The organism is Streptomyces sp. NPDC005774, from assembly GCF_042871645.1.
In the GTDB taxonomy this organism is placed as follows: Bacteria; Actinomycetota; Actinomycetes; order Streptomycetales; family Streptomycetaceae; genus Streptomyces; species Streptomyces pratens.
Genome location: NZ_JBIAIV010000003.1, coordinates 225632 through 281947, shown reverse-complemented (window position 1 = coordinate 281947; position 56316 = coordinate 225632). Strand labels below are relative to the sequence as shown.

Below are 56316 nucleotides of genomic sequence, written 5' to 3'. Positions count from 1 at the left end.
GGGCAGGGCGAAGGGGAGGCACTGCACCGAGCGGTCCGTTGCGCCGAACTGGCCGAGGAGGCCGGGCTGGACGCGGTCTGGCTGGGCGAGCACCACTTCGTGCCGTACGGCACCTGCCCGTCGGCGATCACCCTGGCGGCGTTACTGCTCGGCCGCACCCGCCGCATCCGGGTCGGGACGGCGGTGAGCGTGCTGCCCACCGTCCACCCGGTGGCGCTCGGCGAACAGGCCGCGCTGCTGCACATCACCAGCGGCGGACGGTTCTCGCTGGGCGTCGGGCGCGGCGGGCCGTGGGTCGACCTGGAGGTGTTCGGGGCCGGCCTGAAGGCGTACGAGCGGGGCTTCCCCGAATCGCTCGATCTGCTGGTGCGCTGGCTGCGTGAACCGTCCGTCGCGGCCGACGGGGAGCGGTACCGCTTCCGTGAGGTGCCCGTCGTCCCGCGCCCGTCGGAGGCTCTCACCGAGGCCGCGGGTCCCGAGGTGGTGGTCGCCTGCACCTCTCCGGCGAGCGTGCGGCTCGCCGCCGAGCGCGGGCTGCCGATGCTGCTCGGCATGCATGTCGGGGACGAGGAGAAGGCCGAGATGGTCGCCCTGTGGCAGCGGCACGCCCGCGCGTGCGGGCGGCCGGTACCGGAGGTCCGCCGCGCGTCCCACGTGTCGGCCGGTGTCTGCCAGATCGCCGACCGGCGCACCGACGCGGCGGAGTCGCTGCTGAAGGCGATGCCCGGCTGGCTGCGGCAGGGGCTCGGGGCCCATGTCACGGTGGACGGGCGGGAGCGGCGGATGCGTGACCCGCTGGCCTACACCGAACTGCTCTGCGGGCTGCACCCGGTGGGCACCCCGCGACTGTGCGCGGACCGGCTCGCCGCGACCAGCGAGCGGACCGGCATCTCCCGGTTCGCGCTGCTCGTCGAGGGTTCCGGCGACCTCGCGGCGACCGAGGAGAACGTACGGCGGCTCGGCTCCGAGGTGATCCCCCAACTCGTCGACGGGTCCTGAACGAGTCGGAGGTTCGATGATGGCTTGCCGCCCCGGTACGAAAACCGTACCTCCCGCGTACGGGACGGCAAGCGACCGACGTGGCGCGTCAGCAGTCGCGCAGCTCCGGCGACTGGTTCAGCAGTTGGCCCCGGACCGAGGTGAACTTGGCCAGCCTCTGGTCGACCGAGGAGTCCAGGGGGAACACGGCCACCCGGTGGCAGTTCTGGAAGGCCAGCCGGACACCGAAGTGCCGCTGCAGCGCTCCCCGGATCGCGTCACTCGCGAGCGCACGCAGCAGCTGACCGCGTGCCTGCTCGTCCGGCGGGGGCGTCTGGTTGTCGGCGAACTCTCCGCCGTCGACCTTCAGCTGGGCCACCAGGGAACTGATCATCTCCCACGCGTAGGGCAGGGAGGTCCGGACGCAGTCGACGAAGTCAGCTTCGTCGACCTCGCCTCGCTCGGCCTGTTCGAGTAGGGCCGGTGAGACGTCGAGCGACATGGGTTCTCCTCTCGCACCCCCGCGGTGCGGGGGTTGCCTGACAGATACGGGAGCTCGCAATTTCCGACACGCTACGTGCATACATCGCGACCTCCCGTTCAATACCGTAAGCAACGGAACGTGACCGCACCAGGCGAATCCCCGGATGTGGAACTTCCTGTAGGCCGGTAATCGGCCATCGCCGAACACGTGCTTTCCAGGAGATACAGGACGCGTCGCGAGGGTCTCGAGGGGCTCCTGTGAGTCGGCCGCGAGGGCTGTGCGGCGGCTGCGCGGGACCTGTCGCGGCGCTGCGCGCGTGCGCCGGCGGGGTGCCCGCGAGGGCGAATCGCATCGACCCCGGCCCGTCGAGTAGCGTTGCCGACCATGCGTCTCGTCATTGCCCGCTGCTCCGTGGACTACGCCGGGCGGCTCACCGCGCACCTGCCCTCGGCACCCCGTCTGATCCTGGTCAAGGCGGACGGCAGCGTGTCGATCCATGCCGACGACCGGGCCTACAAGCCCTTGAACTGGATGTCGCCGCCCTGTGCGCTCAAGGAGGGCACCGGCGACGAGGAGGGGGTCTGGACCGTCGTCAACAAGGCGGGCGAGAAACTCATCATCACGATGGAGGAGATCCTCCACGACTCCTCGCACGAACTGGGGGTCGATCCCGGCCTGATCAAGGACGGCGTGGAAGCGCACCTCCAGGAACTGCTGGCGGACCGTATCGAAACGCTCGGCGAGGGCTACACCCTCATCCGCCGCGAATACATGACCGCCATCGGACCCGTCGACATCCTCTGCCGCGACGCCGAGGGACGAACCGTCGCGGTGGAGATCAAGCGGCGTGGTGAGATCGACGGCGTCGAGCAGCTCACGCGCTATCTGGAGCTGCTGAACCGCGATCCGCATCTCGCCCCGGTACGCGGTGTGTTCGCCGCCCAGGAGATCAAGCCGCAGGCCCGGGTGCTCGCCACGGACCGGGGCATCGGCTGCCAGGTCCTCGACTACAACGCGATGCGGGGCATCGAGGACGACAAACTGCGCCTGTTCTGACCGTTGCCGCGGTGCCCGGCGTCACGGCGTGCGTCGCCACGGCACGCGCGAAGGGCCGGATTCCTCCCGGGAGTCCGGCCCTTCGCGCGTACGTCCGTCGGAGCACCGCCCCCGGCGGATTGCCGTCGTCCCTCAGATCACCGTCGTGCCGGAGCCGCTGGGCGTGCCCGGGTCGTCGTTCTGCGGGGCGCTCGCCGTACTGCTCGCCTCCGACTCCGTCTCGGCCGGGGTGGAGGGGGCGGGGCCGCTCGCCGAGTTGGACGTCTCCGGCGGCGTGGGCTCCTCGGTCGGCTCGGTCGGCTCCGTGGGCTCGGTCGACGGGTCGGTCGGCGAGTCGGTCGGCTCGGTCGGCTCGGTCGTGGGATCCGTCGGCTCGTTGGAGGGCGGCGGCTTGGTGGACGACGTCGGCGGCTTGGTCGACTTCGTCGGGCCGGTACCGGTCGTCGGGTCGTCCGGCTCCTTCGTGCCGCTCGGGTCGTCCGAGGACTCACCCGACTCGGTGGCCGTCGGCGTCGGGTCGTCCGAGGTGCCGAGGGTGCCGTCCGGGCCGGGATCGGTCGGCCGGCTGGTGGCGTCGCCGGTGTCGCCGTTCTCGTCGGCCCGCGGGTCGGCGCCCAGACTGCCGTCGTCGATGCCCTGGCTCGCGGACGGGTTGACGCCGACGTCCCCCGACGGGGTGCCCGTGTCGCTCTCCGAGGTGGCGCCGAGGGTGACCACCGTGCCCAGCACGGCGACGAGCAGCGCGCCCGCGCCGGCCGCCACGAGGTTGCGCCGGGCCAGGCCCTTGAGTCCGCCGACCACCCGGTACGCGGGCGCGGGCCTGGGCACGGGCGCGGTGCGGTGGACGATCAGCCCGGTGTCGGCGGGCGGCTGGAGCTCCGGGAAGGCCGTCGGCAACCCGCGGGGCGGAGACACCGACTCCTCGTAGTGGACGTCGGGCACCTCCTCCCCCACGGTCGGCAGCAGCGCCATCGGGATGCCCGAGAGGTCGGCCACCAGGGCCAGCGCGCGGCGTCCGGCGACGGTGCCGCGCTTGTCGGCGAGGGCCCCGCGCAGGCCGATGGAGGCCTCCAGCTCGGCGCGGGCACGGTCGAGGTCGCCGGTGCACAGGGCGTGGATGCCGAGTTCGTGGTGGAAGTAGGCCTCCTCCGCCACGTCCCCGGCGTGCAGGGCGGCCTCGACGCCGGCCCGCAGCGCCCGTTCCCAGGCGCTCCAGTGCAGGCCTGCGGCGAACGCGGGTGCCGCGGAGCGGGCCAGCTGCACGACGGTGCTGGGCTCGCCCTCGCCGATGGCCGAGGCGAGCGGCGACAGCAGGCGGAGCGCGGCGAGCACGGCGTCGGCCTCGGCGCAGACCCGCTCCGGGGTGACCGAGGGGTGCCCGGTCCACCAGGCGTAGTGCTGGGCGGCGGTACGGGCCTGTGCCTCGATGTCGTCGGTGTACCCGGCGGCCTCCAGCTGGGCCGGCACACCGGCGGCGAGCCGGTAGCGGGAGCCGACGGCACAGACCAGTCCGCAGGCGGCCAGTTCACCGAGAGCGGCGTCGGCGTGGGTGTCGCCGACCAGCGCGGGCAGGTGTGCCTGGTGCGGGAGTTCGCCGCCGAGCGCGACGGCGAACCGCAGGGTGGCGCGGGCGGAGGTGCTGAGCCGGGAGGCGAGCAGTGGGGCGGGGGCGGCCGCTTCGCCGAGCGAGGGCAGCGGGATCTCGTCGCCCTCGACGGCGCCGTCGGGCAGGTTCTCGGGCGGGATGTCCTCGAAGACACCGAACTCGTCGACGGCGCCGGCGCCGACGCGCAGCCGGTCGCGCTGCCGCAGCAGGGCGCCGGCCTGGACGAAGCGCAGCGGCAGGCCCTCGGACTCGAACCAGAGGTCGCCGGCCCAGTTCGACTCGTCCTCGGTGAGGTGCCGGCCGACGGCGTGCTCCAGCAGTTCCAGGCCGGCCGCGCGGTCGAGGCCCTCGAGGGTGATCTCCTCGATGCCGGAGCCGGCGGACGGGGCGGGCACGTCCGGGGTGGCGCCGAGCAGGAAGGCGCACTCGGGGGTGGCGTCCAGCAGTTCGTCGAGGGCGGCGCCGCCGAACCCGAGGTCGTCCAGGACGACGACCGCGCCGACCTCCCGCAGGCAGTCGGCCAGTTCGTCCCGGCCGGGGCGGTGCAGGGGCGCGCCGTGGACGGCGTAGAAGAGGTCGTACAGCAGGTCGTCGCTGCTGCGGAGGTGGCCGTTCAGGCGGACGACGCCGTCGGGGGCGAGGTCCGCGCAGTCCTCGGCGACGGTGTCGAGCAGCCGGGTGCGGCCGGATCCGGCGGGCCCGGTGAGGAGCACGGAGCGGCCGCGGGCGAGCAGCCGGGTCAGCTTCTCGCGCTCGTCCTGACGGGCCAGCAGCGGCAGCACGGGCTGCGCGGATCCCGGCGGGACGGGCGGCTGCGCGGCGCGGGCGGTCTCGGCGCGCTCGGCCTCCGTCAGCTTCGCCGGGCGGGCGGGCCGCTCGGCGGGCGGGCAGGGCTCTATCTCGCTGCCGTCGACGGGGTTGACCGTGAGCAGGAAATCACCGGAGACGAGCTGCACCGCGCGCGCGAGCGCGGGCGGTCCGAAGTCGGATGCGAGGGGATCCCTGGGCGGGCGCTGGCGCGGCGCGTGCCCGTCGCCGTCGCGACCGTACTCCTCGGGTCCCGGGTTGTTCGGGTCCATAGGTCCTAGCCCCCCAAAAGCGTTGTGTGCCTGGGTCCTGTCGCCGGACTTCCGGCGTCGCTGCACACCGCGCTGTCGCTTCTGGTCCGGTCCCGCTCGAGGGTTGCAAGGCGGCGGGCAGCCGAACCCTGAACCTTCGCTCAGTATCTACGACAGCTCGGGGTACCGGGCGGTCCGGGACGTCACGGTCTCGTGAGGATTGTGCGCGCGTCGCACGGTTCGCCGAGGTCGGCCCGGGTCCGCCCGTCCGTCCTGTCCCGGCCGGCGGCTCCCGTCCCACACCTCATACACGGGGCAGCGTATCCACCCCGATGCCTCCTTCGATCGCCAGGATCCGGTGCAGCCGGGTGGCCACCAACAGGCGCTGCATCTGCGGCGGTACGTCGCGCAGCACCAGACGCCGGCCGCAGCGGCCGGCACGTCGGTGGGCTCCCATGATCACGCCGAGTCCGGTGGCGTCCCAGGAGTCCAGTTCGGACAGGTCCAGCAGCAGGTCGCCGACTCCGTCATCGACGGCCGCGTGCAGGACCGTACGGGCGTCCGCCGCGCTGCGGACGTCGAGGCGGCCCCCGACGACCAGCTCGGCGTGGTCGCCCCTGATGTGCATATGCGCTCCCCGGTGCGTGCGTCTCGTGCTCCACGTTTCGTGATGCCGGTGATGCAACCTCTGACTGTGTGGAGCCCGCAGAGGTTGCCCCGTGTAAGCAAACCGATACCGAATTCACCCTGTCGTGTGACCGACCGGGGTGTTCGAGGTGATCAGTACGTGTAGAAGCCCTGCCCGCTCTTGCGTCCGATGTCACCGGCGTCAACCATCCGGCGCATCAGCTCGGGAGCGGCGAACTTCTCGTCCTGGGACTCGGTGTAGATGTTGCTGGTGGCGTGCAGCAGGATGTCCACGCCGGTCAGGTCCGCGGTGGCCAGCGGCCCCATGGCGTGACCGAAACCCAGCTTGCAGGCCAGGTCGATGTCCTCGGCGCTCGCCACACCCGACTCGTGGAGTTTCGCTGCCTCGACGACGAGGGCGGAGATGAGACGGGTGGTCACGAAGCCGGCCACATCGCGGTTGACGACGATGCAGGTCTTGCCGACCGACTCGGCGAACTCCCTTGCGGTGGCGAGGGTTTCGTCACTGGTCTTGTAGCCGCGAACCAGTTCGCACAGCTGCATCATCGGCACCGGCGAGAAGAAGTGGACGCCGACGACCCGCTCCGGACGCCGCGTCGCGGCCGCGATCTTGGTGATCGGGATGGCGGAGGTGTTGGAGGCGAGGACGGCGTCGTCGCGCACGATCCCGTCCAGGGCACGGAAGATCTCGTGCTTGACCTCGAGCTTCTCGAAGACCGCCTCGACCACGACATCCGCGTCGGCGCAGGCGTCCAGGTCGGTGGTCGCGGTGATCCGGGCGAGGGCCGCGTCGACGTCGTGGGCCTCGAGCCTGCCCTTGCTCACGAACTTGTCGTACGACGACTTGATCCCGTCGGTGCCGCGCGTGAGCGCCTCGTCGGTGACGTCGCGCAGAACGACGTCCCAGCCCGCCTGGGCGGAGACCTGGGCGATTCCGGACCCCATGAGGCCGGCCCCGATGACGGCGAGCTTCCGTGCCACTGTGCGACTCCCCTTCGAAACGCTCACGCACTGTTCATGTCTGTTACTCGCGGACATTAGCGTTCGCGAGCGGGTGTGTGAGGGGTTAGTAATGCGTGTCACGTCTCACGCCGTGAGACACCCGTCACGCCCGAGGACCGTACCGTTCCCGACTCCGGCGCCGCCCCCGGCCGGTGACGGACCGCACGATCCGCTCACCGAACCTCCCCGTCGTCAACTCCTCGGATTCACCGGTGCATTGTTGACGCGCGTAGCTGCGTGGCGCACGCTGGTCGACGGTCGCCGTCCAGCCGGCGACACCACCTCGTCCACCGACCGACGGCCGGGAGGTCATCATGCTCAGACGCACGGCACGCACCCTTCTCTCAGTTGTCATGATCATGGCGGGTACGGTTCTCGGTGTGAGTGCCACCGCGGGCACGGCGCACGCCGACGACTGCTACACCTGGAACCGCTCCCTGTCCCAGGGTTCCTCCGGCGCCGATGTGACCCAGCTGCAGATCCGGGTCGCGGGCTGGGTGACCTCGGGCGAACGGCTCTCCTACGACGGCCAGTACGGCGCCCGCACCACCGCCGCCGTCACGAAGTTCCAGGCGGCCTACGGGCTGGCCGCGGACGGCGTGGCCGGACCGGCGACCTACAACAAGATCTACGCGCTCCAGGACTCCGACTGCACACCGGTCCACTTCAGCTACGCCGAACTCAACAAGTGCAACTCCACCTGGTCCGGCGGCGCGGTCCCGGCGGCCACCGCCAGGGCGAACGCCCTGAAGACCATGTGGAAGCTGGAGGCCATGCGGCGCCAACTCGGTGACGTGCCGATCACCATCTCCAGCGGCTTCCGCTCCTACGCCTGCAACAACGCTGTCGGCGGCTCCTCGACCAGCCGTCACCTCTACGGCGACGCGGCCGACCTGGTCGGCTCGCCGAGCTTCTGCACCCTCGCCAAGCAGAGCAGGACCCACGGCTTCTCGGAGATCCTCGGCCCCGGCTACCCCGGCCACAACGACCACGTCCACGTGGCCCACGACCCGTCGCCGTACTGGTCGGCCCCCACCTGCGGGATCTGACGGACCGGTCCGGCGCACCGGCTCCGGACGGCACGAGGGGCGGACCCCGGCGGGGGCCCGCCCCTCGTGCCGTCCGGACCCGCCCGCCCCTTCATGGTGTCCGGACCCCTTGCCGCCGTGCGGTTCGCGCCGGGGCACAACTAGGGTGGGCCGCATGGTCAATCTGACGCGTATCTACACCCGGACCGGCGACCAGGGCACCACGAACCTGAGCGACATGAGCCGGGTCCCCAAGACCGATCTGCGGATCTCCGCCTACGCCGACAGCAACGAGGCGAACGCGGTGCTCGGCACGGCGATCGCCCTGGGCGGCCTGGCGCCGGAGGTCGTCGAGGTCCTCACCCGCGTCCAGAACGACCTGTTCGACGTGGGCGCGGACCTGTCGACGCCTGTTGTGGAGGACCCGAAGTATCCGCCGCTGCGGGTCGAGCAGTTCTACGTGGACCGGCTGGAGGCGGACTGCGACCGCTTCAACGAGCGGCTGGAGAAGCTGCGCTCGTTCATCCTGCCGGGCGGGACGGCGGGCGCCGCCCTGCTCCACCAGGCGTGCACGGTGGTCCGCCGTGCGGAACGCTCCACATGGGCCGCGCTGGAGGCGCACGGCGACACGATGAACCCCCTCACCGCCACCTACCTCAACCGTCTCTCCGACCTCCTGTTCATCCTGGCGCGCATCGCCAACAAGGAGACCGGCGACGTGCTGTGGGTGCCGGGCGGCGAACGCTGACGCCCGCCCTGCTCCCGGGGAGCAGGGACAGGTCCTCCACACCAAGTCCAGACGGTCGTACACGTCGCCGAACCGAGCGTCGACCAGCGGCACGGAAGCCGTCGCCGCCGTCAGCCCGTGTGCCCGGAACCGAGTGGTTCCTGATCACACAGGCCGATGGCGGCACCCGTCGTTCAGCCCTCCGCACATCCGAGGAAAGCACCCCAGGCGGAAAGGGAGACCGCGAACCGGGGACCGTCCGTCTGCTTGGAGTCGCGTACGTGCACGACTCCGGGGGCGAACGCGACCTCCACACAGCTGTCGCCCTCGGATCCGCTGTAGCTGCTCTTGAACCAGTCCAGCTCGTTGACGGTGTTCATAGCGCTCCTCGCATCCTCTGCAACAACTCCACCGAGTCCGCCGGGGACAGGGCCTGCGAGCGCATCTTGGCATAGCGCATCTGCATCACGCTCACTGCTTCCCGGTCAGAAACCAGCTGCCCGGTCTTCTGCCCCTCCGCGTACCCGACCCACTGGCGTTCCGGGGTCTCCAAGAGTTGCATCGGCCCGTCCGTGCCCGCGTGGTACGGCTGCCGCTGCGGCATGATCTGCAGCTCCACGTTCCACGGTTCCGTGCAGGCGAGGAGATGGCCGAGCAGCTCCCGGGTGACCTCCTCGCCTCCCGTGTGCCGCAGCAGCACCGACTCCTCGACGATGAAGCTGAACGCGATGGGCGGTGTCCGGCCCAGCAGGTCCTGCCGCACCCGTCGCGCGGCGATCCGCTGCTCCAGCTGCTCCTCGGTGGGCGGGGGCGGCACGTTGAGCATGACCGCCCGGGTGTACGCCTCGGTCTGGAGCAGTCCGGGCACCACCCGGCACTCGTACGTGCACAGACCGACCGCGGTCTCCTCCAGCCGGGCCCACTCCCGGAACCACACCGCCAGCCCCCGCTGCCGCCCGACGTGCCGGGCCATGGCCCGCAGCACCCCGAACGCCTCCAGCTCCTCCTCCACCCGCTCGACGAACGCCGCGGTCGGCATCCTCCGCCCCTGCTCGACCGAGGCGACCGAGGCGTGCGAGTAGTTGAGCCGTTCGGCGAGCTGTTCCTGGGTGAGCAGGGCCCTTTCCCGGAACGTCTTCAGGGCCGCACCGAACGCCTTGAGGCTGTCGGACGACTCGACTGCTGTACTGCTGCTGTTCGCCATGGACGACGACCCCCTTGTCGCGCTTGCGGCACACCGTGCAGCCGTACAACGGCAAGACGGCCGGAAGCGGTTACGCGCAAGTCCCAGACAGACCCCGTACAGGACGACGTGTACGGGCCACGCTGCCCACCGGCCGCCTCCCCCGACCGGCAAGCAGACGCCATTTCTCGAGAGTGGCGGGAAGAGGGCGCAGGTGCGGCTGACGGGGCTCGGCAACGAGGGCTTCTGTGGGAACCGGTACCCGGTTGCTGGTCGATCCGGCGCCGGGGCAAGGCATCGATCCCCAGGGCGTTCAGGCCGGGCGACCGGGCGCTCGGCCAAGGCGCGAGGGTGTCCCTGCTGGTGGTGCAACGACGTGGTCGGCTATCGAAGTCGGGCCGTGCCGTGTGGCTGAGGTCCCGGGACACTGACCGCATTGGTGGTACGGCCGCCGGTGAACGCCGGTCCTCCGTCAGGCCTTACCGCATATCCTCCGGACATGGTTGATCACCGCTCGGTCGACGTGGGAGGGATTCGGCTGGCCTACCAGGTGTCGGGTCCACCGGACGCTCCGCCGCTCGTCCTGATCCACGCGCTGGGCGAGGATGCCAGCGACTGGGAGCAGGTGGCGCCCGCCCTTGCCCGCAGCCGACGGGTGTACGCCCTCGATCTGCGTGGGCACGGTCGAAGCGACTGGCCGGGGGACTACTCCCTCGAACTCATGCGGGCCGATGTGCTGCGGTTCCTGGACGCGCTGGGACTGGACCGTGTGGATCTGATCGGGCATTCCCTGGGCGGGATCGTGGCCTACCTGCTCGCACAGGACCATCCGCAGCGGGTGAGCCGACTGGTTCTGGAGGACGCACCGGTGCCCCGTCCCCGGGAGCCGAGCACCCCGGCCAGGCCGGACGGCGCCCTGACCTTCGACTGGGAGATGGTGCCGGCCGTCAGGCGGCAGATCGACCAGCCCGATCCCGGGTGGCTGGAGCGGCTCAGCCAGATCACCGCCGAGACCCTCGTGCTGGCCGGCGGCCCGCGCAGCCATGTGCCTCAGGACGGCGTCGCCGAGTTGGCCCGCCGCATCCCCGGCGGGCACATGGCCACCATCCCGGTCGGGCACCTGATCCACCACGCAGCGCCGAAGACGTTCACAGAGGTGGTTGCGGCGTTCCTGCTGACGGAGGAGAACATCCGCCCCGCCCGCCAACCATGATCCGCGCGATCACCGGCCGTGACGCGGGGCGGGCCGCCCGGCGCCCCACCCGGTCCGTACACGGCACCGAACTGGTGCTCGCCCGGCAGCCTGCCCGCTGATCACCCACCAGCCGAACCACCAGGCCGGCACGCCCGAACCTCAATCGCCGACCGGGTCGTAAGGGATCTGGAGGTGGCCTCGCGGGTCGGGGACAGTCGTGCTGCCCGGCGGGCGTGAGATCGAGTGACGGTGCACCGGGTCTCGCCGGGGGCGGCCGGCTGTTCGTGCGGGCGGTGTGCCGCGACCGCCCGGCGGGCCGACGGCCTCGACATGTGCGCTTCCGAGGCACTCGCCCATGCCCCGGGGACGACACACCGCCCCAAAACCGTGAGCACTTCGGCCACATCCGTCCTGATGCCGCTCATCCGAGCGCTTACGTGACACTTCCCGTCGACTGCTCACGGTTTTCGGCAAGGCACCCGCCTCCGGCCCCGCAGCCACGGGGCCGCGGAGATCCCCTGCACCACCCCAGGGCCCGCCTGTCCCGTGTACAGCGACAGGGTTGACGTGGGGAAGTTCCTCAAGGGCTGTGCCCGGACCGGGATACCGGGGTGGGACCAGGAGAAGGCGGAGGACTGGCTGAAGGAGTCCATCCAGCAGGTCGACACGCTCTGCGCCAAGGAGCACAAGCCCGTTGTGGGGCCGATGTTCGTCTTCGACGGGGTTTACGCGGTGCTGCGGAAGTCCGGCTCAACGGAAAACCCCGAGGGGGCTTGCGACCTCTCGGTGTCGGGCGGGGGGCATTGCGGAGAACTCGTAGCCCCGCACGTTCCGCCGCATGGGATGTCCCCCGCTTCTGCGGGGACATCCTCGTCGAACGACACGGTCGGGGCCCATATCCACCGCACCTTTTCGCGCTCGTGCCCGCACGAACGAGGAGGCCGGTGATACCCGAAGCGCTCGGACCTCACCGGCCGGACCGTCGGCTGTCCCCGCTGCCGGCGCTTGCCGTTGACGGTCTCCGAGATCTTCCACCGGTCAACGCCGGCCCCCTTTCAGCGGCGGAGGTTCTCCTTCGCGGTGGCGGGCTCTTTCGCCTGCGTGCCCGCCGGGGCCTTCTTCGGCCAGAGCCGGTACGTCAGGGCGATCAGGCCGTGGATGCCGGCGGCGCGCCAGGCGATGAAGCGCCAGCTCTCCAGGGAGCCCACCCGGCTCGCGTCGCCGACGTACCAAATGGCGAGCTGGAGCAGGACGGTGGCCACGGCGGCCCCCGCCAGCGTGCCCAGCCACACCCTGGTCTCGTGCCGGGCGCGGGCCATGCCGTAGCGGGGCGGGCCGGCCGGCTTCGGGGCGCCGCCGAGCCGGTGGGCGGCGTGGCCGTCGAGCCACTTCACGGTGCGGTGGCCGTGCCCGACGGTGTAGCCGATGTAGAGCGCGGCCAGACCGTGCGCCCAGCTCGGCTCGGCACCGTTCTTCAGGTCCAGTGCGGTGGCGACCAGCAGGACGACCTCCAGCAGCGGTTCGCACAGCAGCAGCGCCAGGCCGGTGCGCGGCATCCTCAGCAGGTAGCGGAAGGCCAGTCCGGCGGCCAGCAGCACCCAGAAGCCGATCTCGCATGCGGCGATCAAGGCGACGATCACGGTTCTCTCCTCTCGGTCCCCCTTCCAGGCTCCCGTGCGGGGCGGCCCGGGGCGTCGTCGCCACCGATGAACTCGCGGTACATCGAAAGATGCAGTCCAGGACCGTCCGCGGGGATCAGGCGCCGGGTGTGCGCACCGTGTTGGATGGTGCCATGGCCGTACGACTGCCCCGCCCGCCCCTCTTCGACGTGGGGGTCGCGCTCGCCGGACTCGCCGGCGGGCTGCTGCTGTGGGGCTTCGGGCTGGGGGTCCGGCCGGGCGACGACCCGACCGTGCTCTTCGACGGCCGCGGGCCGCTCCTCGTGCCGCTCGCCGTGACCGCCGGCTGCGAACTGCTGCGCCGCACCGCCCCGCGGACCGCCCTGGCCGTCGGCACCCTTGCGCTGGCCGCGGACGTCATGACCCGGGGCAGCATCGCCACGATCGTGATGTACACGGACCTGATGTACGCCGCCGTCGTGTACGGCACGTCCGCCACCGCCCGCCGTCTGCCGTGGATCACCGGCATGTTCACGATCGCGGCGACGCTGGTTCCCTACGCCGTGTGGCGGGTGCCGGAGGCGCTGCTGTTCGGACTGGTCGTCGGCGCCGTGACGTTCACGCCGGCGTCGACCGGCCTCATCGTGCGCAACCACCGCGACGCCGCCGAGGCCGCCCGGCTGCGGGCCGAACAGACCGTGCTGCTCGCGGAGATGGACCGCACCCAGGCGGTGACCGCGGAACGTGCCCGTATGGCCCGCGAGTTGCACGACGTGGTCGCCAACCACCTCTCCGCGATCGCCATCCATTCCACGGCCGCCCTCTCCCTGGACGACCCCGGCACCTCCGAGGAGGCACTCGGCGTGATCCGGGAGAACAGCGTGCAGGGACTGTCCGAAATGCGACGGCTCATCGGCATCCTGCGCGACGGGGAGGACGACCGGGAACCGGTGGCGACCCCCACGCTCGACGGCCTCGGCGCCCTGGTGGAGGGCGCCCGCGCCAACGGCCTGGACGTCACCCTCGACGCCACGTACAGCGACGTCCCCGCATCGGTGGAACTCGCCGCGTACAGGATCGTGCAGGAGTCGCTGACGAACGCGTTGAAGCATGCCGCGCCGGGCGAGGTCACCGTGTGCCTGCGCCGACCGGCCGATGCCCTCGACATCCGGGTGACCAGTCCCCACGACGGCCGGGACGCCCCGCGCGCGCCGGGTTCGGGGGCCGGTCTCGTCGGCATGCGGGAGCGGGCCGCCCTGCTGGACGGCACGTTCGAGGCCGGTCCAAAGAGCGGTCCGAAGGGCAAGCTGTGGGTGGTGCGCGCCACCCTCCCCGTCACCGACGTCGTGCAAGGAGACACCTGATGATCCGCGTCCTGGTCGCCGAGGACCAGTCCGCCGTCCGCGCCGGGCTGGTGCTGATCCTGCGCAGCGCGCCCGACATCGAGGTGGCGGGCGAGGCGGCGGACGGTGAGCAGGCGGTGGCGCTCGCCCGTGAGCTGCGGCCGGACGTGGTGCTGATGGATGTGCAGATGCCCCGCCTGGACGGGGTGTCGGCCACCCGGCAGGTGGTCGAGGAGGAGCTCGCCGACGTGCTGGTGCTGACCACCTTCGATCTCGACGAGTACGTCTTCGGGGCGCTGCGGGCCGGCGCCTCGGGGTTCCTGCTGAAGAACACGGAGGCGAAGGACCTCATCTCGGCCGTGCGCACGGTGGCTCGCGGTGAGGGGATCGTCGCCCCTGCCGTCACCCGGCGGTTGATCGCGGAGTTCGCCGCGAAGCCCGCCCGGGCGTCCACGGCCGATCCGGCGGTGCTGGACTCCCTCACCCGGCGCGAGCGGGAGGTACTGGCCTGTCTCGGCGAGGGTCTGTCCAACGCCGATGTCGCCGAGCATCTCGAGATGGCGGAGGGCACGGTGAAGACGCACGTCAGCCGTCTGCTGGGGAAGCTGGGTCTGCGCAGCCGGGTGCAAGCGGCGGTGCTGGCTCAGGAGTTGGGCGTCCATGGGTCATAACGGCTTGGTGGTCCAGACCTATTGACCCGTGGTCCAGACCTTTCTATCCTCACGGCACCGTGAGTGTGAAGGCTCAGTCATGCCCACGGCGACATCCGTCACCCCACAAAGGAGGCGCGGTATGCGCTTCAGACACAGAGCTGTGGCAGGGTTCGCCACCCTGCTCCTCCCCCTCTCCGCTCTCGTCGCCCTCGCGAGCCCCGCCCAGGCCGCGACCTCGGCGACCGCCACCTACGCCAAGACCCAGGACTGGGGCACCGGCTTCGAGGGCAAGTGGACGGTGAAGAACACCGGCACCACCGCCCTCAGCTCCTGGACCGTCGAGTGGGACTTCCCCTCCGGTACCTCCGTCACCTCCGCCTGGGACGCCGACGTGACGTCCTCGGGCAATCACTGGACCGGCAAGAACAAGTCCTGGAACGGCACCCTCGCCCCCGGCGCCTCCATCAGCTTCGGCTTCAACGGCTCCGGCACCGGCGCCCCCGCCGGCTGCAAGCTCAACGGCGGCAGCTGCGACGGCACCTCCGTCCCCGGCGACGCGGCACCCTCCGCGCCCGGCACACCCTCCGCCTCCAACGTGACGGACACCTCGGTACGGCTGTCCTGGTCCGCGGCCACCGACGACAAGGGCGTCAAGAACTACGACGTCCTGCGCGACGGCGCCAAGGTCGCCACCGTGACCGGCACCTCGTACACGGACAACGGCCTGCGCAAGGGCACCGACTACTCGTACAGCGTGCAGGCCCGTGACACCGCCGACCAGACCGGCCCGGTCAGCGGCTCGGTGCGGGTCCGCACCACCGGCAACACCGAGGAACCGCCGCCCACCGGCGACAAGGTCAAGCTCGGCTACTTCACCGAGTGGGGCGTCTACGGCCGCAACTACCACGTCAAGAACCTGGTGACGTCCGGCTCGGCCGCCAAGATCACGCACATCAACTACGCGTTCGGCAACGTCGTCAACGGCCAGTGCAAGCTCGACGACGCCTACGCCGCCACCGACAAGGCCTACACCGCGGACCAGTCCGTCAGCGGCACCGCCGACACCTGGGACCAACCGCTGCGCGGCAACTTCAACCAGCTGCGCCAGCTGAAGGCGAAGTACCCGCACATCAAGGTGCTGTACTCGTTCGGCGGCTGGACCTACTCCGGCGGCTTCGGCCAGGCCGCGCAGAACCCGGCCGCCTTCGCCAAGTCCTGCAAGGGCGTCGTGGAGGACCCGCGCTGGGCCGACGTCTTCGACGGCATCGACATCGACTGGGAGTACCCGAACGCCTGCGGCCTCACCTGTGACACCAGTGGTCCGGCGGCGTTCAAGAACCTCTCCCAGGCCCTGCGCGCCGAGTTCGGCAAGAACTACCTGGTCACCGCCGCGATCACCGCGGACGGCTCCTCGGGCGGCAAGATCGACGCGGCCGACTACGGCGGCGCCGCCCAGTACCTCGACTGGTACAACGTGATGACCTACGACTACTTCGGCGCCTTCGACAAGGACGGCCCCACGGCCCCCCACTCGCCGCTGACCTCGTACAACGGCATCCCGCAGGACGGCTTCAACTCCGCGGCCGCGATCTCCAAGCTGAAGGCGAAGGGCGTCCCGGCGAGCAAGCTGCTGCTCGGCATCGGCTTCTACGGCCGCGGCTGGACCGGCGTCACCCAGGCCGCCCCCGGCGGCGCGGCCACCGGTCCGGCGCCCGGCACCTACGAGGCCGGCATCGAGGACTACAAGATCCTCAAGAACAGCTGCCCGGCCACCGGCACCGTCGCCGGCACGGCCTACGCCCACTGCGGCGGCAACTGGTGGTCCTACGACACCCCCGCCACCATCGCCGGCAAGATGAGCTGGGCCAAGAACCAGGGCCTGGGCGGCGCCTTCTTCTGGGAGTTCAGCGGTGACACCGCGAACGGTGAGCTGGCCACCGCCATCGACAGCGGCCTGAGGTAACCCCCTGAGGTAATCCACGGCCCGCAGCAACAGTGCTCCCCCGGACCCCGTCCGGGGGAGCACGCGCGTGTCCGGCGCCCGGCTACGCGACGTTCACCCTCCCCCAACAGCTCCGCTGCCGGGGGCACCCCCACCCAGCGGGGCCCTGAACGTCGCTCTACGCGACGTTCACCCGCTGGCCGGGCGGGGCCGCCTCCAGCCAGGCGAGGAAACCGGTCAGCGCGTCGTCGCTCATCGCGAGCTCCAGCCGCCTGCCCCGGTGCAGACAGGCGAGGATCACCGCGTCCGACAGCAACGCCAGTTCCTCCTCGCCCTCGGGCACCCGGCGGCCGGCCACCTCGATCTCCGAACGCTCCAGGACGCGGCGCGGACGCGGCGCGTAGGAGAAGACGCGGAACCATTCCACCCGGTCGCCGTTGTAGCGGGCCACCCCGTACGCCCAGCCCTTGCCGCCGGAGCCGCCCGGCTCCGGGGCGTCCCAGCGCAGGCTGCAGTCGAAGGTCCCGCCGGAACGCTGGATGAGGCGGCGGCGCAGACCGAAGACGAAGAGTCCCACCACCACGAGAGCCACGACACTTCCGCACACAGTCAGAGCGAGGACCATCGACACCGACCTCCTCGTCTCCTAGGTAACGGAACGGAAAAATCATCCAGATCTGCCTCAGCCGCGACCGGGTCCGGATCGCTCCGGTCCCAGCCGCGGCTGAGTGACGTCATCGTACGGCTCCCCCGGGTCCTGGGAGGACCTGGAAGGTACCTCGGTCGTTCAGCGCGCCGTCGCCGCGCGCATGCGTACGTCCGCGCGGCGCTCCGCCGAGGCGTCGGCCTCCGACTTCGCGCGCTCGAGCGCCCGCTCCGCGCGCTGGACGTCGATCTCCTCCGACAGCTCGGCGATCTCCGCCAGCAGCGACAGCTTGTCGTCCGCGAACGAGATGAAACCGCCGTGCACCGCGGCGACGACCGTCCCGCCCTCGCTCGTACGGATGGTCACCGGGCCCGACTCCAGCACACCGAGCAGCGGCTGGTGACCGGGCATGACGCCGATGTCGCCGGACGTGGTGCGCGCGACGACCAGGGTGGCCTCGCCGGACCAGACCTCTCGGTCGGCCGCGACCAGCGCGACGTGCAGCTCAGCAGCCAAGATGGCTCCTCGGGTCACCACCCGGCAGGTCCGCCGGGTGTTGGTTACAAGTCTAATGGGCGTGGATCGGGGGGCGGGACGGTGCCCCGCCCCCCGATTCGGATCACTCGAGCACGGGCTCAGGAGACGCCCAGCTCCTTCGCGTTGTTCTTGAGGTCCTCGATGCCACCGCAGAGGAAGAACGCCTGCTCCGGGAAGTGGTCGTACTCGCCGTCGCAGATCGCGTTGAACGCGGTGATCGACTCGTCCAGCGACACGTCCGAACCGTCCACGCCGGTGAACTGCTTGGCGACGTGGGTGTTCTGGGACAGGAAGCGCTCCACGCGACGGGCACGGTGGACGGCGAGCTTGTCCTCCTCGCCGAGCTCGTCGATACCGAGGATCGCGATGATGTCCTGCAGGTCCTTGTACTTCTGCAGGATGTTCTTCACCCGCATGGCCGTGTCGTAGTGGTCCTGCGCGATGTAGCGCGGGTCCAGGATGCGGGACGTGGAGTCCAGCGGGTCCACGGCCGGGTAGATGCCCTTCTCGGAGATCGGACGGGAGAGCACCGTCGTCGCGTCGAGGTGGGCGAAGGTGGTGGCCGGCGCCGGGTCGGTCAGGTCGTCCGCGGGAACGTAGATCGCCTGCATCGAGGTGATCGAGTGACCGCGGGTCGAGGTGATGCGCTCCTGGAGGAGACCCATCTCGTCGGCCAGGTTCGGCTGGTAGCCCACCGCGGAGGGCATACGGCCGAGCAGGGTCGAGACCTCGGAACCGGCCTGCGTGAAGCGGAAGATGTTGTCGATGAAGAACAGCACGTCCTGCTTCTGGACGTCACGGAAGTACTCGGCCATGGTGAGGCCGGCCAGCGCGACGCGCAGACGGGTGCCCGGCGGCTCGTCCATCTGACCGAAGACCAGGGCGGTCTTGTCGATGACGCCCGACTCGCTCATCTCGTCGATGAGGTCGTTGCCCTCACGGGTGCGCTCACCGACGCCGGCGAACACGGACACACCGTCGTGGTTGTTGGCGACGCGGTAGATCATCTCCTGGATGAGCACCGTCTTGCCGACACCGGCACCGCCGAACAAGCCGATCTTGCCACCCTTGACGTACGGGGTGAGCAGGTCGATGACCTTGACGCCGGTCTCGAACATCTCGGTCTTCGACTCGAGCTCGTCGAAGTTCGGCGCCTTGCGGTGGATCGGCCAGCGCTCGCCCGTGTAGGACTCGTCGCTGTTCAGCACCTCACCGAGGGTGTTGAACACCTTGCCCTTGGTGAAGTCGCCGACGGGGACGGAGATGGCCGAGCCCGTGTCGGTCACCGCGGCCTGGCGGACCAGACCGTCGGTGGGCTGCATGGAGATGGTGCGGACCAGGCCGCCGCCCAGGTGCTGGGCCACCTCGAGCGTCAGCGTCTTGAGCTCGCCCGCGTTCGCCGGGTCGGCGACCTCGACGTGCAGGGCGTTGTAGATCTCCGGCATCGTGTCGACGGGGAACTCCACGTCGACGACCGGGCCGATGACCCGGGCGACACGGCCCGTGGCCGTCGCGGTCTCAACAGTGGTGGTCATTAATTGTCACTCCCCGCGTTTGCGTCGGCCAGAGCGCCTGCGCCACCGACGATCTCGCTGATTTCCTGGGTGATTTCGGCCTGGCGGGCCGCGTTGGCAAGACGGGAGAGCGTGTCGATCAGCTCACCCGCGTTGTCGGTGGCCGACTTCATCGCGCGCCGTGTGGCGGCGTGCTTCGAAGCGGCCGACTGGAGCAGCGCGTTGTAGATGCGGCTCTCCACGTAGCGCGGCAGGAGGGCGTCGAGGACGTCCTCCGCCGAGGGCTCGAAGTCGTACAGCGGAAGGATCTCGTCCTTGGCGGACGTCTCCTCCACGACCTCTTCGAGACGGAGCGGAAGCATCCGGGAACCGACCGCGGCCTGCGTCATCATCGAGACGAACTCGGTGTAGACGATGTGGAGTTCGTCCACACCCCCGTCCGCCGTCTCCTTCTCGATGGTCTCGATCAGCGGCGCCGCGACCTTCTTGGCGTCCGCGTACGAGGGCTCGTCGGTGAAACCGGTGAACGACTCCGCGACCGTGCGCTCGCGGAAGTTGTAGTGCGCCAGACCACGGCGGCCGACGATGTACGTGTCGACCTCCTTGCCCTCACGCTCGAGACGCTCGGTCAGCTGCTCCGCCGCCTTGATCGCGTTGGCGTTGAAGGCGCCGGCGAGGCCGCGGTCGCTCGTGAGGAGCAGGACCGCGACACGCGTCGGGTTCTCCGCCTCCGTCGTCAGCGGATGCTTGGCGTCCGAACCGGTGCCGACCGCCGTGACCGCACGGGTCAGTTCGTCGGCGTACGGCGTGGAGGACCGCACCTTGCGCTGCGCCTTGACGACGCGCGAGGCGGCGATCATCTCCATCGCCTTGGTGATCTTCTTGGTCGCGGTGACGGATCGGATGCGACGCTTGTAGACCCGGAGCTGGGCTCCCATGAGTCAGGTCCCTTCCTTGAACGTCACTTGGCGGCAGCGGCCGGAGCGTCCTCGCCGAGCAGCTTGCCGTCGCCCGTCTCGAACTGCTTCTTGAAGGCCGCGACCGCGTCGCCCACGGCCTGGATGGTGTCGTCCGACATCTTGGCGCCCTCGCGGATGGAGGTCATGAGGCCCTGCTCGCTGCGGTGCAGGTACTCGTGCAGCTCCTTCTCGAAGCGGCGGATGTCGGCGACCGGCACGTCGTCCATCTTGCCGGTGGTGCCGGCCCAGACGGAGACGACCTGGTCCTCGGTGGCCATCGGCTGGTACTGGTCCTGCTTCAGCAGCTCGACCAGGCGCTGACCGCGCTCCAGCTGGGCCTTCGAGGCGGCGTCCAGGTCGGAACCGAAGGCGGCGAACGCCTCCAGCTCACGGTACTGGGCGAGTTCCAGGCGCAGTCGGCCGGAGACCTGGCGCATCGCCTTGTGCTGGGCGGAACCACCCACGCGGGAGACCGAGATACCGACGTTCAGGGCCGGACGCTGACCGGCGTTGAACAGGTCGGACTCCAGGAAGCACTGGCCGTCGGTGATGGAGATGACGTTGGTCGGGATGAACGCCGACACGTCGTTCGCCTTGGTCTCGACGATCGGCAGACCGGTCATCGAGCCGGCACCCATCTCGTCGGAGAGCTTGGCGCAACGCTCCAGCAGACGGGAGTGCAGGTAGAAGACGTCGCCCGGGTAGGCCTCGCGGCCCGGCGGGCGGCGCAGCAGCAGGGAGACGGCGCGGTAGGCGTCGGCCTGCTTCGACAGGTCGTCGAAGATGATCAGGACGTGCTTGCCGTCGTACATCCACTGCTGGCCGATGGCCGAACCGGTGTACGGCGCCAGGTACTTGAAGCCGGCCGGGTCGGACGCCGGGGAGGCGACGATGGTCGTGTACTCCAGGGCACCGTTCTCCTCCAGCGCGCGGCGGACCGACGCGATGGTGGAGCCCTTCTGGCCGATGGCGACGTAGATGCAGCGGACCTGCTTGTTCACGTCGCCCGTGCGCCAGTTGTCACGCTGGTTGATGATCGTGTCCACGGCCAGCGCGGTCTTGCCGGTGCCGCGGTCGCCGATGACCAGCTGACGCTGGCCGCGGCCGACCGGGGTCATGGCGTCGACGGCCTTGTAGCCCGTCTCCATCGGCTCGTGCACCGACTTGCGGTCCATGACCGTGGGGGCCTGCAGTTCGAGGGCGCGGCGGCCCTCGGTCTCGATCTCGCCGAGGCCGTCGATCGGGTTGCCGAGCGGGTCGACCACGCGGCCGAGGTAGCCCTCGCCCACGGCGACGGACAGGACCTCACCGGTGCGGGAGACCGGCTGGCCCTCCTCGATGCCGCTGAACTCACCGAGGACGACGGCACCGATCTCGCGCTCCTCGAGGTTGAGGGCGAGGCCGAGGGTGCCGTCCTCGAACTTCAGCAGCTCGTTGGCCATGGCCGAGGGAAGTCCCTCGATCTTGGCGATACCGTCGCCGGCGACGGTGACCGTGCCGACTTCCTCGCGCGAGGCCGCGTCCGGCTTGTACGACTGGACGAAGTTCTCCAGCGCGTCCCGGATCTCCTCCGGCCGGATCGTGAGCTCCGCCATCTGAGTTCCCTGCTCTCCTTGTTGGGCCCGAAGTTTCACTTTGGGGGGATGTGGACTCCCCCCGGAAAGAGGTGAATCCTCTGCACGGCCCAACCAGGGCCGTAGGTACGTGCTACGTGTTCAGTTGCCGCGTCCGTCGCGTCGTTCGCGACTGCCGCGTGAGGGCTAGCTCGCCAGGCGGCGGCTCGCGTCCTCCAGCCGGTCCGCGAGGGAACCGTTGATGAGCTCGTCGCCGACCTGCACCCGCATCCCGCCGACGACCGAGGGGTCGACGTCGAGGTTGAGGTGCATGGGGCGGCCGTAGAGCTTCGCGAGGGCGGCGCCGAGGCGCTGCTTCTGCGTGTCGCTCAGCGGCACCGCGGAGGTGACGACGGCCACCATGCGGTTGCGGCGCTCGGCGGCGAGCTTGGACAGGGACTCGAGTCCCGCTTCCAGGCTACGTCCGCGGGGCGCGTTGACCAGACGCGTCACCAGACGCTCGGTGGTCGCGTTCGCCCTGCGTCCGAGCAGGCTGTGCAGCAGCTCGCTCTTGGCCGGGGCGGTGGCCTTGCGGTCGGTCAGCGCGGCGCGCAGGTCGTTGTTCGCGGAGACGATCCGGCCGAACCGGAACAGCTCGTCCTCGACGGTGTCGAGTGCGCCCGCCTTCTGCGCGGCGGTGAGGTCGGCGAGGTCGGCCAGCTCCTCGAGTGCGTCCACCAGGTCGCGGGGCTGCGACCAGCGGGAGCGCACCATGCCGGCGACCAGGTCGGCGGCGTTGCCGCTGAGCTGGGTGCCGAGCAGGCGCTGGGCCAGGTCCGCCTTGTTCTCACCGGGCTGCGCCGGGTCGGTGAGGACCCGGCGCAGCGACACCTCGCGGTGGAGCAGCGCGGTGACGGCGGCCAGCTCTTCGGCGAGCGAGCCGGCGTCCACGGACGTGGAGTCCGTCAGCGCGTCGAGACGCTCACGTGCTGCTGCCAGGGCCTCGCGGCTCGCTCCGTTCATCGTGCGGCCTCGGCCTTCTGGTCGAGGTCGTCGAGGAAGCGGTCGATCACACGGCTCTGCCGGGCGTGGTCCTCGAGGGACTCGCCGACGAGCTTGCCGGCCAGGTCGGTGGCGATCTTGCCCACGTCCTGGCGCAGCACGGACGCGGCGGCCTTGCGGTCCGCCTCGATCTGTGCGTGACCTGCGGCGATGATGTCCTCGCGCTGCCGCTGGCCTTCCGCGCGCATCTCGGCGATGAGCGTGGCGCCCTGCTCCTGCGCCTCCTGGCGCAGACGCGCGGCCTCGTGCCGGGCCTCGGCGAGCTGAGCCTTGTACTGCTCAAGGACGCTCGATGCCTCGGTCTGAGCGGCCTCGGCCTTCTCGATACCGCCTTCGATGGACTCGCGGCGCTCTTCCAGAACCTTGTTGATGTTCGGGAGGAGCTTCTTGGCGAGGATGCCGAAGACGATGACGAAGGCGAGCAGGCCGATGACGAGCTCGGGGATCGGCGGGACGAGGGGGTTCTGCAGCTCCTCGGCCGCGATATGAAGCAGTGGGCTCATATCAGAGTGCCTTTCGTCTGGTGAGCCGGTCGCGGGTCGGTTGCTTACGGGCCGTAGACGAAGGGCATGACCAGACCGATCAGGGCGAGCGCCTCACAGAAGGCGAAACCGAGGATCTGGTTGGCGCGGATCAGGCCGGCGGCCTCGGGCTGACGGGCGAGGGCCTCGGTGCCCTTGGCGAAGATCATGCCGACGCCGATGCCGGGGCCGAACGCGGCGATGCCGTAGCCGACGGACGCGATGGAGCCGGTGACGGCGGCCAGGGTGTAGGACATTCCGGTTCTTCCTTTTCTTCACGGGCCGGTGGGGGTGGGCCACCGGTCGAATGGGGGGTGCGGGACGCTCAGTGCTGCTCGGCGAGCGCGCCCTGGAGGTAGGTAACGGTCAGCAGGACGAAGACATACGCCTGCAGGGCCTGGATGAAGAGCTCGAAGACGGTCATCACCAGGACCATCACGAACGAGACGCCGGCGTAGGCGATCCCGATGCCGTTCAGCAGGTACCAGCTGGCGATGGTGAACAGCACCAGCAGGATGTGACCCGCGAACATGTTCGCGAAGAGTCGCACAGCGTGGGTGAACGGCCGCACGAGCAGGTTCGAGAAGGCCTCGATCAGCATGACGACCGGCAACGCCGCACCGAGCGACTTGTCGTAGCCGGTGAAGTTCTTCAGGGCGCCGACGAAGCCGTGCCGCTTGAAGGTCAGCGAGACCCACATGACGTAGACGAGCAGCGCGAGCCCCAGCGGGTAGGCGAAGATCGACGTCACCGGGAGCTGGGCGAGCGGGATGATCGACCAGAGGTTCATCATCCAGACGAAGAAGAACAGCGCGACGACGAACGGGACGTACTTCTCGCCCTCGCGCTTGCCCATCGTCTCGTAGACGACGCCCCGGCGGACGAAGTCGTAGCCCGTCTCGGCGACCATCTGGAGCTTGCCGGGGACGACCTGGGGACGGCGGAACGCCGCCCAGAAGAAGCCGATGATGATGATCGAGCCGAGGAGCGCCAGCAGCATCGTTTTGTTGAAGTACACGCTGCTGTCGCCGTCGCCCCAGATGGGCTCGAACAGGAACGAGTGCAGCCCGGGAGACGGGAAGCCACAACCGTCGAAAATGTGGCAGTCGGTCTCGAAGGCGAGCACCTGTGTCGGGTCAGCACTCACCGCGGGCTCCTTCAGCGTGGCGCATGGATTCGGCAACCTCGTGGTGTCGGCGCGGCACGGGGCCGCGGTTCGGCACGGGACTGGTGTTACGGATGGGAGTGCGGCGATGGGGCATCTCGCCTCGCGATGTGACAGGCGTCAGCGTGGATGCCCGCGCCCGCGATGCCGCAGTTGGCACCGGACGATAGCAGGGTCTGCCATGCGCCCTTATCCCGGCCCTACGCCTCACGACGGGCGCCTCGTCGTTTCCTTCTCGTCGGTCGCGTTCCCGGTCGGCGTCGCCGGATCGGGGTCCACGTAGAAGGTCTTGGCCTTCATCGTGGCGCGTGCTTGCGCGGCGACCCAGGTGAGGGTGGAGGCGAGCAGCGAGAGGGCGAAGACCTTCGGATGGAAGAGCGTCGTGTCCTTGAAGAGCGCGATGAAGACGAAGATCAGCAGGATCTGCGTCATGTACATCATCAGCCCCATCGCCTGGAACAGATGCGGCACCGACCTGGCGATCCAATGAAGGACGTACAGGCCCGTACCCATGAGCAGGATCACGAGCAGTGCCCCGACGACCGCTCCGATCGCCCCCTGGCCGCCTTCGACGGCAGCACCGACCGCGACCGCGACCGCACCGACGGCAGCGGTGGGTACGGCGGCCTGAATCAGGATCCGGACGTCGTTGGACGGCATGACGGAACTCCGCATGTTTGGAACAGGGGGCAAAGGATGGTCGTCAGGGACGAGCGTAGTCCCCCGGATGGAGTGTGTTTCCCCCCACCGACGAACCGTCGCACTGCGGTCCTTCGGCGCTCTCCGGCGAGACTCGTGAACGATATCACAAACTATTTGATGCAGTCTTTACCTAAAGACTCCGCATGAAGTCACACATGAGAGTGAGCCTGCGCCCCGGAGAGTGCAAGGGGTCGACTTGTCTGGTATTGGGGTGCTTCACTCCACCAAGGGGGCCCCATCGGGGCCCCACGACTTGGCAATGCTCTAGTCGGATTCTTACCTTGACCGTGACGTGGCCGTGCCCTCGGTGGAAGCCGCCGGCCTTCCCCGGTCGCCCATACGTGCGCGGTGGCCCAGGGCGGTCGCGCCATTGACCCCGGAGACCCCGGCGGTCACCGGGGTGCGGTGGTCGGCTGCGGCGTGCTCGTCCGTCTCGGGCTCGGCGGCCGTGCCCGTGGCTGCCTCGGTGACGGCCTGGGAGGGCTGTGCGGCGGCCCGGCGACGCCGGTAGCGCGGCGGCACGATGTGCTGCGCCCACATCGGGGCGCGCGGGGTGAACCGGGGCAGCAGGAGCAGCAGCAGACCGAGGGCGCTCAGGATGACCACGCTCAGCACGATCCACATGGACGCCGAGTTGACCGAGTAGGCGAGCGCTCCGAAGCCGATCAGCGCCGACCAGAAGTACATGATCAGCACCGCCCTGCTGTGCGAGTGGCCGATCTCCAGCAGGCGGTGGTGCAGATGGCCCCGGTCCGCGGCGAACGGCGACTGGCCGCGCCAGGTGCGCCGCACAATGGCCAGGATCAGGTCGGCGGCCGGCACCGCGATGATCGTCAGCGGCAGCAGCAGCGGGATGTAGACCGGCACCGTCTGGTGCACGGCCTCCTTCTCCCCGCCCGCGTACAGGTTCAGCGCGTCCGGGTCGACCTGGCCTGTGATGGAGATCGCACCGGCGGCGAGGACCAGACCGATCAGCATGGAGCCGGAGTCGCCCATGAAGATCCGCGCGGGATGGATGTTGTGCGGCAGGAAGCCCAGGCACATGCCCATCAGGATCGCCGAGAACAGCGTCGCCGGGGCGGCCGCCTCGATGCCGTACGAGTACCAGATGCGGTACGCGTACAGGAAGAACGCCGCCCCCGCGATGCACACCATGCCGGCCGCGAGACCGTCCAGGCCGTCGACGAAGTTGACCGCGTTGATGGTGATGACGACCAGGGCGACGGTGAGCAGGGTGCCCTGCCACTGGGTGAGCGCGACCGAGCCGACGCCCGGGACGGGCAGCCACAGGATCGTCAGACCCTGCATGACCATCACACCGGCGGCGATCATCTGCCCACCCAGTTTGATCAGGGCGTCGATCTCGAACTTGTCGTCCAGCACACCGATCAGCCAGATCAGCGCCGCCCCGGAGAGCAGCGCCCGCGGCTCGTTGGACTCGTCGAAGAGGTGGCTGAGGTTGGTGAGGTTGTCGGCGACCAGCAGTCCCGCGCACAGTCCGAAGAACATGGCGATCCCGCCGAGTCGCGGAGTGGGTTCCCGGTGCACGTCACGTGCCCGGATCTCCGGCATCGCCCCCGCCACGATCGCGAATTTCCGTACCGGCCCGGTCAGCAGGTACGTCACCGCGGCCGTGATGCAGAGCGTCAGCAGGTATTCACGCACGGGCTTCCCCACAGATCTCGCTGGCCATCACAGCTCCACACCCTAGCGAGGGACGCATACGGGTGAGGACTTCCGGGTAGCGAAGATGGTTGCACGTGTGGCTGTGCGAAGGCCCGGGCACACGGTGCGCCTGCCCCGCATCGGCACCGGTACGGTACGAAACCGCGAACGGCCCGGGACGTCCTGACCCGGTCTCTACCGATCTCTACCGGTCTCGGCAAGGGATTCTCAGCCGGGATACGGATAGGGCGGGAAGCCCGCGGTCAGTTCGCGGACGTCCGCGCGGGCCCGTGCCGGATCGGTGCCGCCCCGCAGGACGCTCGCCAGCAGCCCGGCGATCAGTGTCATCTCCGGCTCCCTCATACCCTGTGTGGTCACCGCCGCGGTGCCCAGGCGCAGTCCGCGGGCGTCGGCGTGCGGCAGGGCGCAGCAGTCCAGGACCAGGCCGGCCGCCGCGAGCCGGCCGCGGGCGTCACGCCCGTCGACGCCGAGCGGAGCCGGGTCGGCGGTGATCAGGTGGGTGTCCGTGCCGCCGGTGGTGACGACCAGTCCCTCGCCTGCCAGGCCCTCGGCGAGGGCCCGCGCATTGGCGACCACCTGGTGGGCGTACGCGGCGAAGGCCGGGGTCGCCGCCTCCCCGAACGCGACCGCCTTGGCCGCGATGGTGTGCATCTGGGCCCCGCCCTGGGTGAAGGGGAAGACCGCGCGGTCGACCCGTCCGGCCAGCTCCGCACCGCACAGGAGCATGCCGCCGCGCGGCCCGCGCAGCACCTTGTGCGTGGTCGCGCAGACGATGTCCGCGTACGGGACCGGGCTGGGGGCGGCTCCCCCGGCGACGAGGCCGATGGGGTGCGCGGCGTCCGCGATGAGGTAGGCGCCCACCTCGTCGGCGACCTCGCGGAAGAAGGCGTGGTCGATGTGGCGGGGGTAGGCGATGGAGCCGCAGACGATCGCCTTGGGGTGGTGGGTACGGGCGAGGGTACGGACCTGTGCGTGGTCGATCAGGCCGGTCTCGGCGTCCACGCCGTAGCCGACGAAGTCGAACCAGCGGCCGGAGAAGTTCGCGGGCGAGCCGTGGGTGAGATGGCCGCCGTGGGCCAGGCCGAGGGCGAGGACGGTGTCCCCGGGGCGCAGCAGGGCGGCGTAGGCGGCCAGCACGGCCGACGATCCGGAGTGTGTCTGGACGTTGGCGTGGTCGGCGCCGAAGAGTGCCTTGGCCCGCTCGACGGCGAGGCGTTCGGCGACGTCGACGATCTCGCAGCCACCGTGATGCCGGGCGCCCGGGTATCCCTCGGCGTACTTGTTGGCGAGCGGTGAGCCGAGGGCGGCCAGTACGGCGGATGAGGTGAAGTTCTCGGCGGCGATCAGCTGGAGTGTGGTCGCCTGCCGCTCGCGCTCGGCGTGCAGGATCTCGGCGAGTTCGGGGTCCTGCCGGCGCAGAACTCCGGACTCGCCCTCGAGGGCGTGGGTGACCGTCATGGTGGGCTCCCGGACGTCGGCTCTGACGTACGACCAATGTAGGCCCGCCGCCCCCACCCCGCTCGGCTGCCACACCCTCCCGGGCAGCCCCGGAGGCCACCCGGGGGACAGCGACTTCACGACCCGCACTCACGCCCAGGACGCCCCTGACGGCTCGTACGGGGCACGCCGGCCGGCCGGAGCCGGGCCGGACGGCCGGAGGGCCCACACCGACGGCCGGACGGGCCTGAGAGCCTGCCCGGGCCTGAGGGCCTGCCCGGGCCTGAGAGCCTGAGGGCCTGAGAGCCTGAGAGCCTGCCCGGGCCTGAGAGCCTGTCCGGCAGGATCAGGCCAAAGCGCGGGGCCGGCACGCCGCCCTCCTCCACCATGCGGCTGAACGCACCGGACCCCGCTCGTCCCCCGCTGCTCATCCCCCGCTGGACGGATACCGTCGGCCACCCCGACTCGCTCCGCCGGACAGGGCCCGCGGAGCGGTCAGGCGCGGGTGGGGACGCCCGTGAGGGCGGTGACGACCGGGTCCAGGGCCTGATGTATCTCGTCGCCGATGGAGCGGAAGAACGGCAGGGGCGCCCCGTACGGGTCGTAGACCTCGTCCGCCTCGGCGGTCGGGGCCAGCAGCCACCCGCGCAGTGCGGCGGCGGCACGGACCAGTGCACGGGCGCGCATGACCAGGCCCTCGTCCAGCGGGGGCAGGGTCGCCGGGTCGATCGCGTTCACCAGGCGGGTGAACTCCTTCAGCGTGAAGGTGCGCAGGCCCGCCGAGTGGCCCATGGAGATGACCTGGGCGCGGTGGTCGCGGGTCGCGGTCAGCACCAGGTCGGCGCGGATCACGTGCTCGTCCAGCAGTTCACGGCCGACGAAGCCGGAGGTGTCCGCGCCGAAGTCGGCCAGTACCGTCTCCGCGTGGGACTCCATCGGCGCGCCCTCGTGACCCCAGGTGCCCGCGCTCTCCACGATCAGCCCGCCGCCCAGGATGCCCAGCCGCTGGCTCACGAAATGCCGGGTCAGCCGCTCGGTGATGGGCGAGCGGCAGACGTTTCCGGTGCTGACGTGGAGGATGCGGAAGGTGTCGCGCGGAAATCCGAAGGTGGTCGTCTCTTCCGCGCTGCGTTCCCCGTTGCCTATGCCACGCCCCGACTCGGGGGCCGTCAATTCGCCACCTCGAGGTCGGGTACCACTTTGCGCAGCTCCTCCGGCGAGAGGGCGCCTTCGCGCAGCAGCACGGGCACGGGGCGCGTGACGTCGACGATCGACGAGGGGACGATGCCCGGGGTGGGGCCGCCGTCGAGGTAGACGGAGACGGAGTCGCCGAGCATCTCCTGTGCCGCGTCGCAGTTCTCCGGCGCGGGGTGGCCCGTCAGGTTGGCCGAGGAGACGGCCATCGGGCCGACCTCGGTGAGCAGCTCGATGGCGACCGGGTGCAGCGGCATCCGTACGGCGACCGTGCCGCGAGTGTCGCCGAGGTCCCACTGGAGGGACGGCTGGTGCCGAGCGACCAGGGTCAGCGCACCCGGCCAGAACGCGTCGACCAGTTCCCAGGCCTGCTCGGAGAAGTCCGTGACGAGGCCGTGCAGGGTGTTCGGGGAGCCGATGAGCACGGGAGTGGGCATGCTGCGGCCGCGCCCCTTGGCCTCCAGGAGGTCGGCGACGGCTTCGCCGGTGAACGCGTCGGCGCCGATGCCGTAGACGGTGTCCGTCGGCAGCACCACGAGCTCGCCACGGCGGACGGCGGACGCGGCTTCACGCAGACCGGTCACGCGATCGGTCGCGTCGTTGGTGTCGTATCGCCGAGCCATCTGGCGGGCCTCCTCGTGCACATGCGGCTGGGGTGGTCGAAGTCTGCCGGACGCTCACGGCACCGCCTTGCGGGCGGTGGCGAACCGGGGCCGGTTGTTCAGGTCGGGGTGGTCGGCGGCGTCGGTCCAGCCGCGGTCCTCGGCGAAGATCCACGGCACCTGGCCGCCCTGGGTGTCGGCGTGCTCGACGACGACCACACCGCCGGGGCGCAGCAGGCGGTGCGCGGTGCGTTCCAGGCCCCGGATGAGCTGGAGGCCGTCCTCGCCGGAGAACAGGGCCAGCTCGGGGTCGTGGTCGCGCGCCTCGGGGGCGACGTACTCCCATTCGGTGAGCGGGATGTACGGCGGGTTGGAGATCACCAGGTCGACCTGGCCGTCGAGGTCCGGGAAAGCCGTCAGGGCGTCGCCCTGGCGCAGCTCGACGCGTGACCCCTCCATGTTCTTGCGGGTCCACACGAGGGCGTCCTCGGACAGCTCCACGGCGTACACGCGCGAGCGCGGCACCTCCTGCGCGAGGGCGAGCGCGATGGCGCCCGAGCCGGTGCACAGGTCGACGACGCACGGCTCGACGACGTCCATGGCCCGTACCGCGTCTATGGCCCAGCCGACGACCGACTCGGTCTCCGGGCGTGGCACGAACACCCCGGGCCCCACCTGGAGTTCGAGGTAGCGGAAGTAGGCGTGCCCGGTGATGTGCTGGAGCGGTTCGCGTGCCTCGCGGCGGGCGACGACCTCCCAGTAGCGGGCGTCGAAGTCGGCGTCCCGCACCGTGTGCAGTGCGCCGCGCTTGACACCGTGCACGAACGCGGCGAGTTCCTCCGCGTCGGTGCGCGGCGAGGGCACACCGGCGTCGGCGAGCCGCTGGGTGGCCTGGGCCACCTCCGCGAGCAGCACGCTGCGGGGGCTCGGGGGTCGCCCCCCACTATGTTGCTGCACGCTCATCCTCCGGAAGTTCTCGTACGGCCGGTGCGGCGGCCCGGTGTTCGGGTCCGGTACTCAGGCCCTGCGGGCCTGGGCCGGGGTCATGCTGCGGCGAGTTTGGCAGCCGAGTCCGCGTCGACACAGGCCTGGATCATCGCGTTCAGGTCGCCGTCCAGGACCTGGTCCAGGTTGTATGCCTTGAACCCGACCCGGTGGTCCGAGATGCGGTTCTCCGGGAAGTTGTAGGTACGGATCTTCTCGGAGCGGTCGACGGTGCGGACCTGGCTACGCCGGACGTCCGCGGCCTCCTTCTCCGCCTCTTCCTGCGCCGCCGCGAGCAGCCTGGAGCGCAGGATACGCAGCGCCTGCTCCTTGTTCTGCAGCTGGCTCTTCTCGTTCTGGCAGGAGGCGACGACTCCGGTCGGGAGGTGCGTGATGCGCACGGCGGAGTCGGTGGTGTTGACGGACTGCCCGCCGGGTCCGGAGGAGCGGTAGACGTCGATCCGCAGGTCGTTCGGGTTGATCTCGACGTCGACCTCCTCCGCCTCGGGCGTCACCAGGACACCCGCCGCGGAGGTGTGGATACGGCCCTGCGACTCGGTGGCCGGCACCCGCTGCACGCGGTGCACCCCGCCCTCGTACTTCAGCCGGGCCCATACGCCCTGGCCGGGCTCGGTGGCGCCCTGGCCGCCCTTGGTCTTCACGGCGACCTGGACGTCCTTGTAGCCGCCCAGCTCGGACTCGGTGGCGTCGATGATCTCGGTCTTCCAGCCCACGCGCTCGGCGTACCGCAGGTACATGCGCAGCAGGTCGCCGGCGAACAGGGCGGACTCGTCGCCGCCCGCGCCCGCCTTGACCTCGAGGATGACGTCCTTGTCGTCATTGGGGTCGCGCGGGACCAGCAGCAGGCGGAGCTTGTCGGTGAGCACCTTGCGCTGCTTCTCCAGGTCCTTGAGCTCAGCGGCGAAGTCCGGGTCGTCCACGGCGAGTTCACGCGCGGCCTCGATGTCGTCACCCGTCTGCTTGAAGGAGCGGTACGTGGTGACGATCGGGGTGAGTTCCGCGTACCGCTTGTTCAGCCTGCGCGCGTTGGCCTGGTCGGCGTGGACCGACGGGTCGGCGAGCTTCGTCTCCAGGTCGGCGTGCTCGGTGACGAGTTCCTCGACGGCCTCGAACATCTTGGGCTCCTGCTCCTGCGTGGGAAAGGGGAAGGCGTGCGACCAAAAACGCCGGTCCCGGCGCGCGCCCCTCTCACCTGCGCGGGGAGAGGGGTCGCGGCCGTGGACCGGCGAAAGGGGGCTCGCTACTTCTTGGAGCCGGAGGCCTTGCCGAAGCGGGCCTCGAAGCGGGCCACACGGCCACCGGTGTCGAGGATCTTCTGCTTGCCCGTGTAGAACGGGTGACACTCGGAGCAGACCTCGGCCCGGACGGTGCCGGACTCGATGGTGCTGCGGGTGGTGAACGACGCGCCGCAGGTGCAGCTGACCTGCGTCTCGGTGTACGCGGGGTGGATGTCGCGCTTCAAGGTGTCTCCTAGGTTCGGGAGGGCGCCGGGTCGCAGCCGCGGGATGCGGGAGCGTGAACCGGAGCCGACGTACCAGTCTGCCAGGACTGGCGCCATCCCCCAAAACCGGGGGCCGCCGTCATTTGTTCCCGGGGCGGTGACGGCGGCCCTCCGAAGGTGCGGCGGGGGTTTACGGGGAAGCGGCCGGGGAGCGGCCCTCGGGAGGGCGCTCACGGGGCGCTGACGACGTCCTTGGCTCGCTGGTGGCCGTGCGGTCCGTGACCGCCCCCGGGATCGGCTCGTCGTTCCTCAGGGCGTCCCAGACCAGCCGCGCCTTCTCCGTCTCGGGAACGACGCGGTTGGGGTCGGCGGGGTCGTACCGCACCGGCATGGTCACCATGTGCAGGCCGGCGGGGTCGATGCCCCTCAGGCCGCCCGCGAAGGCCATCAGGGAGTTCACCGAGCCCAGGCCGGAGTCGGTGGTGAGGGCCCTGGTGGCCGTGTCGGTGATGTCGTAGAGCTTCTTGGGGTCGGTGAGGAGGCCGATGTCGCCCACCTGCTGGACCAGGGCCCTGACGAAGGCCTGCTGGAGCCGGATGCGGCCGAGGTCGGAGCCGTCGCCGATGCTGTGCCGGGTACGGACCAGGCCGAGGGCCTGCGCGCCGTCGAGCCGATGGGTTCCGGCGGCGAGCTTCAGGTGGCTGTCGGGGTCGTCGATGTCCTCGGTGGTGGTGATCTCGACGCCGCCCAGCTCGTCGACGAGCTCCCGGAAGCCGCTGAAGTCGACCTCCAGGTAGTGGTCCATGCGCAGGCCGGTCATCGACTCGACGGTCTTCACGGCGCAGGCGGCCCCGCCCGTGGTGTACGCGGAGTTGAACATCACGCCGTTCGCGGCGGGGCGGGTGCCGCCCCCGGTGCCGGTGCACCGGGGGCGGTCGACGAGGGTGTCACGCGGGACGGACACCACGGAGGCCTCGTCCCGTCCCTCGTGGACGTGCACGATCATCGCGGTGTCGGAGCGTGCCGTGCCGTCGTCGGTACCGCCGCCGAGTTCCTTGTTGCCGCCGGAGCGGGTGTCGGAGCCGAGCACGAGGATGTTCTCGGAGCCGTCGTCGGCCTTCCCGGGCCGGTCGGAGCCGAGTAGCCGGTCGATGTCGACGCTCCTGATATTGCCGTTGAACGTGAGGTACACGTACCCGAGGCCGGCACCGCCGAGGACGACGAGAACGGCCGCGGTCCAGGCCACGGCCTTCATGCCCCGCCGCCACCCCCGACGGCCGTCCCCGGCCGGGGGACGGTCAGTCCGGCGTGTGCTCTCGGCAGACATAGGCCTCACAGCTCCCGTCCGCCCGGGTACCCCTCCGGCCGTACCGGAACCACGTCCGGAACCATGTCCGAAGCCGCGTCCGGAACCACGCCCCGGACCACAAGGGCCGCTCCCCGGATGTCCGGGGAGCGGCCCTTGTGAGGGGACAGGCAGGACGAACGTCAGTCGCCGTTGCCCGGCGTCGGCGACGTCTTCTGGATCTGCAGCAGGAACTCGCCGTTCGACTGCGTCTTCTTCATCTTGTCGAGAAGCAGCTCGATCGCCTGCTGCGAGTCGAGTGCGTGCAGCACCCGGCGGAGCTTCCAGGTGATGGCCAGCTCGTCGCTGCCGAGCAGGATCTCCTCCTTGCGGGTGCCGGACGCGTCGACGTCCACCGCGGGGAAGATGCGCTTGTCGGCGAGCTTCCGGTCGAGCTTGAGCTCCATGTTGCCGGTGCCCTTGAACTCCTCGAAGATCACCTCGTCCATGCGGGACCCGGTGTCCACCAGGGCGGTGGCGAGGATGGTCAGCGAACCGCCGTCCTCGATGTTGCGGGCCGCACCGAAGAAGCGCTTCGGCGGGTACAGCGCCGTCGAGTCGACACCACCGGACAGGATGCGGCCGGAGGCCGGGGCGGCGAGGTTGTACGCACGGCCCAGACGCGTGATCGAGTCGAGCAGCACGACGACGTCGTGGCCCAGCTCCACCAGGCGCTTGGCGCGCTCGATGGCGAGCTCGGCGACCGTGGTGTGGTCCTCGGCCGGGCGGTCGAAGGTCGAGGAGATGACCTCGCCCTTCACCGACCGCTGCATGTCGGTGACCTCTTCCGGACGCTCGTCGACGAGGACGACCATCAGGTGGCACTCGGGGTTGTTGTGCGTGATCGCGTTGGCGACCGCCTGCATGATCATGGTCTTGCCGGTCTTCGGCGGGGCCACGATCAGACCGCGCTGTCCCTTGCCGATCGGCGACACGAGGTCGATGATCCGCGTGGTGAGGACACCGGGGTCGGTCTCCAGACGGAGGCGGTCCTGCGGGTACAGCGGGGTGAGCTTGTTGAACTCCGGGCGGCCGCGGCCGTGTTCGGGCGCCATGCCGTTGACGGAGTCGAGGCGGACCAGCGCGTTGAACTTCTCGCGCCGCTCGCCGTCCTTCGGCTGGCGCACCGCACCGGTGAGGTGGTCGCCCTTGCGCAGGCCGTTCTTGCGGACCTGGGCGAGGGAGACGTACACGTCGTTCGGGCCGGGCAGGTAGCCGGAGGTCCGGATGAACGCGTAGTTGTCGAGGATGTCGAGGATGCCCGCGACCGGGATCAGGACGTCGTCCTCGGTGAGCTGCGGCTCGGAGACCATGTCGTCGCGGCCTCGGCGGCCGCGACGGTCGCGGTAGCGGCCGCGCCGTCCGCGACGACCGCTTCCGTCGTCGTCGTAGCCGTCGTCCTGCTGACGGCTGCCGCCCTGCTGCTGGCTCTGCGGACGGCCCTGGCCGCCGCTCTGCTGCTGGCTCTGCTGCTGGCTCTGCTGCTGGCTCTGCTGCTGGTCGTCGCCCTTGCCGCGACGGTCCCCGCGGTCGCTCCGATCGCTCCGATCGCCGCGGTCACCACGGTCGTTGCGGTCCCCGCGGTCACCACGGTCGTTGCGGTCACGGCCGCGGTCGCGGCGGTCACGGCGGCGGCCGTCACCGCCGTCGTTGTCGGACTTGGCGTCGCCCTGCGCCGGGGACTGCTGCGACTGCGCCTGGCTCTCGGCCTTCGCGTCGCTCTTCGCCTCGGCGGGGGCCTGCTCGGCCGCGGCGACCGGAGCGCCCGCGTCCGCGGTGGCTCGGCGGCGACGCGCGACGGGGGCCTGCTCGGCCGGAGCCTGCTCGGCCGGGGCCTGCTCGGCCGGGGCGGAGGCCTTCGAGGAGGGCTGGCCGGGAATGTCGATCTGCTGCTGGGCGGTGGCCTGTTCGGCAGGAGCCTCGGCGGCGGACTTCTTCTCGGCGGTGTCACCCGTACGGGTCCGGGAGGTGGCGCGACGCTTGGGCTTGGTCTCCGCCGCCTCGGCCGGGGCCTCGCTCTTCGGCGCGGCGGAGCCGCCCGACGCCTGGGCTTCCTTGATGACCTCGATCAGCTGGCTCTTGCGCATACGCGCGGTGCCCCTGATGCCGAGGCCGGATGCGACCTGCTGCAGCTCGGCCAGCACCATGCCCTCGAGGCCGGTACCCCGGCGCCGCCGGGAGCCGGCACCGCTGGCAGGCGCGGAGGCGTCCGTGGCGGGCGCGGCAGCGGTCTCCTCGACACGTGCGCCCATCAGATCGGTGGTGTCGCTCACGAAGGGTCCTTCCCTGGAGCGGACGTCGGCCTGTCTGGCTCGGCGACCGGTTGTGCTGTCCGGCTTCGGTTCTTGCTGTGCGAACCGTGCCGGGGCGGTGGTCCGCCTGAACGGCGGAAGGAATATCTGGTGATGGCGCTTCCCCGAGCCGTGGCATTCGATGTCACGTGGCGTGGTCGCACCGGTTCCGGAGCGTGCCCGGCGGGCCGTTCAGTGTCCGTGTGCGACGTACTACTCGCATACGAAGCAGAGAACACAGTTGGGCTTGGGGGGCTCCCGGAAGAATGTCTGTCCCGAGCGGGGACACGAGGCACCTCGCCATGGTGGGGTCGGGTGCAGACTTGAGGTTAACACTACCGGATCCAACAAACATTCCCCCTCTCCTTATCCGGCAACCGTGTGTCAGGTGGCGAGCGGAAGCACGCTCGCTCCCTGCAGATCGAGACTGAGCCGGTTGGCGGCCCAGTCGTTGCCGGCCAGCGCTTCGACCTTGTCGGCGGTGTCCGCGTCGGCCAGTGCCATGACGGTGGGTCCGGCGCCGGAGATCACCGCGGGGACGCCGTCCGCGCGCAGTCGCTCGACCAGCGCCGCGCTCTCGGGCATGGCGGGGGCGCGGTAATCCTGGTGCAGACGGTCCTCGGTGGCGGGCAGCAGCAGCTCGGGACGCCTGGTCAGAGCCTCTACGAGCAGGGCGGCACGGCCCGCGTTGGTGGCGGCGTCGACATGCGGCACGGTGCGCGGCAGCAGGCCGCGCGCGGTCTCGGTGAGGACGGGTTTGCTGGGGACGAACACCACCGGCACGACGGACTCGGCGGGCTCCATCCTGATCGCGCGGGCCGCGCCGCTCTCCATCCAGGAGAGGGTGAAGCCGCCCAGCAGACAGGCCGCGACATTGTCGGGGTGGCCCTCGATCTCGGTGGCGAGTTCGAGCAGCGCGGTGTCGTCGAGCCTGGCCTCGGCGCCTATGGTCACGGCGCGGGCGGCGACGATTCCGGCGCAGATGGCGGCGGAGGAGGAGCCCAGGCCCCGGCCGTGCGGAATGCGGTTGGCGCAGACGATCTCCAGGCCGCGCGGCTGTCCGCCGAGCAGGTCGAAGGTGGTGCGCAGGGAGCGTACGAGCAGATGGTTCTCGTCGCGGGGGAGGGTTTCACCGCCCTCGCCGGCGATGTCGATGTGCAGCCCGGTGTCGGCCACCCGGACGACGATGTCGTCGTACAGGCCCAGCGCGAGGCCGAGGGCGTCGAAGCCCGGACCGAGATTGGCGCTGGTGGCGGGGACGCGCACCCGGACGGCGGCGGCGCGGAACGCGGGACCGGCCATCGCTCGATGACTCTCCTTGAGCTGGGGACTGTGACGGTGACTGTCGAAGGACTGTCGAAGACTGTCAAATGACATTCGATGACGTGCAAAACCCCTGGGATCGCCGCCGACCAGGGTGGCCGGCCGCTTCCCGAACCCCTCCGAGCCCCTCTGGCCCATGGTCCGGACCACGGAGACGACGCGGGACCGCGGCATATGCGGCGGTGGGTTGAGTACAGACTATCGAAGGAAGGTTCTGTGTCGACATAGGGCGCACGGGAGGCGCACGATGCGTGCCTTAAGCCCCCTGTGCCCCCTCGCGGAGAACTTCCCCGGACAAGCGCCTTCTTACGCCCGTCCTGCCGACGCGTGCCGCCGCGGCGCCGGGTGCGGAACGCCCGGCGCCGCGGTGTCCGGAAGGCCCGGGGCGGCGCGCCCCGGCCTTCCGGCCACCGGAGGTCAGACCAGTCCGAGTCGCTCGGCGGCCGTCGCGGCGTCCACGGGGACGGTGACCGGCTGCGGCGCGCCGGCGACGGCCCAGTCCGGGTCCTTCAGTCCGTTGCCGGTGACGGTGCACACGATCTTCTGCCCCGGGTCCACCTTGCCCTGCTCGGCGGCCTTCAGCAGACCGGCGACCGACGCGGCGGACGCCGGCTCGACGAAGACGCCCTCCTGCGAGGCCAACAGCCGGTAGGCACGCAGGATCTCACGGTCCGTCACCTCGTCGATGAGGCCACCGGACTCGTCCCGCGCGGCAAGCGCGTACTGCCACGAGGCGGGGTTGCCGATCCGGATGGCGGTGGCGATCGTCGCCGGGTCCTTGACGACCTCGCCGCGCACGATCGGGGCACTGCCGGACGCCTGGAAGCCCCACATCCGGGGGGTCCGGGTGGCGATGCCGTCGGCGGCGTACTCCCGGTAGCCCTTCCAGTAGGCGGTGATGTTGCCCGCGTTGCCCACCGGCAGGACGTGGATGTCGGGGGCGTCGCCCAGCATGTCCACGATTTCGAAGGCGGCCGTCTTCTGCCCCTCGATACGCACCGGGTTGACCGAATTGACCAGCGCCACGGGGTAGTTGTCGCTGAGCGCGCGGGCGAGAGTGAGGCAGTCGTCGAAGTTGCCGTCGACCTGGAGGATCTTCGCGCCGTGCACCAGGGCCTGGCCCATCTTGCCCAGGGCGATCTTGCCCTGCGGCACGAGCACCGCGGAGACCATCCCGGCGCGCACCGCGTAGGCGGCGGCGGAGGCGGAGGTGTTGCCGGTGGAGGCGCAGATGACGGCCTGCGCGCCCTCCTCCTTGGCCTTGGAGATGGCCATGGTCATGCCCCGGTCCTTGAAGGACCCGGTCGGGTTCGCGCCCTCGACCTTGAGGTGGACCTCGCACCCCGTGCGCTCGGAGAGCACCTGCGCGGGCACGAGCGGCGTACCGCCCTCACGGAGCGTCACGATCGGCGTGGTGTCGGCGACCGGCAGCCGGTCCCGGTACTCCTCGATGATTCCGCGCCACTGGTGGGTCATTGCTGCTTACTCTCCTTCAACCCGCATGATGCTGGCGACACCGCGTACGGTGTCGAGCTTGCGCAAGGCGTCGACGGTGCCGCCGAGGGCCGCGTCGGACGCACGGTGGGTGACGACGACGAGGGAGGCCTCCCCGTCCTTGCCCTGCTGGCGAACCGTATCGATCGAGACACCGTGCTCGGCGAACACGGTCGCGACCTGGGCGAGAACACCCGGTTTGTCGGCCACGTCGAGACTGATGTGGTAGCGCGTGACGACCTCGCCCATCGGGGAGACGGGCAGCGCCGCGTAGGCGGACTCGCCCGGTCCGGTCGTTCCGGCCAGCCGGTTGCGGCAGACCGCGACGAGGTCGCCGAGCACGGCGGAGGCGGTGGGTGCCCCGCCGGCGCCGGGCCCGTAGAACATCAGCTGTCCCGCGGCCTCCGACTCCACGAACACGGCGTTGTACGCGCCGCGGACCGAGGCCAGCGGGTGGGCGAGCGGGATCATCGCCGGATGCACCCGCGCGGTGACGGATCCACCGTCCGCGGCCCGCTCGCAGATGGCCAGCAGCTTGATGGTGCAGCCCATCTCCCTCGCGGAGGCGAAGTCGGCGGCGGTGACCTCGGTCATGCCCTCGCGGTGCACGTCGTCGAGCCGCACGCGCGTGTGGAAGGCGATCCCGGCGAGGATGGCGGCCTTGGCGGCGGCGTCGAAGCCCTCGACGTCGGCGGTCGGGTCGGCCTCGGCGTATCCGAGGGCGGTGGCCTCGTCGAGCGCCTCCTGGTAGCCGGCTCCTGTGGAGTCCATCTTGTCGAGGATGAAGTTGGTGGTGCCGTTGACGATGCCGAGCACCCGGTTGACCTTGTCACCGGCGAGCGACTCGCGCAGCGGCCGGATCAGCGGGATGGCACCGGCGACGGCGGCCTCGTAGTAGAGGTCCTTGCCGTGCTCCTCGGCGGCGGCGTACAGCGCGGCCCCGTCCTGGGCGATCAGCGCCTTGTTCGCGGAGACGACGGACGCGCCGTGCGCGAAGGCGGTGGTGATCAGCGTCCGCGCGGGCTCGATCCCGCCGATGACCTCGACGACGACGTCGAGGTCGCCGCGTTTGACCAGGGCGGTGGCGTCGGTGGTGACCAGCTCCGGGGCGATGCCCTCGCGTACCCGGTCCGGGCGCCGCACGGCGACCCCGGCGAGTTCCACCGGGGCGCCGATGCGGGCGGCGAGGTCGGCGGCCTGCGTCGTCATGATGCGCGCCACCTCTGAGCCGACCACTCCGCAGCCCAGCAGCGCCACCTTCAGCGGACGCGTACGCATCATCCGACCTCGTTTCCTGATTACCGTCTAGGTTGCCCCAGTCTCACTCACCGGACGGAAGTTTCTTCCCTTTGTCCGGATCGTGAGACATCAATTTCATCGGGAAGCCGGAAGAACCGAAGATCTTCCGCTTTCCCGCCTCTGTCACTTCTGTCGCTTCTGCCGTTGTTCTGTATCTGTTCTGTTCTGTTCTGCCGCGCGCTTCCGCTGTTCCCTCTCCTCACCCGACGTCGAGACGGAGGAGGTCATCCTCGGTCTCGCGGCGGACGATGACCCGCGCCTCACCGTCCGCGACGGCGACGACGGGCGGGCGGAGCACGTGGTTGTAGTTGCTCGCCATCGACCGGCAGTACGCGCCGGTGGCCGGTACGGCGATCAGGTCGCCCGGCGCCAGGTCCCCCGGCAGGAAGGCGTCACGCACCACGATGTCACCACTCTCGCAGTGCTTGCCGACGACCCGGCAGAGCATCGGCTCGGCGTCGGAGCTGCGGGAGACGAGGGAGACGCTGTACTCGGCGTCGTACAGCGCGGTGCGGATGTTGTCCGACATCCCGCCGTCGACGGAGACGTACGTGCGCAGCCCGTCGAGCGGCTTGATGGTGCCGACCTCGTACACCGTGAAGGCGGTCGGGCCGACGATGGCCCGCCCCGGTTCGACGGAGATGCGGGGGGTCGCGAGGCGGGCGCCCTCACACTCCCGGGTGACGATCTCGGTCAGCGCCTTGGCGATCTCGTGCGGCTCGCGGGGGTCGTCGTCGCTGGTGTAGGCGATGCCGAGGCCGCCGCCGAGGTCGATCTCGGGCAGCTCTACCCCGTGCTCGTCCCTGATCTCCTTGAGCAGCCCGACCACCCGGTGGGCGGCGACCTCGAACCCGGACATGTCGAAGATCTGCGATCCGATGTGCGAGTGGATTCCGATGAGCTCCAGCCCGTCCAGCTGAAGCGCCCGCCGCACGGCCTCGGCGGCCTGCCCGCCGGCGAGCGGGATCCCGAACTTCTGGTCCTCGTGCGCGGTGGCGATGAACTCGTGCGTGTGCGCCTCGACGCCGACGGTGACACGGATCTGCACCCGCTGCCGTCTGCCGAGCGACTGCGCGATGTGCGCGACCCGGACGATCTCCTGGAAGGAGTCGAGCACGATCCGCCCGACCCCGGCCTCGATGGCCCGGCGGATCTCGGTCACGGACTTGTTGTTGCCGTGGAAGGCGATCCGGTCGGCGGGCATGCCGGCGGACAGGGCGGTGGCCAGTTCCCCGCCGGAGCAGACGTCGAGGTTCAGCCCTTCCTCGTGGAGCCACCGCACGACGGCCCGGGAGAGGAACGCCTTACCGGCGTAGAACACGTCGGCGTCGTCCCCGAAGGCGGTGCGCCAGGCCTGCGCGCGGGCCCGGAAATCGGTCTCGTCGAGAATGTAGGCGGGGGTGCCGAACTCCTCGGCCAGCCGCGCGACGGGGACCCCGCCGACGGTGAGCGCACCGTCCTCGTCACGGCCGACGGTCTGCGCCCACACCTTCGGGTCGAGGGCGTTGAGATCGGCGGGCGGTGCGGAGTAGTGCCCCTCGGGCAGGACGTCGGCGTAACGGGGCCCGGCGGGATGTGCGGAACGGCTCATTCTTCGCGTGCTCTCTCAAAGATGGTCGGGTGCGTCGATACCGAGCAGGGACAGGCCGTCTGCCAGCACCGTCCCGGCGGCTTCGGCGAGCGTGAGCCGGGCGCGGTGGACGGCCGAGGGTTTCTCCGCGCCGAGCGGCAGCACGGCGGGAAGCAGCGGCTGCGTGGCATCGGCGACGGTGACGAGATGCCGGGCGAGCCGGTCGGGGGCGCGGTGCCGCGTGGCGGCCGCGAGAACGCGGGGGTGGTCGGCGAGGGCGGTGAGCAGCGGCCGGGTTCCGCTCACGCCGACGGCGCCGAGCTCGGGACGGAACCCGAGGTCGGCGGCGTTGCGCAGGAGGGCGCGGGTCCGGGCGTGGACGTACCGCACCCGGAAGAGGGAGTTGCTCTCCCTCTGCTCCAGGTGCTCCGCACCGATCCGCGGCCGGTCGTGCGCCGCAGGCCGCAGCAACGCCCACCGCGCGGCATCCCGGCCGAGCGGCAGCGGGTCGGCGGGGGCGGGCACGGGACGGACGTCGATACGGGGGGCGTCGGGGGCCGCACCGGGCCGGTCATCGACGGGCCGGTGATCGACGACTCCGCCGCCGAGTACGGCGATCCACTCGGGCCGGGGGGGCGCGTCACCGCCGGCCCGCACCAGGCATCCCTGGGACCGCAGAATCCGAACGAGCACGTCGAGGTGAACGAAGGCACGCACCTCGGCCGCACCGTGCAGCAGTACCCGCTCCCCGCTCGCCTCCGGCAGATGCCCGTAAGGGATGCCACCGGGGCTGAGGATCTCCTCCACGAGGGCGAGGGGGGCGGCAGACCCTCGCAGGCTGATGTTGATGAACCCGGGTCCGGTGATGACGACATCACCGATGCCGTCGGCGCGAAGAAGGCGGTCCCGAAGAACCTCGGCGACGTGCTGCGGCGTCCGCCCGGCAGGGCGGGCCAGCTGAAGGGCGACGTTGGTGGCGTACTCCCCGCACCCCCCGGGCCCCGGCGGAGCGACGACGACCCGCTCGGGCACGGCCACCCGCAGCTCCCCCTCGTCGACAGCACAGCGCACCGCGCGCAGCACGGTACGGGAGAGCTCGACGGGGGTCACGGGACAAGGGTAGGGGAGGAAGGGGGTCGGGAGGCGAGCCGGTTCGGCCGTGATCCCGCCATGTGGACGCCCGAATGGACGGACCGGGCGGCGCGACTACCCCGGAGCGTGCCCGGCGGCCCGCTCGGCACCCCCGAGGCCACTGCCACCGCTCATCCCACCGCCGCTCCCGCTGGCCCCACCGCCACTCCCCCGCCTCCGCCGCTCGATCAACTGCCACACCACCCTCACGAGTTCAGTGGGCTCGAAGGGCTTGGCGAGGAAAGCATCCACACCGACATCGAGCCCGCTCTCGACCTCGTACTGGGTACAGGCACTGATGATGGCGAGCGGAAGGTCACGGGTTCGGGGGTCGGAACGCAGCCGGGCCGCGGTCCTGAGCCCGTCGAGCCGCGGCATGGCGACATCGAGGGTGACCAGGTCGGGCCGCACCTGATGAACGACTTCCAGACACTCGGCACCATCGGCCGCGGTCACGACCTCGATGCCCTCAAGCTCGAGATTGACCCTGATCAACTGCCGGATGACCTTGTTGTCGTCCACAACAAGCACTCGGCGCGACGCCCCTGGCACAACTCGAGAGTAGGTCGAGACCGGCCACCGCGTCCGCGTTTTCCCCACTTCCACCCCCAGGGGTGGCACCTCGAACACACGGGGTGACACCGGCCTCCCCGGCCCATGGAAAACCGGTTCATGACCACCCCGTCAGAACTGGTACTGTTCTATCCGTCGAAGCGATCACCGCAACCGACACGCCCCCGTAGCTCAGGGGATAGAGCAACGGCCTCCGGAGCCGTGTGCGCAGGTTCGAATCCTGCCGGGGGCACCTTGCATGAGGTGCCCAAAGACCCCGTCACCAGCGGAAACGCTGAGAACGGGGTCTTCGCGTATGTGCAGCCGTATGCCGCCGGAAGCAGCCGTTTGCCAGTGATCACGTTGTAATAGCGTGTTGATCTTGGAGGGTTCCGCGGCAGGTCAGAGTGTGTGTCGCACCCGTCTAGGCGTAGCTCTATGGACCGCTTGTGGACAGATCAGAGCCCGGGAGCCCTACAGCCCAGGGCTCCCGTCGATCTTGCGAGTCACGGCCCCTGCAGCGCTACACCACGTCACGGAAACCGTCACGTTCTGAGTTGGACGACGCCGTTCGGACGGCAGCTGGGACAGAGCACAAGCTTTCCTGAGAGACGCACGGTTCTGCGGAGACAGGGCAGGCAGACACTGTCCTTTCGACCACACAGCGATGGCGCTGCTGAACCTTCCGCCTGTCCCCGTAGCGCCAGAGACCGTCGTACCAGGTTCCATGCTCGTCAGATACGAAGTCGCGCCATGCTCGGCGAACTAGACACAGTGGGTCCAAGTCCCGCATCCAAAACCACTCGTTGTGTATGCGATAGCCGCTGAGCACCTGGTGCAATACCGCCTCACACGCTTGTGCGGTTCTCCCCTCCGGGGGAGTCCACGTCCACATCATGTAAAGCTCGACAGGGGAACCTGGCTGCAGCTCGGTCCGCAGCCGTTTGAACGGGTCTATCGCGTGTCCGATCTTGACCCGGTCGGGATGTCCCGCGGCGCCGATCACATACACCCGATCAGTCTTCGCATCCACATCCCGGACTGTAACTGCCAGCGATGACAACCAACTCGCAGACGGATGATCTCAAACCTGCGTTGCAGGCCAGACCACCATTTGCGAGTTCTGGGCACAGCCGTGCGAACCACCTGCGAGCAGGAGCCCCGGACCGTTCCCGGTCCGGGGCTCCTTCCTGCCGTTGTGTCAGTCAGTCTGCGGTTTACTCCTCCCCCAGGCCCTGCATGATCCGGTCGTTCATCTCCTGTTCCTGGCCGTCGATGCACTTGGCGTAGATCTTCAGGAGCACGTCCACCGAGTGGCCGGCCCGAGCGGCTACCTCCGGGGCGGGCACTCCCGAGTTGAGCCACTGGGAGACGCCCGCATGCCGGAGGTCGTACGGCCGGAAGGCGAGGACCGAGGACACCTGGTCGGGGACGAGCGCCAGTTCCCGGGCCTGCTTCCACGCTCGGGAGTACGACGAGGCAGCGATCACATTGCCCCGCTCGCTGGAGAACAACCGGCCGTCCTCCGCCGTGCCGAACTCGTCCAGGTGGTCGAGGAGCAGCCGCACGAGCGGGGGCGGAATCGGCACAGTGCGTACCTCTCCCTGAGCCCGCTGCTTCAACCCTCGCCGGTCGTGCGCCTCGCCGGAGTCGGTCCACGCCTTACCGGCCGCCGGACGGGTCTCCGCCAGCTCGATGCGGCCCCAGCCCTGTGCCGGAAGCGTGCAGTCGGAGCGGCGGAGGCCGAGCGCCTCGCCCGGCCGCATGGCCGCGTAGTACAGGCATCCGAAGAAGGCCCGCAGCCGCCGGCCGCTAGCCCGCTCGTAACCGCCCACGTAGGTGAGTGCGGTGAGCAGCTCTCGGGCCTGCCGCGGGTTGACCACCACCCGGCGGTCGACTTCCTGCACCGCCCGCTTGCCCCGCTTGCGCCGGACGCGGCTCAGCGGGTTGGAGGTGAGGTGCTCCAGCTCCACCGCGTATTCCAGCGCGTTGAAGACGACGGCCCGCCGACGCCGATAGGTCTGGGTGGCCGCGGGCTTGCCGTCCAGCCTCCGGCTCAGCCCGTCGATCAGCTCGTGCACACGGCTGATCTCCTGCAGCTCCCCCACCGGAAGCGAAGCCTTTTCGATCCACCGCACGGCAGAGGCGATCTCCTCCGGGCGCTCCCGCTCCCTGTGCGGCACGGGTAGGAGATACGAGCGCAGCGCCCGACGCAACACTTCGGGAGCGGGTCGCCCCCGTCCCGGCTTGACTAGGACGGGAACGACCGTCGCCAGGGCATCCGTCATGCTGTCCCGCTGCTTGGCCGACGTCTCCGCCCAGCGGGCATCGACGTACTTGGTCGCCAGGTCAAGGAAGGACAGCGCCGCCTTGCCGCCACGCAGGGAGTCGGGCAGTCCGGTCACCGTGTCGAACGGCTCGCCCTTGTCGAGCGCTCGCACGAGCTTGGCGCGGAAGCGGTCGGCCAGCGCCTTGGTCTTGTGCGACTCGCTGAAGGGCTGCCCGTCGACCACCCAGCGCACGAGGTAGGTCGGCTTCTTGGTGGTCTTGTTGACCGAGAGCTTCCACACGGAAGCCTTGTAGGACTTCACGAGGCCGCTCCCTCCGCACGCTCCTCCAACCAGTCGTTGAGCACGTCACGCCGGACTCGGAGCTCACCGTTCGGCAGACGGATGCAGGTCGGCGCGAGACGCAGCTCCCGCCAGCGGTAGAAGGTGCGCCGGGAGATGCCGCCCAGTTCGTCGAGCACCTGGCGCACGGTGAGCAGCTCAGCCGCCGCCGAGCGGGTGTCACGCGCCATGGGAGGCACCGCCCTCCCGCACCGAGGCAGCGAGGAGCGCCGCTTCCGGTGAGTAGCCGCGCCCCGCGTAACGCCAGTGGCCGACCGTGACCGTCGAGTGTTCCGACAGGCCGAGGGCGTCCCGCTGCTGCTCCGCGCGATGGTCGGCACGGGCCTGCCGGAGGGCGGTCAGCGTGGTCGAGTAGCGACGCGACTTGGTGGAGAAGTGGCCGCCGTATCCGAGCATGTGGGCCCAGCGCCGCAGCCCGAGCGGGGCGAACTCCGGCAGGCCGCCGAGCCACCAACACGTACTGATCATGCGCAGCACGTGAGCGCGGACCGGCAACATGACCATGTCCCGTGCGTGGTGGATCCGGCCGTCCACGGCGCCGGCGGTCTCCGCACCCTTGGTGGCGTACTTGGCGATGTAGCCCGCCACGGCCGCCGCGGAGGCAGGCCGCTCCCCCGCTGTCCGTCCGGTCGAGGTGACCGGCCGTACGTCGACCTGGGTGCCGAAGCGCAGCACCCGCGGCCCGATGACCGCCGAACCAGGGGCGGTCAGCCGCACCCTCCCGACCACGGCCCGCACCGAGTCGACGAGGAGCGGCACCGTGGCCCAGCCGGGCGGGTGCGAGTCGGGGCCGCCCGGGCCGTCGAGGCGGATCACGGCGTGGAAGTGGACCAGGCCCCGCCGCTGGTACTCGGCGACCTTCGCGTACGAGAGCCGGGCGACCTCCCCTAACTCCGTACGCGACAGGCCGACCCGCCGGGCGACCTCCCGCCGCAGCTCCAGCCCGAACCGGTGCCAGAGCCGACCTGCGAACGCGTGCCAGAGGACCGCCCCCGCGTAGTCGTAGCAGCGCGGGCAGAGAGGTTCGCCGAGACGAGGGTCGTCCGCCGGGTGCCGCTCCCGGCATCCGGCCGGGGTCCCGTGTGCGCAGTGGTCACCTGTCCGGCGAGGTCGGCAGGGTCGCACGCGCCCGTCACGCTCGCGGCGCGTGTGGACCGGGCCGAACCCGGGGGCGGTGAGCGTGGCGAACACCCGTGGGTGATCCCTCACCGCCTCGCGGACGCTCTTTCCTCCGACGAGACCGGCCCGGACGAGTTGGTACGTGTCCGCCCGGTACAGGGCCGAGCAGGTCGGGCAGACCGTCGCCCGCCGGTTGCCACACGCGGTGAGCAGGCGACCGCCGTAGGCATCCGATCCGTAGGAGAGCAGAGCGGCACCGGTCGTCGTGTCGTAGACGGTGGCTGCGCCGACCAGATGAATCGGGTTGGTGCAGCCACCGAGGCGGACGATGTTCCGGCGCCAGGCGGCGAAATCCGGATCCGAGGCTCTGGCGACGAGCGCCGAGACGCTCCGCGGAAGGGCTGTGGTCATCGCTGACCACTTCCTTTGCCACCGTCGCCGAACGCCTTCCCCATCACTGCCGAGATGCCCTCCGGCCGTGTCTTGGCGCTGAAGCGCAGCGTCGGGTTGGTGAGCCACACGGCGGCGGCGTGCCTGGGGCACAGCCACTGCTCGGTTCCGTCGAGTTCGACGAGGACGATCTGTTCCCGTCCGGCACAGGTCGGGACCTGCGCGTCACGCTGCCTGAGGTCGCAGGCGAGCGGCGGGGATTTGCGCGGACGATGCGCGGTGGACAAAGTGTGAGTGCTCCTTTCACTGCTCACGTGGCGGATGGAGTGGGTTCCTGACGAGGTCGGGTTTGGCGACTTCGCGCCCCGTCGGGAGCCCGTCGTACGGGCGGTCACTGCCGCTCCTCGGGAGGAATGCCGACGACGCCGTACGAGATCGGGCCGAAGTCACGGCGGGCGCCGAAGTAGCCCCGGCCGATGTCCTCCGCCGGCACACCGAGCGGAGCGGCGATGGACTTCACGCCGTCGAGGCGCGCTGCAGAGTCGGAGGCGTCGACCAGGATGACGATGGACGCGTGACGCGGTGCGACCACGTCCGGATGGGCGATCAGGAAGCCGATCAGCTCCCGCAGACCGGCCAGGAAGGCGGCTCGGTCACCGGAGCGGATGACGTGGTTGGACACAGGGAATCCCCTTGTCGGTCGGTGGTGGTGTGGTCAGAAGCGGAGTTGGCCGAGGAAGCCGTTCACTCCGTCGAGGAGGGCCTGCACCACGGGTGCGGCCACGGTCCGGGCGAGCAGGAAGCCGAAGGTTCCGCAGAGCAGCGCATCGGCCCACCTGAGGTACCGGATGCGCAGGAGGAACCAGATCAGCAGGCCGAGCAGCAGAACGGCCGACATGGACACCAGCACGGCAAGCCCCTCTCACGGTTCGACGTGCAGTTCGGACAGGACGGGAGTCAGGTGCGCGTACTCGGCGGCGACGGCTTCCGCGTCTGCTTCCGTGATCAGGTGGGACCGAGCGCGCTCCCAGCCGTCGCCGGAAGCGAGGACGGCGGTTCCGGCCTGCTCCGGGGCGATGGCCTGCGCCGCCTTCAGCGCGTCGGGGTTGAGGTCGCCGAGCGCCATCTCTGCGGTACCGGGGTCGGCCACGCGGTGGCACACCCGGCCGCCCAGTTGCGCCCGCAGAGCCGTGACACCGGGCCCGAGATCGGAACCAACACGTTGGCCGGCCACGACGAGGAACACCCCGAGTGCCGCACCGAGTTGGGCCAGCCGGATCAGCGCCGTACCGGCCGCGTGCGCTTCGTCCTTCTCGTTCCGGCTGGCCACGAGGAAGAGTTCCGCGATCTCGTCGACGATCACGACGACGGGGACCGGGCGTTCCTTGTCGGGCAGGCCCCAGATGTTCCGGACGCGGGTCGCCCGGCAGAGGGACATACGGTCGAGGGTCAGGTCTACGAGGGCGGTCAGCAGCCGCACTGCTTGCTCTCGGTTCGTCGCGAGGGCGGACAGCCGGGGCTCGTAGAGGGACAGTTCCATGCCGCCCTTGCAGTCGATGCCGACCAAAGCGACGGGCTGCGGGGCGAGGCCCGCCACAAGGGCATTGATCAGCGTCGACTTTCCCGAGCGCGTGGCCCCGACGATCAGCCAGTGAGGAACGCGCCGCAGGTCGACCACCCACTCGGCTCCGGTCTCCAGGGTGCCCACGGTCACCCGGAGCAGATGGCGGGGCCCTCGCTGCTTCGGCACCTGCGGATCTGCCAGTGGGTCGACCGCCGACGCGACGATCCGTACGACTCCCGGTTTCCAGGAGGTCACCCGCACCGCGTGCACCTGCCAGCTCTCCGCCATGGCAGGCGCCGCTTTGACGAAGTGCTCCGGCACTTGCCCCGGCAGCAGCCTCACGAGCAGTACGAAGCCGCCGGAGGTCGGGCGCATGAGCCCCCGGCGAGGCACCCGCGGCTGAGGCGGAGGCGCCCCCTTGCCGACGAGCCCGGACACCACGGTCAACGCCGGCCGACGGCTCACGGCGAGCCCGCAGCCCGCCATCAAGGGCCGCCAGGTCTGCACGACCCGGAAGGCCACAGCAGGGAAGCCGCATAACAACCACCAGGCACCGGGATAGCGGCTGCGTAGGGCCGGGCCCGCCAGAAGCAGACCCGGCACCAGCACGGCGGCCACCACCAGAACCCAGCTCGGCCACGTCACGTCGGCCGAAGTAGCGGAGGCCAGCTTCATCACTGCCCGGCCCCCTTGCCCGCCGAGGTGGCGGGAGCGCTCAGGGGCCGGATCTCCGCCGCGCGGAACGCGATCCCGTGCCGCCCGTCGTTCTCCCACGGCGTGGCGACCAGGTCCCGCACGGCCACGGGCATGCCGAGCTGCACACCGGCCGGCTCACCGGCCACGCTCACGTTCACGACGTCGGCCGACGTCCCCGCCATCAGGCAGAGACCGACCTGGTAAACCGTCTTGCCGGTCTCGCGGTCGACGCGAAGCTGACCGGTCTCACGGTTGGCCACCCGTGGCGCCGGGGGGACGGCGCAGATGATCCCCGTGTACTTCGCGGTGTCGATCGGAAGGGTTGCCACTGTTCGGTTCTCCTCATCGCTTGGGCACCCGAAGGGAGATCCTTCGGGTTGCTAGACCACCCGTAGTACGGGTGACTCAGGCAAGGTTGCCCACCCGTAGTACGGGTTGTCAACCGTCTTGCGATGAGAGAGGCTGTGCGTCCACGTCCACGAACGTGGACAAGCCATCCACGAGGACGGCCAGCAGCAGAAGGAACGGCCACGGAGGGCCCGCATGCCGCCGAAGAACACGCAGCCGAAGTACCGGCAGATCGCCGACTACCTGCGCGAAGGCATCCTTGACGGCACCTTCCCCTCCGGCCAACCCCTGCCCTCCGAGGAAGCGTTGGCGAAACAGTTCGGCGTGACGCGCCCCACAGTCCGCCAGGGCTTGAGCGAACTACGGGCTTCCGGTCTCGTCGAGGCCATCATGGGCCGCGGAACCTTCGCCCGCTCCCCGCACAGCCGGCCCAGTCACACGCGCCCGCGGGGCGTACGCCGAGCATCTGACGCCCGGTACATCGAGGCCGACGGCATCCGCTGGACCGACGCCGAGCCCCCGGTAGCCACCCGCACCGACGCCCCGCTCGCCCTCGCGGACCTACTCCGCATCCCGCCGGGCGAGCCCATGTTCACGTACGACGCGTTGCAGACCGCAGACCACGGCCGCCTCCGCCAACTCCACCGGACTTACATCCCGTTCTCGATACTGATCGACACGAAGTACGAGGAGGAGCCCCCACCGCCAGCCCCGGATCTCTACGCAGCGCTTACCGACCTGGGCCACGAACTCCACTTCACGGAGTACGTCCGCACCCGCATGCCCCTACCGGACCAGGCCCAGGCCCTCCGACTCGCAGACGGGGTCCCGCTGCTGCACGTCATCCGCGTGACCCTCACAGAGGCTGACAGGCCCCTCGCGCTAGAGGAATTCCACCTTCCGGGTGACGAGCTGGAGCTGTCGTTCCGGCTGTAGCACAGCCGAGTTGGCTCAGATTTTCTCTACGTCATCAAGGCGGCTCGCTCCGCTCACCGCGCGCGGCCCGCCCCCCGGCCGGGCCTGCGCTCCTGTCTCCGCCCCGCTCCAGCCCGGCCGGCGCCCGTGCCGCGCGGACAGCAATCAGCCGCCAATCTCGAGGTAGGTACGTCGTGGCTGGGGCGGTCGGCTCCACGGCTTTAGCCCAAGGCCGTGAAGTTACGGCTGCGGGGCTGATGGCAAGTGCGCTCTGATCTGTGGCAACTTCGGACGTGAGAAGCGGAGCCCCGGTAGAACTGGCAGTCGACCAAGACAGCCGTTCACAGCACCGGAGGCTCCGCTGTCCGATCAGTGTGTCATCACGCGTGAAATCACGGTAGCCAAGGGCCTGTTCGCCCCCGGGCACCTGGGAGAACTCACCCAGATCGTCCCGTTCGAGATGGTCGATGCGGCCCTCACCGAGACCGGTGCCGTCCAGCAACGACTGCGGAAGATCCCCGCCCGGGTGGTGGTCTACCTGCTGCTGGCCGCAGCGCTGTTCGAGGACTGCGGCTACCTGGCCGTCTGGCGCAAGCTCACCGCCGCGCTGGAGGCGATACCGGTCGCGAAGGTCACCGGCACGGCGCTCTGGGACGCCCGGACGCGCCTTGGTGTCCGCCCCATGCGGGCCCTGTTCGACCTGCTGCGCGGGCCGGCCACGGCGATCCGTACCGTCGGCGCCCGTTTCAAGGGCTTGCTGACCGTCGCGATCGACGGCACCTACCTCGACGTCCCCGACAGCCCGCTGCACCGGGCCCGCCTGGGCAAGAGCACCAACCAGTACGCGACCTCCGGCTACCCGCAGATCTGCCTGACCGCGCTGGTGGCCTGCGGCACCCGCGCGGTCCTGGACGCCGCCTTCGGCCCCCGGTCCAGCGGCGAGACCGTCTACGGCAAGCGCCTGACGCGCTCCCTGCACCACGGCATGATCGTCCTGCTGGACCGGGGCTTCTCCAGCAATACGTTCCTGGCCGCCGTCGCCGCCACCGAGGCCGCCTTCCTGGCTCGCGTCTCGGCCGCCCGCAAGCCCCCGGTCCTGGCCCGCTTCGACGACGGCTCCTACCTCTCCCGCTTCGGCGGCGTCGAGGTCCGCATCATCGAGTGCGAGATCACCATCACCACCAGCCAGGGCCGTCAGACCGGGCTCTACCGACTGGCCACCAACCTCCTTGACCACCACCGATACCCGGCGTCCGACCTGGTCAGCCTGTATCACGAGCGATGGGAAGTGGAGTCCGCCTACTTCGCGATCAAGAAGTCAATGCTGGGCCGGCGGGTCCTGCGCTCGAGGACCTGGACCGGCATCGCCCAGGAGGTCTACTCCCTGCTGAGTGCCTACCAGATCCTGCGGATCGCGATCGCCGACGCCACCGAGACCACACCCGGAGCGGACCCGGACCGGGGCAGTTTCAGCGTCGCGCTCCGATGCGCCCGCGATCAGATCGTCCAGGCCGCGGGCATCATCGCCGACACCGTGATCGACCTCGTCGGAACGATCGGCCGAGCCGTCCTGGACCAGCTCATGCCCGCCCGCCGCCTCCGCGTCAGCCCCCGCGCAGTGAAACGACCCCTGTCCCGATACGCGTACAAGAGCCTCAAGGTCGACCGACGCACCTACACGGCCACCCTCAGCATCAACATCTTGACGCCGACGATCAGTCCGTAACTTCACGGCCTTGGGCTTTAGCCACCTCCCCGGTCCGGGTCCCGCGTCGAGCAAGACCAGGGGGCCACTCGTGCACATTGCGGGCAGGTCCAAAGCCTGCCCGAGTTGCCAACCAGCGTACGGCCCCCTGATCATGCTCGACCCCAGACCGGGCAGGCCACCGGCCAAACCCGTTCCGCCGACCTCGTCGGCCCGATCAAAGCTCGTGACGAGGCCGAGCCTCGCTGTCATCATGTTTGCCTCACCCTATGAACGGCAGGCGGCGGAGAAGATGGCGAGCAGTAATTTGGAGAATTTGAACATTCCCAAAGCAATCAAAACCGTTCTGGGAAAACCGCTTGACCGATTGCCTGCGTTGATTACCGATCGATCGCTGGCCAATTCACATGAAACTTTGACCAGTCTTGCAAAGATTGCGTTGACACCGAGCGTCGGTATCTCTGTTGAGACCATCACTATGCCAAAGAAAAAATTTGGGCATAGGCCAATTGTAGTTCCAGACGTGGCGTCCAGGTGCCTCTACGTAGCTCTTGTGGATTCCATTGACAAGCAACTAGTAGGGCTTTGTTAGGTCTTGTGGTGGGGTTCGGGGGTTGGTGCGGGCTGGCCGCATATCGAGCAGGCGCCGGTCCAGGTGGCCAGGAGTCTCTGGAGTTCGCGGAGGACCGCGTAGAGGGTCAGGCCGGCGCAGGGACTTTTGGGTCGAGTCGGAGCATGGTGCAGAAGGCCTGGGCGAGGGAGGCGAGGGTGGTGTGGCGGTGCCAGCCGAGGTAGTTCCGGCCCTCGAAGTGGTCCAGGCCGAGACCGTCCTTGAGCTCGCGGTAGTCGTGCTCAACTCGCCAGCGGATCTTGGCGATTCGGACCAGCTCCCGCAGTGGGGTGTCGGCGGGCAGCGTCGAGAGCCAGTAGTCGGTCGGCTCGGCGGAGTCAGGTGGCCACTCGACGAGCAGCCAGCATTCGGGCAGCGCGCCGTCGGCGCTTCGCCGGATCGATCGGTTGGCCGGGCGGACCCGCAGGGACAGGAACTGCGAGCGCATCTCGGCGTTCGGGTTGTGCTTGGTGGCCTTGCTGCCCCGGCGCCACGTGATGGTGCGGGTAGCGGCTTGCCCGGCTGCCAGGGCCAGCGCGCGCAGGGTGGTGTGCGGCTGGGGGTAGGCCGGGACGGGAGGGCGGCCCTGCCCGGAGTACGGCGGGCGCTCGGGCCTCGCGTCGCCCGGGTGGGCGGAGGTGGTGGCCTTGACCGCGACCGCGTAGGCCAGACCGCGCTCGGTCAGGCCCTCGCGAAAGCCCGTGGCGTCGCCGTATCCCGCGTCGGCGACGACCGGCAGGTCCGGCAGTTCCCAGTCCCCGCGCACCTCGTCGAGCATGTCCAGGGCCAGGCGCCACTTCTCCCGGTGCCGTGCCGCGTCGGGGATACCCGCCTTGGCACGGCGGTGCCGGATCGCCTCGGCCAGCAGCGGGTCCTCGCCGTGCTTGGCGTCGTCCCAGCTCTCGGGCAGGAACAGGCGCCAGTCGACGGCCGAGGACGCGCGGTCGGACACCAGGTTGACGCTGACCCCGATCTGGCAGTTGCCGCGCTTGCCCAGCGCGCCGCAGTACATCCGTGCCACCCCCGGGGAGTCATAGCCGTCCTTGGGGAAGCCGACGTCGTCGATGGCGTACGCCTCCGGGCCGATGTGCGCCCCGGCCCAACGCGCAAGCTTTTCACGGACTTTGGAATAGTCCCAGGTGGAGGAGGACACGAACTGCTGGAGCTGCTGGTGGTCCACGCCCAGGCGCTCGGCCATGGGCTGCATGGACTTGCGTTTGCCGTCCAGCATCAGTCCGCGCAGGTACAGCTCGCCCTTGGCACGCTGGTCCCGGCGGGCCAGCGAGCCAAGCATCTGGGCCGCGAACGCCTCCAGGCGCGGGCGGACCTCTTCCATCTCCTCAGGTGTCACAGCCGAGAGGAAATCACGACCCCGCCCTTCCTTGGACACCCGGGGTACCTAACAAAGCCCTACTAGAGCCTGACAGTCGCAGTGAGGGGAACTGGGACCTCTTCGAGAAGTTCGCCAAGGACTCCCCGAGCGAGTACATCGTCGACATTGACATTGCGGCCTGCTACGAGTTTATTGACCATGAGATATTGCATCGTGAACTCCTAATGCGAACTTTGGATCACAACAAGGCTAATGCAATCCGTTCGTTCCTTAAGAGGTGCTCTTTCAACGGACGAGGCCTACCCCAACTCTCGACGCCAAGCGACCGATTGGCCGACCTTTACCTTAGCGTCTTGGAACGCCAACTGTTGCGCCACAAGCTGCCCGTAATCCGCTATGCAGACGATTTTCGCATCCGGGTCGAAAACTGGGAGATGGCTAATGGAGTAATCGAGTACGCGGCAGAGTATGCACGCGAATTGGGGCTCATCCTGTCGTCGGACAAGACAGGCATCATACGAGCCGAGGCTCACAGGGCGCGAGCCAAGAACAGAGAGATCCTGCAGAAGAAGTACTTCGACAGCGCAAAATCCCGCCTCACCCTCGTTCAACTGGTACAGCAAGACTACGATGATGAAGAAGTCATAAAAATTCCACCCGACGATGAAAAAGCGTTGAAGGAGTCAATGCGGCGCATCATTGCCGACTGGAAGGCCTCGATTGCAGGGCGCCAGCCCGACATGGAGACCTACAGGGCAAAAGAGCTCCGGCGCATGATCCCCCTCGCCATTACGGTTCTCCAAAAGGACGACCTTCGGATTGAGGCTGAAGTCTTCACGAACCTCATATTTCGGGAGCCGGTACGCCTGGAACGAGTTTGCAAATACATCCTCAGTCGCATGGATTCGTTTTCTGAGACTGAAGACAACTGGTCTCTAATACGGAAAATAATTGAAGCAGGGAGGATTGGACCGTCAGGACGAATTTGGTTACTCCACGTTGCAGGGAAGCTCCATAAGGGAAGCTCTGCAGATTGCGATTGGGTACTTAACTGGGCTGGAGAGCAGTGCAGCGACCGGCATGAAATGGTGAGGGCGGAAGCCGCATGGGTGTCAGCTAAATTCGGGACGTTGACCGATGACGTGACCGTGGAGCTACTGAAGACGTCCACCAAAATCTCAGAACATGCGATTGCGGCAGCCATGGGCCGTCAAGGGAATCTCAATGCTTCCCTTAGGAAATCTGTTGTCAATGCAGGTTCACTGAATCGCGAAACCTTCTCCTGGGGAGAGCAGAATTGACCGCTTGGCGGCTTACGGAAAGCGGTGAAAGTGTGCTGCGAAGGGTGAGTATCCTAGGGACTAGGCCGTACGCCAGCACTGATCAGGAGGGCATTCGAGCAGCGGTGGTCTCCTGTGCCACGCTGGTCGAAGCTCACGTAGATAAGGTGATCAA

55 protein-coding genes and 1 tRNA gene (2 of these 56 only partly in view) are annotated in these 56316 nt (G+C 69.7%); 14 read left to right on the top strand and 42 right to left on the bottom strand.

Annotated features, from left to right (window positions below):
- Positions 1-999: the 3' portion of an LLM class flavin-dependent oxidoreductase gene (locus ACFYQA_RS05265; RefSeq protein WP_386402101.1), read on the top strand. It extends 39 nt beyond the left edge of the window; only the last 999 of its 1038 coding nucleotides appear in the window; the start codon falls outside the window, past its left edge; it ends in the stop codon at positions 997-999.
- 88 nt (positions 1000-1087) lie between these two features.
- On the opposite strand, the gene ACFYQA_RS05260 is transcribed toward ACFYQA_RS05265, so the two are convergent.
- Positions 1088-1480, bottom strand: a complete 393-nt coding sequence (locus tag ACFYQA_RS05260) for an SCO5389 family protein (RefSeq protein ID WP_386402103.1) — start codon at positions 1478-1480, stop codon at positions 1088-1090.
- A gap of 366 nt (positions 1481-1846) precedes the next feature.
- Between ACFYQA_RS05260 and nucS the strand changes: the two genes are divergently transcribed.
- Positions 1847-2518 (top strand): endonuclease NucS, encoded by a 672-nt coding sequence (nucS, locus tag ACFYQA_RS05255; protein WP_332430688.1) that lies wholly within the window; start codon positions 1847-1849, stop codon positions 2516-2518.
- 132 nt (positions 2519-2650) lie between these two features.
- Here nucS and ACFYQA_RS05250 read toward each other — a convergent pair whose 3' ends face one another.
- From ACFYQA_RS05250 to ACFYQA_RS05240, 3 genes are all read right to left on the bottom strand, one after another.
- Positions 2651-5203, bottom strand: a complete 2553-nt coding sequence (locus tag ACFYQA_RS05250; protein WP_388911732.1) for an ATP-binding protein — start codon at positions 5201-5203, stop codon at positions 2651-2653.
- A 283-nt stretch (positions 5204-5486) separates the two neighbouring features.
- Entirely contained in the window at positions 5487-5810 is a 324-nt protein-coding gene (locus ACFYQA_RS05245) for an STAS domain-containing protein (protein ID WP_055593451.1), read from the bottom strand.
- A 152-nt stretch (positions 5811-5962) separates the two neighbouring features.
- Positions 5963-6811: a 3-hydroxyacyl-CoA dehydrogenase family protein gene (locus tag ACFYQA_RS05240; protein ID WP_388911729.1), complete on the bottom strand. Its 849-nt coding sequence runs from the start codon at positions 6809-6811 to the stop codon at positions 5963-5965.
- Positions 6812-7146: 335 nt separating this feature from the next.
- Between ACFYQA_RS05240 and ACFYQA_RS05235 the strand changes: the two genes are divergently transcribed.
- Together ACFYQA_RS05235 and ACFYQA_RS05230 are read left to right on the top strand one after the other, a co-directional pair.
- Complete coding sequence (locus ACFYQA_RS05235; RefSeq protein ID WP_388911726.1) at positions 7147-7881, top strand: D-Ala-D-Ala carboxypeptidase family metallohydrolase; 735 nt, start codon at positions 7147-7149, stop codon at positions 7879-7881.
- Between the two features lie 154 nt (positions 7882-8035).
- Positions 8036-8608 carry a cob(I)yrinic acid a,c-diamide adenosyltransferase gene (locus ACFYQA_RS05230; protein ID WP_388911723.1) on the top strand — a complete coding sequence of 191 codons (573 nt, stop codon included), beginning with the start codon at positions 8036-8038 and terminating at the stop codon, positions 8606-8608.
- 173 nt (positions 8609-8781) lie between these two features.
- Here ACFYQA_RS05230 and ACFYQA_RS05225 read toward each other — a convergent pair whose 3' ends face one another.
- Both ACFYQA_RS05225 and ACFYQA_RS05220 read right to left on the bottom strand, forming a co-directional pair.
- The gene (locus tag ACFYQA_RS05225) at positions 8782-8967 is read right to left on the bottom strand and encodes a DUF397 domain-containing protein (RefSeq protein ID WP_388911720.1); all 186 of its coding nucleotides are present in this window, start codon (positions 8965-8967) and stop codon (positions 8782-8784) included.
- Positions 8964-9791, bottom strand: coding sequence for a Scr1 family TA system antitoxin-like transcriptional regulator (locus ACFYQA_RS05220; RefSeq protein ID WP_388911717.1), 828 nt, complete (start codon positions 9789-9791; stop codon positions 8964-8966). Before ACFYQA_RS05220 ends, ACFYQA_RS05225 begins: the two co-directional genes overlap by 4 nt.
- 478 nt (positions 9792-10269) lie before the next feature.
- Between ACFYQA_RS05220 and ACFYQA_RS05215 the strand changes: the two genes are divergently transcribed.
- Both ACFYQA_RS05215 and ACFYQA_RS05210 read left to right on the top strand, forming a co-directional pair.
- Positions 10270-10983 carry an alpha/beta fold hydrolase gene (locus tag ACFYQA_RS05215; RefSeq protein ID WP_388911714.1) on the top strand — a complete coding sequence of 238 codons (714 nt, stop codon included), beginning with the start codon at positions 10270-10272 and terminating at the stop codon, positions 10981-10983.
- Between the two features lie 528 nt (positions 10984-11511).
- Positions 11512-11913, top strand: coding sequence for a hypothetical protein (locus tag ACFYQA_RS05210; RefSeq protein ID WP_388911711.1), 402 nt, complete (start codon positions 11512-11514; stop codon positions 11911-11913).
- Positions 11914-12020: 107 nt separating this feature from the next.
- Here ACFYQA_RS05210 and ACFYQA_RS05205 read toward each other — a convergent pair whose 3' ends face one another.
- Positions 12021-12605: a hypothetical protein gene (locus ACFYQA_RS05205; protein WP_388911709.1), complete on the bottom strand. Its 585-nt coding sequence runs from the start codon at positions 12603-12605 to the stop codon at positions 12021-12023.
- A 152-nt stretch (positions 12606-12757) separates the two neighbouring features.
- Here ACFYQA_RS05205 and ACFYQA_RS05200 point away from each other — a divergent pair, with 152 nt between their 5' ends.
- The 3 genes from ACFYQA_RS05200 to ACFYQA_RS05190 all read left to right on the top strand — a co-directional run bounded on the left by ACFYQA_RS05200 (position 12758) and on the right by ACFYQA_RS05190 (position 16543).
- Positions 12758-13948: a sensor histidine kinase gene (locus ACFYQA_RS05200; protein ID WP_388911706.1), complete on the top strand. Its 1191-nt coding sequence runs from the start codon at positions 12758-12760 to the stop codon at positions 13946-13948.
- Positions 13948-14598, top strand: coding sequence for a response regulator (locus ACFYQA_RS05195; RefSeq protein ID WP_388911703.1), 651 nt, complete (start codon positions 13948-13950; stop codon positions 14596-14598). Before ACFYQA_RS05200 ends, ACFYQA_RS05195 begins: the two co-directional genes overlap by 1 nt.
- Before the next feature lie 121 nt (positions 14599-14719).
- Positions 14720-16543 carry a glycosyl hydrolase family 18 protein gene (locus tag ACFYQA_RS05190; RefSeq protein ID WP_388911700.1) on the top strand — a complete coding sequence of 608 codons (1824 nt, stop codon included), beginning with the start codon at positions 14720-14722 and terminating at the stop codon, positions 16541-16543.
- A gap of 157 nt (positions 16544-16700) precedes the next feature.
- Here the strand turns inward: ACFYQA_RS05190 and ACFYQA_RS05185 are convergent, their stop codons facing one another.
- The 25 genes from ACFYQA_RS05185 to ACFYQA_RS05065 form a co-directional block, all read right to left on the bottom strand.
- Positions 16701-17147 (bottom strand): DUF2550 domain-containing protein, encoded by a 447-nt coding sequence (locus tag ACFYQA_RS05185; RefSeq protein WP_386402138.1) that lies wholly within the window; start codon positions 17145-17147, stop codon positions 16701-16703.
- 162 nt (positions 17148-17309) lie between these two features.
- Positions 17310-17684, bottom strand: a complete 375-nt coding sequence (locus tag ACFYQA_RS05180; protein ID WP_388911697.1) for a F0F1 ATP synthase subunit epsilon — start codon at positions 17682-17684, stop codon at positions 17310-17312.
- Positions 17685-17803: 119 nt separating this feature from the next.
- Positions 17804-19240, bottom strand: coding sequence for a F0F1 ATP synthase subunit beta (gene atpD / locus ACFYQA_RS05175; RefSeq protein WP_388911694.1), 1437 nt, complete (start codon positions 19238-19240; stop codon positions 17804-17806).
- Positions 19240-20157 carry a F0F1 ATP synthase subunit gamma gene (locus tag ACFYQA_RS05170; RefSeq protein WP_388911691.1) on the bottom strand — a complete coding sequence of 306 codons (918 nt, stop codon included), beginning with the start codon at positions 20155-20157 and terminating at the stop codon, positions 19240-19242. The genes atpD and ACFYQA_RS05170 overlap by 1 nt, the downstream gene beginning before the upstream one ends.
- Positions 20158-20180: 23 nt before the next feature.
- The gene (gene atpA, locus ACFYQA_RS05165; protein ID WP_388911688.1) at positions 20181-21773 is read right to left on the bottom strand and encodes a F0F1 ATP synthase subunit alpha; all 1593 of its coding nucleotides are present in this window, start codon (positions 21771-21773) and stop codon (positions 20181-20183) included.
- Positions 21774-21938: 165 nt separating this feature from the next.
- Entirely contained in the window at positions 21939-22754 is an 816-nt protein-coding gene (locus ACFYQA_RS05160; RefSeq protein ID WP_388911685.1) for a F0F1 ATP synthase subunit delta, read from the bottom strand.
- A complete protein-coding gene (locus tag ACFYQA_RS05155; protein ID WP_388911682.1) occupies positions 22751-23296 on the bottom strand; it encodes a F0F1 ATP synthase subunit B in 546 nt (181 codons plus the stop codon). Before ACFYQA_RS05155 ends, ACFYQA_RS05160 begins: the two co-directional genes overlap by 4 nt.
- 44 nt (positions 23297-23340) lie before the next feature.
- A complete protein-coding gene (gene atpE, locus ACFYQA_RS05150) occupies positions 23341-23571 on the bottom strand; it encodes an ATP synthase F0 subunit C (protein WP_055626258.1) in 231 nt (76 codons plus the stop codon).
- Between the two features lie 68 nt (positions 23572-23639).
- Positions 23640-24461: a F0F1 ATP synthase subunit A gene (gene atpB / locus ACFYQA_RS05145; RefSeq protein WP_388911678.1), complete on the bottom strand. Its 822-nt coding sequence runs from the start codon at positions 24459-24461 to the stop codon at positions 23640-23642.
- 225 nt (positions 24462-24686) lie between these two features.
- On the bottom strand, positions 24687-25139 hold the full coding sequence (locus tag ACFYQA_RS05140; protein WP_388911675.1) for a hypothetical protein: 453 nt from the start codon (positions 25137-25139) through the stop codon (positions 24687-24689).
- 318 nt (positions 25140-25457) lie between these two features.
- On the bottom strand, positions 25458-26846 hold the full coding sequence (locus ACFYQA_RS05135; RefSeq protein WP_388911672.1) for an MraY family glycosyltransferase: 1389 nt from the start codon (positions 26844-26846) through the stop codon (positions 25458-25460).
- Positions 26847-27074: 228 nt separating this feature from the next.
- Positions 27075-28325 carry a serine hydroxymethyltransferase gene (gene glyA, locus ACFYQA_RS05130; protein WP_388911669.1) on the bottom strand — a complete coding sequence of 417 codons (1251 nt, stop codon included), beginning with the start codon at positions 28323-28325 and terminating at the stop codon, positions 27075-27077.
- Positions 28326-28799: 474 nt separating this feature from the next.
- The gene (locus ACFYQA_RS05125; RefSeq protein ID WP_386402172.1) at positions 28800-29477 is read right to left on the bottom strand and encodes a protein-tyrosine-phosphatase; all 678 of its coding nucleotides are present in this window, start codon (positions 29475-29477) and stop codon (positions 28800-28802) included.
- Positions 29474-30121 carry an L-threonylcarbamoyladenylate synthase gene (locus ACFYQA_RS05120; RefSeq protein ID WP_386402175.1) on the bottom strand — a complete coding sequence of 216 codons (648 nt, stop codon included), beginning with the start codon at positions 30119-30121 and terminating at the stop codon, positions 29474-29476. The genes ACFYQA_RS05125 and ACFYQA_RS05120 overlap by 4 nt, the downstream gene beginning before the upstream one ends.
- Before the next feature lie 54 nt (positions 30122-30175).
- Entirely contained in the window at positions 30176-31063 is an 888-nt protein-coding gene (gene prmC, locus ACFYQA_RS05115) for a peptide chain release factor N(5)-glutamine methyltransferase (RefSeq protein ID WP_386402178.1), read from the bottom strand.
- Positions 31064-31143: 80 nt separating this feature from the next.
- Complete coding sequence (gene prfA / locus ACFYQA_RS05110) at positions 31144-32220, bottom strand: peptide chain release factor 1 (protein WP_388911664.1); 1077 nt, start codon at positions 32218-32220, stop codon at positions 31144-31146.
- A gap of 125 nt (positions 32221-32345) precedes the next feature.
- Positions 32346-32567, bottom strand: a complete 222-nt coding sequence (gene rpmE / locus ACFYQA_RS05105; protein WP_388911661.1) for a 50S ribosomal protein L31 — start codon at positions 32565-32567, stop codon at positions 32346-32348.
- A 169-nt stretch (positions 32568-32736) separates the two neighbouring features.
- Positions 32737-33873, bottom strand: a complete 1137-nt coding sequence (locus ACFYQA_RS05100; RefSeq protein WP_388911659.1) for an LCP family protein — start codon at positions 33871-33873, stop codon at positions 32737-32739.
- Between the two features lie 161 nt (positions 33874-34034).
- Complete coding sequence (gene rho / locus ACFYQA_RS05095; protein ID WP_388911656.1) at positions 34035-36164, bottom strand: transcription termination factor Rho; 2130 nt, start codon at positions 36162-36164, stop codon at positions 34035-34037.
- Positions 36165-36566: 402 nt separating this feature from the next.
- Positions 36567-37484, bottom strand: a complete 918-nt coding sequence (gene thrB / locus ACFYQA_RS05090) for a homoserine kinase (protein WP_388911653.1) — start codon at positions 37482-37484, stop codon at positions 36567-36569.
- A 438-nt stretch (positions 37485-37922) separates the two neighbouring features.
- On the bottom strand, positions 37923-38981 hold the full coding sequence (thrC, locus tag ACFYQA_RS05085; RefSeq protein ID WP_386402193.1) for a threonine synthase: 1059 nt from the start codon (positions 38979-38981) through the stop codon (positions 37923-37925).
- 6 nt (positions 38982-38987) lie between these two features.
- Positions 38988-40280 (bottom strand): homoserine dehydrogenase, encoded by a 1293-nt coding sequence (locus ACFYQA_RS05080; protein WP_388911650.1) that lies wholly within the window; start codon positions 40278-40280, stop codon positions 38988-38990.
- A 217-nt stretch (positions 40281-40497) separates the two neighbouring features.
- Positions 40498-41889 (bottom strand): diaminopimelate decarboxylase, encoded by a 1392-nt coding sequence (gene lysA / locus ACFYQA_RS05075; RefSeq protein WP_388911647.1) that lies wholly within the window; start codon positions 41887-41889, stop codon positions 40498-40500.
- Between the two features lie 15 nt (positions 41890-41904).
- Entirely contained in the window at positions 41905-42978 is a 1074-nt protein-coding gene (gene nrtL / locus ACFYQA_RS05070; protein WP_388911645.1) for an ArgS-related anticodon-binding protein NrtL, read from the bottom strand.
- 96 nt (positions 42979-43074) lie between these two features.
- Complete coding sequence (locus ACFYQA_RS05065) at positions 43075-43599, bottom strand: response regulator (protein ID WP_388911799.1); 525 nt, start codon at positions 43597-43599, stop codon at positions 43075-43077.
- Between the two features lie 133 nt (positions 43600-43732).
- Between ACFYQA_RS05065 and ACFYQA_RS05060 the strand changes: the two genes are divergently transcribed.
- Positions 43733-43804 (top strand) — tRNA-Arg (locus ACFYQA_RS05060).
- 270 nt (positions 43805-44074) lie between these two features.
- Here ACFYQA_RS05060 and ACFYQA_RS05055 read toward each other — a convergent pair.
- The 9 genes from ACFYQA_RS05055 to ACFYQA_RS05015 form a co-directional block, all read right to left on the bottom strand.
- A complete protein-coding gene (locus ACFYQA_RS05055; RefSeq protein ID WP_388911796.1) occupies positions 44075-44557 on the bottom strand; it encodes a GIY-YIG nuclease family protein in 483 nt (160 codons plus the stop codon).
- Positions 44558-44768: 211 nt separating this feature from the next.
- The gene (locus ACFYQA_RS05050; RefSeq protein WP_388911642.1) at positions 44769-46142 is read right to left on the bottom strand and encodes a tyrosine-type recombinase/integrase; all 1374 of its coding nucleotides are present in this window, start codon (positions 46140-46142) and stop codon (positions 44769-44771) included.
- Positions 46139-46351 (bottom strand): helix-turn-helix transcriptional regulator, encoded by a 213-nt coding sequence (locus ACFYQA_RS05045; protein WP_388911639.1) that lies wholly within the window; start codon positions 46349-46351, stop codon positions 46139-46141. Before ACFYQA_RS05045 ends, ACFYQA_RS05050 begins: the two co-directional genes overlap by 4 nt.
- Positions 46341-47711 carry a replication initiator gene (locus tag ACFYQA_RS05040; RefSeq protein WP_388911636.1) on the bottom strand — a complete coding sequence of 457 codons (1371 nt, stop codon included), beginning with the start codon at positions 47709-47711 and terminating at the stop codon, positions 46341-46343. Before ACFYQA_RS05040 ends, ACFYQA_RS05045 begins: the two co-directional genes overlap by 11 nt.
- Entirely contained in the window at positions 47708-47977 is a 270-nt protein-coding gene (locus ACFYQA_RS05035; protein WP_388911633.1) for a hypothetical protein, read from the bottom strand. Before ACFYQA_RS05035 ends, ACFYQA_RS05040 begins: the two co-directional genes overlap by 4 nt.
- Positions 47978-48081: 104 nt before the next feature.
- Entirely contained in the window at positions 48082-48372 is a 291-nt protein-coding gene (locus ACFYQA_RS05030; protein WP_388911630.1) for a hypothetical protein, read from the bottom strand.
- 33 nt (positions 48373-48405) lie between these two features.
- Positions 48406-48600: a hypothetical protein gene (locus tag ACFYQA_RS05025; protein WP_004983392.1), complete on the bottom strand. Its 195-nt coding sequence runs from the start codon at positions 48598-48600 to the stop codon at positions 48406-48408.
- Positions 48601-48612: 12 nt separating this feature from the next.
- Positions 48613-49929, bottom strand: coding sequence for an FtsK/SpoIIIE domain-containing protein (locus tag ACFYQA_RS05020; RefSeq protein WP_388911626.1), 1317 nt, complete (start codon positions 49927-49929; stop codon positions 48613-48615).
- Positions 49929-50279, bottom strand: a complete 351-nt coding sequence (locus ACFYQA_RS05015) for a hypothetical protein (RefSeq protein WP_004983394.1) — start codon at positions 50277-50279, stop codon at positions 49929-49931. Before ACFYQA_RS05015 ends, ACFYQA_RS05020 begins: the two co-directional genes overlap by 1 nt.
- 214 nt (positions 50280-50493) lie before the next feature.
- Between ACFYQA_RS05015 and ACFYQA_RS05010 the strand changes: the two genes are divergently transcribed.
- Together ACFYQA_RS05010 and ACFYQA_RS05005 are read left to right on the top strand one after the other, a co-directional pair.
- Positions 50494-51234, top strand: coding sequence for a GntR family transcriptional regulator (locus ACFYQA_RS05010; RefSeq protein WP_388911623.1), 741 nt, complete (start codon positions 50494-50496; stop codon positions 51232-51234).
- A 340-nt stretch (positions 51235-51574) separates the two neighbouring features.
- Entirely contained in the window at positions 51575-52939 is a 1365-nt protein-coding gene (locus ACFYQA_RS05005; protein WP_388911793.1) for an IS4 family transposase, read from the top strand.
- 677 nt (positions 52940-53616) lie between these two features.
- Here ACFYQA_RS05005 and ACFYQA_RS05000 read toward each other — a convergent pair.
- Complete coding sequence (locus tag ACFYQA_RS05000; RefSeq protein ID WP_388911621.1) at positions 53617-54879, bottom strand: IS701 family transposase; 1263 nt, start codon at positions 54877-54879, stop codon at positions 53617-53619.
- Between ACFYQA_RS05000 and ACFYQA_RS04995 the strand changes: the two genes are divergently transcribed.
- Positions 54873-56162, top strand: a complete 1290-nt coding sequence (locus ACFYQA_RS04995; protein WP_388911618.1) for a reverse transcriptase domain-containing protein — start codon at positions 54873-54875, stop codon at positions 56160-56162. The two genes, ACFYQA_RS05000 and ACFYQA_RS04995, sit on opposite strands and share 7 nt — an antisense overlap.
- Positions 56163-56308: 146 nt before the next feature.
- A protein-coding gene (locus ACFYQA_RS04990) for a hypothetical protein (RefSeq protein ID WP_388911615.1) crosses the window boundary here: on the top strand, positions 56309-56316 show its start. Its footprint extends 418 nt past the window's final position; only the first 8 of its 426 coding nucleotides appear in the window; the start codon lies at positions 56309-56311; the stop codon falls past the right edge of the window.

What these genes read in the sequence shown, in the direction of transcription:
- ACFYQA_RS05260 (WP_386402103.1), bottom strand. Translation starts at nt 1,480, where the DNA reads ATGTCGCTCGACGTCTCACCGGCCCTACTCGAACAGGCCGAGCGAGGC.
- nucS (WP_332430688.1), top strand. Translation starts at nt 1,847, where the DNA reads ATGCGTCTCGTCATTGCCCGCTGCTCCGTGGACTACGCCGGGCGGCTC.
- ACFYQA_RS05250 (WP_388911732.1), bottom strand. Translation starts at nt 5,203, where the DNA reads ATGGACCCGAACAACCCGGGACCCGAGGAGTACGGTCGCGACGGCGAC.
- ACFYQA_RS05245 (WP_055593451.1), bottom strand. Translation starts at nt 5,810, where the DNA reads ATGCACATCAGGGGCGACCACGCCGAGCTGGTCGTCGGGGGCCGCCTC.
- ACFYQA_RS05235 (WP_388911726.1), top strand. Translation starts at nt 7,147, where the DNA reads ATGCTCAGACGCACGGCACGCACCCTTCTCTCAGTTGTCATGATCATG.
- ACFYQA_RS05230 (WP_388911723.1), top strand. Translation starts at nt 8,036, where the DNA reads ATGGTCAATCTGACGCGTATCTACACCCGGACCGGCGACCAGGGCACC.
- ACFYQA_RS05225 (WP_388911720.1), bottom strand. Translation starts at nt 8,967, where the DNA reads ATGAACACCGTCAACGAGCTGGACTGGTTCAAGAGCAGCTACAGCGGA.
- ACFYQA_RS05220 (WP_388911717.1), bottom strand. Translation starts at nt 9,791, where the DNA reads ATGGCGAACAGCAGCAGTACAGCAGTCGAGTCGTCCGACAGCCTCAAG.
- ACFYQA_RS05215 (WP_388911714.1), top strand. Translation starts at nt 10,270, where the DNA reads ATGGTTGATCACCGCTCGGTCGACGTGGGAGGGATTCGGCTGGCCTAC.
- ACFYQA_RS05200 (WP_388911706.1), top strand. Translation starts at nt 12,758, where the DNA reads ATGGCCGTACGACTGCCCCGCCCGCCCCTCTTCGACGTGGGGGTCGCG.
- ACFYQA_RS05195 (WP_388911703.1), top strand. Translation starts at nt 13,948, where the DNA reads ATGATCCGCGTCCTGGTCGCCGAGGACCAGTCCGCCGTCCGCGCCGGG.
- ACFYQA_RS05190 (WP_388911700.1), top strand. Translation starts at nt 14,720, where the DNA reads ATGCGCTTCAGACACAGAGCTGTGGCAGGGTTCGCCACCCTGCTCCTC.
- ACFYQA_RS05185 (WP_386402138.1), bottom strand. Translation starts at nt 17,147, where the DNA reads ATGGTCCTCGCTCTGACTGTGTGCGGAAGTGTCGTGGCTCTCGTGGTG.
- atpD (WP_388911694.1), bottom strand. Translation starts at nt 19,240, where the DNA reads ATGACCACCACTGTTGAGACCGCGACGGCCACGGGCCGTGTCGCCCGG.
- ACFYQA_RS05170 (WP_388911691.1), bottom strand. Translation starts at nt 20,157, where the DNA reads ATGGGAGCCCAGCTCCGGGTCTACAAGCGTCGCATCCGATCCGTCACC.
- atpA (WP_388911688.1), bottom strand. Translation starts at nt 21,773, where the DNA reads ATGGCGGAGCTCACGATCCGGCCGGAGGAGATCCGGGACGCGCTGGAG.
- ACFYQA_RS05160 (WP_388911685.1), bottom strand. Translation starts at nt 22,754, where the DNA reads ATGAACGGAGCGAGCCGCGAGGCCCTGGCAGCAGCACGTGAGCGTCTC.
- ACFYQA_RS05155 (WP_388911682.1), bottom strand. Translation starts at nt 23,296, where the DNA reads ATGAGCCCACTGCTTCATATCGCGGCCGAGGAGCTGCAGAACCCCCTC.
- atpE (WP_055626258.1), bottom strand. Translation starts at nt 23,571, where the DNA reads ATGTCCTACACCCTGGCCGCCGTCACCGGCTCCATCGCGTCCGTCGGC.
- ACFYQA_RS05140 (WP_388911675.1), bottom strand. Translation starts at nt 25,139, where the DNA reads ATGCCGTCCAACGACGTCCGGATCCTGATTCAGGCCGCCGTACCCACC.
- glyA (WP_388911669.1), bottom strand. Translation starts at nt 28,325, where the DNA reads ATGACGGTCACCCACGCCCTCGAGGGCGAGTCCGGAGTTCTGCGCCGG.
- ACFYQA_RS05120 (WP_386402175.1), bottom strand. Translation starts at nt 30,121, where the DNA reads ATGGCTCGGCGATACGACACCAACGACGCGACCGATCGCGTGACCGGT.
- prmC (WP_386402178.1), bottom strand. Translation starts at nt 31,063, where the DNA reads ATGAGCGTGCAGCAACATAGTGGGGGGCGACCCCCGAGCCCCCGCAGC.
- prfA (WP_388911664.1), bottom strand. Translation starts at nt 32,220, where the DNA reads ATGTTCGAGGCCGTCGAGGAACTCGTCACCGAGCACGCCGACCTGGAG.
- ACFYQA_RS05100 (WP_388911659.1), bottom strand. Translation starts at nt 33,873, where the DNA reads ATGTCTGCCGAGAGCACACGCCGGACTGACCGTCCCCCGGCCGGGGAC.
- thrB (WP_388911653.1), bottom strand. Translation starts at nt 37,484, where the DNA reads ATGGCCGGTCCCGCGTTCCGCGCCGCCGCCGTCCGGGTGCGCGTCCCC.
- thrC (WP_386402193.1), bottom strand. Translation starts at nt 38,981, where the DNA reads ATGACCCACCAGTGGCGCGGAATCATCGAGGAGTACCGGGACCGGCTG.
- ACFYQA_RS05080 (WP_388911650.1), bottom strand. Translation starts at nt 40,280, where the DNA reads ATGATGCGTACGCGTCCGCTGAAGGTGGCGCTGCTGGGCTGCGGAGTG.
- lysA (WP_388911647.1), bottom strand. Translation starts at nt 41,889, where the DNA reads ATGAGCCGTTCCGCACATCCCGCCGGGCCCCGTTACGCCGACGTCCTG.
- ACFYQA_RS05045 (WP_388911639.1), bottom strand. Translation starts at nt 46,351, where the DNA reads ATGGCGCGTGACACCCGCTCGGCGGCGGCTGAGCTGCTCACCGTGCGC.
- ACFYQA_RS05040 (WP_388911636.1), bottom strand. Translation starts at nt 47,711, where the DNA reads ATGACCACAGCCCTTCCGCGGAGCGTCTCGGCGCTCGTCGCCAGAGCC.
- ACFYQA_RS05020 (WP_388911626.1), bottom strand. Translation starts at nt 49,929, where the DNA reads ATGAAGCTGGCCTCCGCTACTTCGGCCGACGTGACGTGGCCGAGCTGG.
- ACFYQA_RS05010 (WP_388911623.1), top strand. Translation starts at nt 50,494, where the DNA reads ATGCCGCCGAAGAACACGCAGCCGAAGTACCGGCAGATCGCCGACTAC.